Raw genomic sequence first — 55,495 nt, 5'->3', positions numbered from 1 at the left:
GCTCCTGGTCCCCTGGTTCCTGCGCCACGGAGACCAGCGGAACGCCTCCTGGGTGATACAGACCGGCATCGACGCCGCGAACGTCTGGTTCACCTGGCAGATCGCCCGGAACCCGCTGATGACGGCGGCCGGCCGCCGGTTCTGGCAGGCGGCGGTGGTCGGTTGTGCCGCCTGCCTGGTCGGCGACGGGTACCAGACGGCGCTGGTCCTGGCGGACCCCACGACGACCACGATCAGCGGGGTGCAGACGGCGCTGGTCGTCACCGGCATGACCATTGTGGTCGCCGCGATGCTGCGGCATCCGCTCGGCGGCGAGGGCCGGCAGCGGCTGCGGCTCTGGTTCGACGCGGCCACGGTGCTCACCGGCGTCGCCGTCTTCCTCTGGTACTTCGTGCTGGCCGGCGACCTGGGCGGACGCCAGGCGGCCGACCGGTGGGGCGCGGCGGCCACCGCCGTGGTCATGCTGTTGATCACCTTCGGGCTGCTCAAGCTGATCCTGAGCGGAACCGCCCCGTTCACCCGCGCGGCCGGGATCTCGGCGGCCCTGGGCGTCGCCGGGACGGCGTTCGCCGCGCCGATCACCTCCGGGCTGATCGGCGACCCGAGCGACGGCGCCATGATCGTCGTGCAGCTGGTCCCGTGCGTGCTCGCCTCGGCCAGCTTCCGGCTCCAGCAGTTGCAGGTGTGGCGACTGGCCGAGGAGCAGCCGAACATCGGCGGCCGGTCCAGCCGGCTGCCCTACCTGGCCGTGATCACCACCCAGATCCTGCTGGTCGTCTCCCTGCGGGACGGGCGGGTCGATCTGCGGGTGTGGGGTGTCGCGATCGGCGCCGTGGTGATCACCGCGCTGGTGCTGGGCCGGCAGGTCGCGGCGCTGCGCGACAACGAGCGGCTGGTCGTCGAGGCCCGTGCGCTGCACGACGAGCTGAGCCGGCAGGCCACCCACGACGCGCTGACCGGGCTCGCCAACCGGGTGCTGCTGCAGCGGCGGCTGGCAGCCTCGACGGAACCGGTCGGCATGCTGCTGATCGACCTGGACGGCTTCAAGGAGATCAACGACCAGCACGGGCATCACACCGGTGATCTGGTGCTGCAGGAGGTCGCGACCCGGCTGACCGGGCTGCTCGGGGCCGGGGAGCTGGCCGCGCGGCTGGGCGGCGACGAGTTCGCCGTACTGCTGCCGGGCGCCGGCACCGAGTCCGCGGGCCGGCTCGCCGAACAGGTCGCCGCGGTGGTGGCCGAGCCGATGCCGATCGACGGGCGGGTGCTGCGCGTGGGCGCCAGCGTGGGCGTCTCGGCCGGGACGCCAGGCGCCGGCGACACGCTGCTGCGTGCCGCCGACGCCGCGATGTACGAACGCAAGCGCGAACGCCGCGCTCGGCGGAACATCGTCAGTCAGCGGAGCTGACCGCGATCACCAACGGCTGTAGCTGGTCTGGGTCTGCGGGTTGAACTGCCAGGTCCAGTTCTTCTTCGCCCGGTCGATCCGCCGGTCCTTGATCTGAAGGACGTCGAGGCCCTTCTGGATGTCGTTGGAGAAGATGAACCCGTTGTACCAGTAGGCCGACCAGGAACCGGCGGTGACGAGGCGGTCGGCGTTGTAGGGTCCACGCTCCCAGTAGGCGATCTCCACCGGCTTGCGGGAGTTGGTGAAGTCCCAGACCGAGATGCCGCCCTGGTACCACGCCTGGACCATGATGTCGCGGCCGGGAACCGGGATCAGCGAGCCGTTGTGGGCCACGCAGTTCTCGGTGGGCCCGTTCTCCCGCGGGATCTTGAAGTAGCTGCGGAACTCGAGCTTGAGGCTCTTGCCCTTGCGCACGATGTCGTAGATCGCGTCCGCGCCCTTGTTCGGCCCGATCGCCGGGGTGCACTCGGCGCCGCCGCCGCCGCCGAGCTCGTCGGTGAAGACGACCTTGGTGGCGTCGTTGTTGAACGTGGCCGAGTGCCAGAAGGCGAAGTTCTCCACGTCCCGGACCGTGGTCAGCACCTTCGGCGCCGCCGGGTTCGAGATGTCGAAGAGGACGCCGTCGCCCATGCAGGCGCCGGCCGCGAGGTTCTTCTCCGGGTACGCGGTGATGTCGTGGCAGCCGCTGGTCGCGTAGTCACGCGGGTCCTCCGGGTCGCCGGGGAACCCGCCGTCCGGGAAGAGCACCGGCGTGGACACCACGGCGGCGGCGGCCGGGTTCTTCACCGGCACCTTGATGATCGAGATCTTGTCGTGCGGCAGCGGGCAGTTGGGCAGGTTGTTCACCGTCGTGTTGTACGAGGAGACGTACACGTACAGCGAGGACCGGTCCTTGCCCTTGCCGGGAACCGGGGTCAGCGTGTGCGAACCGCAGGTCGTGTGAACGGACTTCACATAGACCGGGTTCTTCGGGTCGCTGATGTCCCAGATCCGGACACCCTCCCAGCGCGGGACCGTCTCCGGCTCGCTGTTGGGCACCCCGACGCTCTTGCAGGAGTCGTCGCTGCGCGGCGAGTCGGTGGCGGTGAAGAGCAGGTTGCCCTGGATCGAAATGTCGTTCTGCGAGCCCGGGCAGACCATCTGGGTGACCTGCTCGGGTTTACGCGGGTTGCTGACGTCGTAGACGGTGAAGCCGTTGTAGTTGCCGGCGTAGGCGTACCTGCCCTGGAAGGCGAGGTCGCTGTTCAGCGCGGTCTCCGGGGCGAACGCCCCTTCCTTCGGCTTGTTGGCGATCAGTTTGATGTTGGGGCTGCTGACGATCTCATCCACGCCCGGGATGACCGCGTCGGCCTGGGCCGGCGCGGCTGCCACGAAACTGAGCAGAACCGCCGCCGCCCCCACACAGGTCAGGCGCTTGAACCGCCCTCGTGGGGCAGAGTGCCTCATGAAGCTCCTTCCGGCTGCGCGCACCGGGAGCACGGCGAGTCGTGTCGCACGCGCACCCGGTGACAGCGATGTCGGTCGTTACGATAACCGTGTTCGACCGTTCGTGGGGCCGCCTGCGGGAAAGGAAATACATGCAACACCGACGCGCATTGGCATTGACCGGCGCAACTCTCGCCCTATCCGGCGCGATCGGTCTGGCCTGGCTCGCCCGCGATTCCGGCGACGACCGGCCGGTGAGCGCGCCGTCCGCCTCCTCCTCACCGTTCCGCGTCATCATCCCCGGCAAACCGGGCGAGTCGGCAGTGGTCACCGACTCCGACAAGGTGACGCCGCCGACGAACCCGCCCTTCAACAAGGCCGACGTGACGTACGCCCAAATGATGATCGCCCACCACGCGCAGGCCATCCAGATGGCCGAACTGGCACCCGATCGGGCCGCCGATCCCGGGGTGAAGAACCTCGCCTCCCGGATCAGCGCCGCTCAGGGTCCGGAGATCGGGGCCCTGCGCGCCTGGCTGGCCGACCGCGGCCAGCCCGAGTCCGATCCGGCCCACGACCACGCGACGATGGCCGGCATGCAGTCCACACAGGCCATGGCGGAGCTGACGGCGGCCCGTGGCGCCGACTTCGACCGCCGGTTCGTCACGATGATGACCGCACATCACAAGGGCGCGCAGACGATGGTCGGCGACCTCCTCCAGCAGGGCTCCGACCTCAAACTGTCCGAAATGGGCAATGAGACCGCCATCGAGCAGGTCAGCGAGATCCGGCGGATGGCGGAGCTGGGCGTGCTCTGACGCTCCGGCCGCACGCTCTTCCGGACCGCGGCCGGAGCCCGCGTCAGCCGGCCGGGAGGGCGTCCTTCACCTTCTTGGCGGCGGCGCGCAGCAGGTCGTACGTCTTCTCGCTGACGTCGTCGTCCTTGCGCAGGCCGGCGAGCTTCTTGCCGAAATCGTCGATCTTGCGGGAGGCGCCCTTCACGTCGCCGCGGTTCAGGCGGTTCGCGGCCTGTTCCAGGCGGCGGTTGAGCGCCTCGGCGTCGTCGTCGTCGAGCTCGTCCTGATCCTCGAGGGTGTTCACCGCGCTGATCAGGCCGGCGATCCACTCGACCGGGGTGCCCTCGCGCACGGTGACCGGGGCGGTGGTGGCCGCCGTGACCGGCGTGGCCGCCGGCGTCGCCGGGGTCGCCGTCGCCTCCTCAGCCGGTCCGGTCGTCGCCTCGGTGACCGGCTCCACCGGCGCGCTCGCCGCGGCGACCGCGGGCGGGGCGGGCTTCTCGTCGTCACCGGAGAACAGCCACACCACCAGCCCCACCAGGACCACCGCGGAACCGGCCGCGGCGATCAGGCCGGTACGGCGCGGGCCGGCCGCCCGGTACACACCGCGCGGCTCCACCACCGGTATCCGCGCGGTGGGCTGGTGAACGTCGTGAGGCTCCGGCACGGCCGACATCATGCCAGCCCGGCGGGGGAATACCGCCCGGAGCACGATCGGGTCATATGACGACTGTCACTCCGCCCGGATCAGAGGAGCATGCGCCGCGGCGAACGGGGCGGGCGGACCGGCAGGCGCGGCCGGCGGGCGGCCGGTTGCCGCAGGCGGCGGGGTCGCGGTTCGGCCGCGGCCACGACGATCACGACGTACGAGCGGGGCGGTTCGGGACTCGGCACAGCTACTGATCACCTCCAGGGAGGTGTCCACTATCCGACGAACCAGCCACGGCCGGGTGGCCGTTCAGGCTTTCTTAAAGATCATCTGAAGGTGCGGTAAGCATCTTCCGAAGCTCGCGGCCGGAGACTCCGACTAACCTTCCGGGAACCCTCTCCCGGGATGGAGTCATCGCGCCGCATGTCGTTCCGCACTCTCCGGCACACCGCCGCCGTCATCGCCTCGCTGCTGGTCGCCGCCGGCTGCAGCACCGGCTCCGGACCGCGTGGCTCGGCCGCCGAAGCGCACCCGGCGCCCGGCACGTCGTCGACGCCGCCGGTCACGGCCTCCGCCTCGGTGCCCACCGAGTCCAGCGTGGTGAAGCCGAACATCGTCTTCGTCCTCACCGACGACTTCTCGATGAACCTCGTGCAGTACATGCCCAACGTCCGGCGGCTCCAGCAGGAGGGCACGACGTTCACCAACTACACGGTGACCGACTCGCTGTGCTGCCCGTCCCGGGCGTCGATCCTGAAGGGCCAGTTCCCGCACAACACCGGGATCATCAAGAACCACGGGTCGGACGGCGGGTTCCTGCTGTTCAACAGCCGGGGCCAGGAGAAGACCACGATCGGCACCGACCTGCAGGCCGCCGGGTACCGCACCGCATTCCTCGGCAAGTACCTCAACGAGTACCAGCCCCGGCTGACCATGGGCACCGGCAAGCCGTACGTGCCGCCGGGCTGGGACCAGTGGTGGGTCAGCGGTGACGCGTACAAGAACTTCGACTACCTGATCAACGACAACGGCCGGGTGGTCAGGTACGGCAAGCAGCCGAAGGACTACCTCACCGACGTGATGACGGCCAAGGCCACCGGCTTCATCAAGGCCGGCGCGGCGAGCGGCAAGCCCTTCATGATCGAGCTGTCGACGTACGCCCCGCACCTCCCGTTCACCCCGGCGCCGCGGGACGCCACCCTGTTCCCCGGGCTCACGGCGCCGCGCACGCCCGCCTGGGACCGGGTTCCGGAGAACTCGGCGTGGCTGGCCGCCAAGCCGAGACTGACCCCGGCGCAGATCGCCGCCATCGACCGTTACCACCGGCTGCGCGCGCAGTCGGTGCAGTCGGTGGACCGGATGGTCGGCACCGTGCGCGACACCCTCGTCAAGGCCGGCATCGCCGACCAGACCATGGTCGTCTTCACCTCCGACAACGGCTACCACATGGGCGAGTACTCGCTGCCCGCCGGCAAGCAGACCGCCTTCGACACCGACGTCAACGTGCCGCTGATCGTGGCCGGTCCTGGCGTCCAGGCCGGGCGCGAGGTGCCGCACATCGTGGAGAACATCGACTTCCGCCCGACGTTTTCCGAGTGGGCCGGCGCGCCCGCCCCGACGGAGTCCGACGGGCGCAGCTTCGTCCCGCTGCTGTCCGGCGCGCTGCCGGCCGACTGGCGGACCGCGGCGCTGGTCGAGCACCACGATCCGGCCTCCGACCCGAAGGACCCCGACTACGAGAAGGACAGCATCAACGTGCCGCCGTCGTACGACGCGCTGCGCAGCGAGACCTTCACCTACATCGAGTACGTCGACGGCAAGGCGGAGTACTTCGACCGGGTGGCCGACCCGTACATGCTGAAGAACGTGGTCGGCACGCTGACCCCGGAGCGCCTCGCCGAACTGCGGGGCGCCCTGCGCGGCCTGGCCACCTGTGTCGGACCGGACGCCTGCTGGACCGCCGGCCGCGCGCTCAGGTGAACGGCCACACCACCGGGGTGCCGCCGGGCGCGTCCTGACGCTGCACCACCGGATAGACGCTGGAGTGGGCCTGCCAGGACGGCTGCGGTTTCGGCCGGGCCTGGGCCAGGACCCCCGCCAGCGCCCGCAGCATGTCCCGCAAGGCCAGGTGCAGGCGGTCGTCGGCGACCAGCCCGGCCTCGTCGATCGCCGCCATCTCCAGCGGCAGCCGGACGCACGCCGGGCCCAGCAGCCGGGCCCCGGCGTGGCCGAGCACCGACTCCAGCGCGGCCCGGGCGCCGTCGTCCAGACCGGGCCGGACCACCGACAGCCAGGCCACCGGTTTGCCACCCAGGTCGCCGCCGTCGACCAGCCAGTCGAGCAGGTTCTTCAGGCTGCCGGGGAGCGTGCCCGCGTACTCCGGGGTGCTGAACAGCACGGCGTCGGCCGCGTCGACCATCGACCGCAGCTCGGCGACCGGGCCGAACGGCACGTCGCCGGGGACGAAGGCGGGCAGCTCCCGAAGATCCTCGTAGAGGGTGGCGGCCACCTCCGGCGGGGCGGTCCGGGCCGCCGTGCGCAGGGCCGCGGTGTGCAGGGAGGTTCCCAGGGTGCTTCCCGAGATCAGCAGGACGCGGGTCATGCCGCGACGATACGACCCCGCGGGGCCCGGCCCGCACGCCCGGACGGGTTACCCGGTGGCGGGTTTCCGACCGAGAGACGGCCGGCACCGGCGGGACCGGTCCCGCGAGGCGGTGACCGACGTCTCCTCCTGGGGGTCGGCGTGCCGTGAGTCGCCGCAAAGCACTGAGGCCCCACCTGGATCAGGTGGGGCCTCAGTCATGCCGTGCGCCGCGTAGGACTCGAACCTACAACCCGCGGATTAAGAGTCCGCTGCTCTGCCAGTTGAGCTAGCAGCGCCTTTCGACGGATAGAACTTTAACACCCGCCGGCGATCCCGGCCAATCGGGGCCCCGGACCCCTGAGATGCGAAAAGGCGGCCACGAAGATCATCGTGACCGCCTCTGCAGCAAAGTGAGTGCGCCGCGTAGGACTCGAACCTACAACCCGCGGATTAAGAGTCCGCTGCTCTGCCAGTTGAGCTAGCAGCGCTCGCCGTGCAACGAGGAAAACGTTAGCACGCACTGTGAAGATCCTTGAAATCGGCCCTTTACCCCCGCAAGGGGGAGCCGTGACTTGCGCGCATACGTCAGTATGTCTGCGCTGAGAACTCCAGAACGGGGCCCGACGATGGTTCACCTCCGCCGCACCCTGGCGGCGATCATGGCGATCGCCTTGACCGCCGGCCTCGCCGCCTGCGGCGACGACGACAAACCCGCCCTCTCCGAGCCCGCCGCGGCCGGGACGCCATCGGCGCCCGCCTCCGCCGGCGCGCCGGTCACCGAGAGCACCACCGCCGCCGGCCCGGTGACGCTGAGCATCACCCCGGCCGCCAACCAGAAGAACGTGCCGGTCAGCGCCGAGATCGGCCTCAAGGTCAGCGGTGGCGAGGTGACCACGGTCACCCTCACCGACGCCAAGGGCAAGCCGGTCGCGGGCTTCCTGCGCGAGGACGGCTCGGCCTGGGTGCCGGCCAAACCCCTGCAGGCCAAGCAGAAGTACGCGGCGAAGGTCGTCGCCACCGGCGCCGGCGGCCAGAGCACGACGGCGAGCACCTCGTTCACCACGATGGGCACGCCCCCGAGGACCACCGGCACCGGCCTCTACCTCTTCGACGGCCGGACCTACGGCGTGGCCATGCCGGTGGTCGTCGAGTTCAACCCCGGCATCAAGAAGGCCGACCGGGCCGCCGTGCAGAAGCGGATGTTCGTCACCACGTCGCCGGCCCAGCCGGGCATCTGGTCGTGGACCCCCAGCGGCACCCAGGCCTATTACCGGGCCCCGGAGTACTGGCAGACCGGCACCGAGCTCACCGTGCGGATCGCGGTCGGCGGCCTGCCGACCGGCGGCGGGCGGTACGGCGACAAGGACCGCTCGGCCAAGGTCAAGATCGGCCGCAAGTTCGAGATGAGCGTCGACAACGCGACCAAGAAGATGACCGTGCTGCAGGAGGGCAAGGTCGTCAAGACGATGCCGGTGAGCCTCGGCAAGAAGAGCACTCCCTCGGTCCACGGCCACATGGTGGTGATGGAGAAGAAGGAGGCGACCGTCTTCGACACCACCGACACCGACGGCGCCTCCGGTTACCGCACCAACATCCAGTACGCGCAGCGACTGACCTGGAGCGGGCAGTACGTCCACTCGGCCCCGTGGTCCACGGGTTCACAGGGACGCACGAATGTGTCACACGGCTGTGTCAACGTCTCCCCGTCGAACGCCGCCTGGCTGTTCCAGAAGACCCTGATCGGCGACCCGGTCGTGGTGAAGGGCACCGAGGACAAGCTGGATTACGGCGACGGCTGGACCCCGTGGGACGTGAGCTGGGAGAAGTTCAAGGCGGGCAGCGCCCTGTAGGGGTCTTCCGCGGTTCCGTCTCCCCAACGGGGTACATCGCTGGCGTCGCACCGGTCACGGCACGAAACCGGGATTGGTGCGACGCTGGTTTTGGAGCACTATTGGGCGCCGGGGAGAACGACGCCGTGAGGGGACCATGGAAATGGATGGAATTCGGTCGGCAGGGCGCATAGCTCCGTCCGCCCGTGGCGGCCGGAGCCGTCTGCGCCTGGCCGTGACGGCGGTCCTGGCGGGCACTCTGCTCCTGACCGCCGCGTGCAGCGGCAGCGACGACAAGCCGTCCTGGCAGGGCGGTGGCGCGGGCGCCGGCGCCAGCACCGGCCCCGAGGAGTCCACCTCGACGGCCCCCGCACCGGCGCTGAGCACCGTCGCGGTGACCTCTCCGGCGGCTGACGCGACGAGTGTCGAGCTCTGGTCCGAGGTGAAGTACAACAGCGAGGACCCGGCGAACACCGAGGTCAAGGTCACCAACGCCAAGGGCAAAGAGGTCAAGGGCACCGTCGACAAGGACGGCAACCTCTGGCGTCCGAGCGAGTCGCTGGCCTGGGGCACGAAATACACCGTGACCGTCAGCACTCCCGCCGCCGACGGCAAGCAGAACTCGGCGACCAGCACGTTCACCACGATGAAGCAGCCGGCCAACCTGGTCCGGGTCAGCAGCTTCCTGGCCGACGGCCAGACCGTCGGCGTGGGCATGCCCCTGATCATGAAGTTCGGCCGGCCCATCCCGGAGAAGTACCGGGCCGAGGTCGAGCGCCGGATGACGGTCACCGCCACGCCCGCGCAGGAGGGCACCTGGCGCTGGATCAGCTCCACCGAGGTGCACTTCCGCCCGCAGACCTACTGGAAGGCCAACTCCAAGGTCTTCTACAAGGTGGCGCTCAAGGGCGTGAAGCTCGGTGACGGGTGGTACGGCCGGTCCGACCTGACCGTCGACCTCAAGATCGGCCGTGAGCTGATCATGACAGTCGACAACAAGACCAAGAAGATGACGGTCAAGGAGAACGGCAAGGTCATCAAGACCATCCCGGTCAGCCTCGGCAAGAAGAGCACCCCGTCGTCCAGCGGCACCATGGTCGTGATGGAGAAGGCGGCGCACACCATCTTCGACACCACCGACGAGGACCCGGTGAACGGGTACAAGACCCCGATCGACTGGGCGCAGCGGATCACGTACAGCGGCCAGTTCATCCACGCCGCGCCGTGGTCGGAGGGCCAGCAGGGGCGCCGCAACGTCTCGCACGGCTGCGTCAACGTCTCCGAGGCGCTCGGCGAGTGGCTGTTCGGCAAGACCCTGATGGGCGACGTGATCACGGTCTCCGGCACCGAGGAGAAGCTGAAGAACGGCAACGGCTGGACCGACTGGAACATGAGCTACGAGGAGTACAAGAAGGGCAGCTACCTGAAGTAAGGTCCGCTTCCCCGAAACGACGAGAGCGGGCCCGGTCGATCACGACCGGGCCCGCTCTCGCATACCGCGGCTGGTTCTCCCTGCTGTCTCCGCCGGCGCGGAGACAGCAGGGACGACCAGCCGGTCACTTGTCCCGGAACGCCCCGGTCACCACGACCTGCTCGCCGTCCGCGGTGGCGACCGCGCCGTAGGTGTCGCCGCTCGGATCCCGGTCGCCGTCGGCGTGCACGTACTGCACGGCGAACACGTAGTCGCCCGGCGCCAGCGTGCCCTGCTTCAGGGTGAAGCGGTAGACCAGCCGGTCCTTCTCCTCGGTCACCACGGTGCCGACCATCTCCGCCGGGATCGTGGTCCACCTGCCGGCGTCCCGGACACCCGGCGTCTTCGCCACGTTGATCACCAGGTCCAGCGCGGTGATCGTCCGGGTGGTGGTCAGTGTGACGTTGCCCTGCGCCCAGGTGCTGACCGAATGCGAGTCGACGACCGCGGCGGAGCTCAGGAAACCGGCGGAGGGTGTCCAGCCCGGGCCGGGCGCGGTGGTCGCCGTGGTGGCGCGGCCGGTCTCCCGCTGGCCGGCCCCGCCTTTCTGCCGGGGCGCGTGGCTGCTCGCCGCGGCGGACGGGGACGGCGGCGGGGTGGCGGAGGCCGCCGGCGAGGGCGAGCCCTCGGTCGCGGCCGGGGTGCGGTCCGGCTCCGGCCGGTCGCCGAGCAGCCGGATCCCGGTGAAGCCGACGACCAGCGTGGCGACCACCGAGGCCGCGGCGGCGACCGGCCGCAGCGAGAGAGCCCACCTGCTGCGGGGCGGCTCGGCACGGCGCTGGGCGATCCGGTTCAGCATCGCGGTACGGTCCGGCACGTGCCGGTCGGCCTCCCGGCGCAGCACCGGGCCCAGATCGGGCCGGGGGCGCTCAGCCATGGTGGCCTCCCATCATCAGCGGCATCCCGCGCAGGTACTCACTCAACTGTGCGGCGCCCCGCGACGTGTGACTCTTGACCGCGCCGACCGAGATGCCGAGGATCGCGGCGACCTCCTTCTCCGGGACGTCGAGGGCGTACCGCAGGACCACGCACTCCCGGCGCCGCTGCGGCAGCCGTTGCAGCGCCGCGCGAACGTCCAGGACCGCGGGGGTGTCGCTCTCGCTCCGGTCACGGCGCAGCAGACCGAGCCGCAGCAGACCGGCCCGCTCCCGGGTCTGTTTCTTGATCCATTGACGGGCCAGGTTGGTCACGATGCCGCGAGCGTACGCGATCGGGCTGTCGGCGGCCTGGACACGCTCCCAATGCCGCCACACCTCCACGAACGCGTCAGCCGCCAGGTCGTCGGCCGCCTGCGAATCACCGGTCACCAGATAGGCGAGCCGGGACAGATCGGTGTGATGGTCATCGAAGAATCGACGGAAGGCGTATTCGGCGCCAAGGTCGGACAACTCACTGTTCCTGACCGTCAGGGGATACGGGGAGTGCCGGCCGCCCCGGGCCGTGGGGTCGGAACCCGGGGCGGCCGAGATCAGCCGATCTTCACGGAGTACGCGGTGGTGTCCAGCTGTCCCGAGCCGGTGAAGATCTCGGTGCCGGCCTGGACGCTGGACAGGTACTTGGACTTGGCGAGCCAGCCGCGTGCCACCAGGTCGTCGGTGAAGTCGGTCAGGTCGAGAGTGGCCGCCGAGGTGTTGGAGGTACGCACGAACGAGTACACCTCCCAGCCGATGTTGCCCTTGTACAGGTCGTAGGTGGCGCCCCCGATCGTCACGGTCGCCTGCTTGGTGCCGACCGGGCCCGCGCCGCCGGACTTGTACAGCCACACCATGACCTCGTCGGTCGGGTTGTTCTGCCAGTCCGGGGCGGCCATGTCGTGCAGCCACAGGTCGTAGGCGACGTTCATCACGTTGCCGGTGGTCTGGGTGACCTTGAAGTTCCAGGTCGTGGTCACGGACTTGCCGGCGCTGAGCTGGACCGGCAGGCCGGTGGTGGCGCTGGGCACCTTCCAGCCCCAGTGCCAACCCAGGACCGAGGAGGCGTACGACTTGACCTTGGTGTTGTCACCGGCCCACGTCCACCGGGTGCCCCAGCTCAGGCTGTCGCCGCTGAGCCCGTTCTCCCAGACGCACTGCGAGCCGGTGCCGTCAGCCTTGCCCCAGACGTTGTTGTTCACCCAGAACCTGCCGCGCACCAGGGCCGCGTAGTCGGTGCAGTTCTCGGCGCCCTTGACGGCTGTCGCGGTCGGCGTGGCCGTGGCGGTCCTGGTCGCCGTAGGGGTGGCCGTGGCCGTCTTCGTCGCCGTGGCCGTCTTCGTCGCCGTGGGGGCGGCCGTCGCCGTCCTCGTCGCCGCCGGGGAAGTCGCGGCCGGAGAAGTGGCGGCCGGAGAAGTGGCGGCCGGCGGGCTGGCAACCCCCGGGCCGCCGCAGGTCACACCGTTGACGGTGAACCCGGTCGGGATCGCGTTGCCGCCACTCCAGGCGCCGTTGAAGCCGACGGCCACCTGACCGCCCGGCGCGATCGTCCTGTTCCATCCCGCGTCGGTCACGGTGACCGCGGCGCCGCTCTGGGCCCAGGTGCCGTTCCAGCCGCCGGCCAGTTTCTGCCCGGACGGGAAGGTGAATCCGAGTCTCCAGCCGTCGAAACTCGTACCACCGGTGTTCTTGATCTTCACGTCGCCGGTGAAGCCGGTGTTCCACTGACTCGGCACGGTATAGGTGACCGAACAGGCGGCGACCGCCGCGGCGTCGGCGTTCAGAACACCGACGACGGCGGCGGCGCTGCCGAGGGTCAGTACCGAGAGCGGTACGACGATGCGCTTGGCGAGCATGAGGCGAGCACTCCTGGGGGGACGGCGGTTGATCCACACCCCAGTGGCACGGGAGACCCGAAAGGTTGCGCGCTCCCACGAGAAATTTTTCGGCCGCTCATCATGTGGGAGCGAGCCCACCGCAAGGACAACGAGAAAAGGCCCCGTCTGACGACGGAGCCTTTCATGGGGTGATCGACGGGACTCGAACCCGCGACCCCCGGGACCACAACCCGGTGCTCTACCAGCTGAGCTACGACCACCATGCCCGGTTAGGGGCGAACCCCTCGGTGCCTGACAATCATAGCCACACGCCCGTGGCGCCCGTCGAGCGGGTTACCTATAGCTCGGCGGCGACGGCCTTGGCGGCGTCGACGTCCGGGCCGGGCTGCGGCACGAAGATGGTGCGACGGTAATACTCCAGCTCACGGATGCTCTCCCGGATGTCGGCGAGAGCCCGGTGCGACAGGCCCTTGGCGGGCTGCCCGAAGTACACCCGCGGGTACCACCGGCGGCACAGCTCCTTGATGGAGGAGACGTCGATCATGCGGTAGTGCAGGTGGGCGTCGAGCGCCGGCATGTCCCGGGCCAGGAAGCCCCGGTCGGTGGCGATCGAGTTGCCGCACAGCGGGGCCGTGCGCGGGTTCGGCACGAACTCCTTGATGTACGCCAGGACCTGCTCCTCGGCCTCGGCCATGGTGATCGCCGACCGGCGGACCTCCTCGGTCAGGCCGGACTTGGCGTGCATGTCGCGCACCACCGGCGGCATGGCGTCCAGCGCCGCGTCATCGGCATGGATGACCAGATCGACGCCCTCACCCAACACGTTCAGCTCCGGATCGGTGACCAGGGCCGCAACCTCGATGAGCTTGTCCTTGCCCAGGTCGAGCCCGGTCATCTCACAGTCGATCCACACCAGAAGATCCGCCACGCCGACAGCCTACGCCGGGCGTCGAGCCGCCGTTCGGGGCCGCTCCTCTTGTACGGGCCGTTTGTCCGGTTTGTAGCCCGGACTTCCCACTTCGCCGGTTGCGGGGTAAAGTGTACTTAACGGACGAAGCCCCCCTTCGGTTACTCCGTTCCCCCCGGTAAAGGGCCCTCCGTGTCGGCAGCACGGAGGGCCCTTTCATTCCCACCGGACCTCATGACGGCCACCCGGGCTCACGAACGCCATCAACCGGGCGCCCTCCTCCTCGATCGCCGCCCGGACCCCCGGCGCCAACGGCCGGAACGCGGTGACACTCAGCGTCTCCCCCGCCCGCGACCACGTCGCCGCCACGAAACCGTCCACCAGCACGGTCGGCCGCACGATCGACCAACCCGGCGTCACCAGCGACCGGTCGCCCGGGTGGATGATCCGATCCCGGTCCGCGTGACCCAGCACCGCGTTGTCGAACTCCGGCAGGAACACGACCGGAGCCGGGGCGTCCGCATCCTCGATCGGGGCGTCCGGAAGGTCGTACAACTCGACGCCCTTCTCGTCCCGGAACACCCGCAACCGGGGGCGAAGATCGGACAGCAGCCCCGCCAGCCGGGTCAGACCCGACCAGGTCTGAACATCCTTCACCGACGCCGGGCCGAACGCCGCCAGATAGCGCAGCACCAGCGCCTCCCGATCGGCGGCGGCCAGCGTCCCACCGAGCCAGTCCTCGGCGAGGACACAGCCGACCCTTCCGCGATGCCCCCACGTTCCGGCGGGCGGCGGGTGCAACAGAGCGAACCTGAGGTGTACGACCAGAGCAAGGTCCCCGAACTCCGCCTCCGGAAACCGTGCCGCCAAGCGCCGCGCGATCTCCGCCCGGGTCAGCACTGCCCGGCTCCCCGCCGCTCCGGCACTTTCCCGGATCGCCGCGTCTCCCGCACTTCCCCGCGTCGCCGCGTCTCCCGCACTTCCCCGCGTCGCCGCGTCTCCCGCACTTCCCCGCGTCGCCGCGCGGATGATCTCGTGGCCGGCCTCGGTGAAAACGACCGGATCGCAGCCGGTCAGTCGGCCGGCCCGGCCTGCCATCTTCTCCAGAGCCGGCTGCAGGGTCGGTCGCAACCAGCGATAGTCCGCGCCGGTGCAGAGATGCTGGGTCCCGCGGAGCAGTCCGCTGCGCACCACGCTCCGGTCGTGCAGCAACGCGGTCAGATCATCCCGGCGGAAGTCGGCGGATCGGGCCCACAACTGCAGGTAGGGCGAGTCGGACTCCTGACCCTGCAACGCCACCAGGTGTTCGACGACGTCCCCGGCCTTGCGGGACGTTCGCCCGGCGAGAAACTGCCGCCGCAGATAGGTCCGGTTCAGCACACGCGTGGAAAGCACCGTCATGCCTCGACGCTATTGCCGATTCCGGTCGCTTTCTGACCGCAAAGCAAAGCGGTCCGCTCCTCCGAGCACTCCGCTTCCCCATGCCACTGGGCGGCAGCTCGCTCCACCCCGACGGCCGCTTCTCCTCTCCGTCCGAACGGCCGCAGCTCACTCCATCCGGACGACCACTCCTCCGCTCGATCCGGACGGCCGCTTCTCCGTTCCGTCCGAGCAGCCGCTTTTGCCTTCCGTCCGGCCGCAGAGCAAAGTGGGCCGCCCCGGTGGGGCGGCCCACTTCTTGGTTCCGTACTCAGTCGGTCTTCGGCTGCTTCCGCGGACCGGCAGTCCTCTGCTCGGCCCCCTTCGGAGCCGGCTCGGGCTTCGGGCCAGGCGCGGTCTTGCCCTTGGCCTGCCCCGCGACGGTCCGCCGACGGCGGGGTCCGCCACCGTTCCTGGCCAGCAGCTCAGCGGCTTCCTCGCGGTAGCTGAGGGTCCGGCTTCCACCGGCCTCCCGCTCCACGCCCGGAGCAGCGTCTACGCCCGGAGCACCCTCCGCAGCAGCAGCGCCGCTCTCGCTCGAAGCCACATCCGCGGAGGAAGCGACCTCCACGCCCGAGGCCACACTCACGGCAGGTGCCGTGGGCCCGGCCGCAGTCGCACTCGCGGCAGGCGCCTCACCCCCAGCGGTGGTCGTGCCTACGGCAGGTGTCGTGTGCCCGGCCGCAGTCGCACTTGCGGCAGGTGCCGGGTCGGTGTCGGCCCGACCCTTGGGGAGTACGGCTTCAGCGCCCGCTCGACCGGCACCGACACGAGCCGCCACGGACTCGGCAGCCTTGATCCAGGCGGCCGGAGCGCGCCGGGCCGCCGGGGCCGGGCGGGCGGGTGCGCCTTTGCCGGTGGTGCGTCCCGCGGCACGGGCCATCAGGCGCTCCTCGCCGTTCTTCGCTGCGGTGCCCTTCTTCACCCGTCCCGAACCACCGTTCTCCTTGGCACGAGCCGCGGTCTGACCCTCGGCAGTGCGAGCCGGTTCGGCGGCGCTCCCTTCGGTTTCTCCGGCGACATGGTTCTCGGAACCGGCTGTGGCCCGTCCCTTGGGCGCGCTTTCCGCGGTCCTACCGGAAACCAGCCCCTGTGTGGGAACCGGAGCCGGCCCCGTTCCGAGAGCCGCCGGACCATCCGTCTCGACGATGTGCACAGACGCGCGAGGCTCCTGGCCAGCACGAACCCGGTCAGGACGGGCTTTCTCTTCTCCCACCACGGCAGCCGCCGATTCGGTCGCGCCGGCGTTCCGGTCGGCCGGGTCTGGGCCAGCCGAGTCGGGGCCAGCCGGAATCTGACTGGATTGATCCCGGATGGACTCGCGCTGTGCGGGCTGATCCGGGGTGGAACGGTTCGGGGTGGGCTGATTCTGGGGGGGCTGATTCTGGGTGGACTCGCCCTTGGCGGACAGGTCCAGCACCGGGATCGCGGCCTCTACGGCGTGGATGGACGAACGGGCTCCATCCGCCTCATCCATGCGGACAACGGCGGTCGACTCAGGGATAGAGGTGGCGACACCGGGCGTGCCGGGGATGGCCGGAACCGGAACGATGGGCCGACGATCGCCCTGCGTCTCCGTCACCTCTGCCGTCCCTGACTCTTCCGCCTCGCCCGACTCCCGCCCCTGGCCTGTCCTGTGAACCTCGCCCGACGTCAGACCCTCGCCCGACTCCCGCGCCTGGCCTGGCCTCTGCACCACACCCGACTCCAGGTCCTCGCCCGGCTCCTGTGCCTCGCCCGGCTTCTCCGCCCGGTCTGACTTCAGCACCTCGCGGTTGGCCAGGCGCTCGGTGACCGGAGCCCGGTGTGCTGCCTTCGGTGCCACGCCCGGCTCCTGCACCCCACCGGACTTCTGAACCTCGCCCGACTTCTGCTGCCCTTCCGACTTCTCCACCGACGAGCGTTCGTCCCGCATCGGGGCGGACTTCTTGGTCGGCTCGCCGACCGGCGGCCACGCCGGCGGGGCGGCCGGAGCTGCTTCGGCGGCCTTCATCGATTCCTGCTCGACAGAGGGGGTCTGCCTTGGCGACGGCCGGGAAGCGGGAGGCGGGCCTAGGCGGGTCGTCGAGGTGGCCATCCAGTCGGTGACGGCTGGACCGGTGTGCAAGGCCACCCGTGCCGTCGGGGCCTTCGATTCAGACGGGGCGTCCGCGCGTACGGCATCGGGAGTATTGGCCGGTTCGAGCCGCTCTCCCGTCCCTTTCGGGGCAGCCGCGACCGACGGGAACTGCTTCTCCGCATCCGGAACGGCCGCGACCGACGCGGTGCCGGCTGCGGCGTCCGGCGCAGCCATGGCGCTATCCGAGGCAGCGATTGCGGCATCCGGCGCGGTGGTCGTGGCGTTCAGCGCGGTAGCTGCGCTGTCCGGCGCGGCCGTGGCGATGTCCGGCCCCACGGCTGCGGCGACGGTTGCGGCATCCGGCGCAGTGTCGGTGGCGGTGTCCGGCGCAGTGTCGGTGGCGGTGTCCGGCTGGAGCGGCTCGGTGGGTGCGAGGTGCGGCGTCTGCTCAGCGGTGATGGCGGACGCGGAAGTCGCGTCTGCGGGGGTGGGGCGGTCGCTGCGGCGCGGGGCCGCGATCGGAATGCCGAGCGGGGGCATGTTGCGGCTGCCGGCCTGGGTGGGGGTGAACTTGCCGGCGTTGCGGCGGGCGGCCTCGGCGAGGCGGGCGGCGGCTCGGGCTTCGGTTTGGCGGGCGCGTTCCGGGGCGGTGGCGGCTACCCAGGCGCCGACCGCGGTGGCGCGGAACTCTCCCAGGTCTCCCGCGGTGGGGCGGCGATGATCACCGCGGCGGGCGGGCACCGGTCCGGGATGGAGGCCGGATGTGGCGGGCATGTCGCCGATCAGGCTCAGCGGCTGGCCCGGGGCCGGGGTCGCGGCTCCGGCGGGCGCGCCGACGGCCGGTACCCCGGCATGGGAAGCGACACCCCCGTCTCCAGCGGCATGGAAAGCGAGACCGGCAGGCGCGCTGTTCTGAGCGGTCATACCCGCGTGCGCGCCGCCCTGAGAAGCGACGGCGACATGCGAACCGGCACCCGCATGCGCGCCAGCGGGAGAAGCAGCGCCAGCGGGAGAAGTAGCGCCCGCGCGCGCGCCGACCGGAGAAGTGACACCCGAGTGCGTGCCGGCGAGAGAAGTCACGCTCGCGTGCGCGCCGACCGAGGTAGTGACACCCGGGTTTGACGCCGCCCCTACAGGGGAGCCGGAGATCAGTGCGGTGGCCGAGCCGGTCCGCGGGGAACCGGTCGCGGCGGCGGGGGCCGAGCCGGCCGAAGGGGCACCGGAGGAGGCGGGGGCCGAGCCGGTCGAAGGGGCACCGGAGGAGGCGGGGGCTGGGCTTGTCGGGATGCCGGTGAGGGTGGCGGCGGCGAGGGATCCGGCGGCGCCGGGGGCCGGTGCGGTGGTGGAGGCGGGCAGCGCGGCCGACGCTTTCGGTGGCCAGGCGAACTGGGGCAGGGCCGGTGGCCGGGTCGGGCGGGAGTCGGCGAGGGTGCGCGGCCGGTGGGCTCCGCCGCGGGGTCCGGCGAAGTAGGCGACGCCGCCCGGCAGGGGCAGTGGGGCGCCGATGGCGCGCATGAGTTCGGGGACCTGGTTGGGTTCGACGACGTATACGACCTCGCGGCGGCGGCCCGGCCAGACCAGGACGATCACGCCGCCCATCACCAGCAGGGTGCCGAGGGTGAGGAAGCCCCAGACGCCGGAGCCGAGCCAGCCGGGCCGGACCTCGGCGATCGCGGCGAGCCGGACCACCGGGCGGGCGGCGGGGTTCATCACGACCAGGCTGTACGGGCGGTCGTCCAGGTCGTCCGGGTTGAAGGCGAGCTGGCCGGTGCCGTCGGCGGTCCAGAAGTTCAGGGTTCCGGGTGGGGCGGCGGGGCCGCGCCGGCCGGGGATCTGCTGCGTGCTCACGGGTAGGGCGCCGGTGCCGATGTCGATGCCGTCGACCTGGCTGTACGGCACTCCGGCCAGGTAGCGGGCGACCTCGTCGGACGGGGCGAGGCCGAGGAACGCCTGGCCGTCGACGGTGACGGCGGACAGCCCGAGTTCGCTCTCGCCGATGCGGGTGAACGGGGCGCGGTCGCGCAGCAGCCGGTCGACGTCGGGGACGACGAGGGCGTACCCGGGGACGGTGAGCCGTTGGAGTTCGGCGCTGTAGGCGCCTCCCGGGTCGCGGTGCTGCATGACTGCCCACAGGCCGCCGCCGGCCAGCAGCGCGGGCAGTCCGGTGGTCAGTGACACCATGCCGAGGATCGTGCGGAACACCCGCATTTGTCTCTCCCCCTTCCCGGGCCGTACTGCGGAGACCATACAGATGCAAATAACCCCAAAGTGGTCAAACCGGCATGCGTATGCCCGATAGATATGAAAGAGGCCCGGCCCCTTGCGGGCCGGGCCTCTTTCCGGGAAAGCGGCGCGTCAGGAGATCTTGGCGGTCATGGTCAGGGTGCTCTGATCGATTTCGCTGGTACGGGCGGTGAACTTGAGCGTCCACTCCCCCGCCATCGGCAACCCGATGTCCCCGATCGCGTGGTAGTCGCTGATCCTCAGCAGCGGGATCTCGATCGGTTCGATGCCCTTGGCCGGCAGCGCCGCGGCGGCCTTCCACTCGACGACCGTCTGGGGTCTGTTGTCCGGCGTGTAGGCGTACAGATGGATCGAATTGTTGCCGACCTTGGCCGGGAAGACGTCCACCTTCAGGGACATCTTGTCCGAGGTCAGGGTCTGGGTCACGTTCGTGCTGACCGGGCCGGTCTCGGCGGCCTGCGCGGTCCGCGGCGGCGGCTCCTGCACCAGGAACGACGTCACCCCGAGCACCACGGCGGTGAGCGCCAGCTCGGCCACCACCACCCGGCGCAGCCGCGACGGGTTCTCCTCGGCGACCCGCGAGGCGACCAGTCGGCGCGACCAGGCGGCGATGCCGATCACCACCGCCGCGATGCCGACCTTGGCCAGGATCATCCGGCCGTAGGTGCTGTTGATCAGGCCGTCCAAGGTAGACACCTCGATCAGCGCCTGCACCACCCCGGCGAAGATCAGCGCGCCGACCGCGGTCATCGCCCAGCGTGACCAGATCGGCAGGATGGCCCCGAGTTCGCGGGCGTTCGCCTGTGGCAGCAGGAACCCGAAGAGCATCACCAGGCCGCCCAGCCAGACCGCCATCGCGGCCAGATGCAGGGCATCGATCACCACCGATACCCCGGCCACCGGCGAGGCGGTCGGGTGCCCGGTCAACGGCCACGTGGCCAGGGCCGCCACGCCGAGCACGCCGAGCAGCGCCAGGTCCAGGCGGGACTCGGCGCCGCCGGTGCCGACGAGCAGCGGGCGCAGCAGGAAGGCGGCGGCCGTGACCACGCCGAGACGGACCAGCATGACCGCGCCGAAGGTGCTGCCTAGCACATCCCGAATGTCACTGACGGTGACGTCGAAAAGGCCGGTGCCGAGGGTGTACGGGGCCTGTAGCCACAGTCCCAGCAGGGTGCTGCCGACCACCAGCCCGATGCCGGTCCAGACCAGTCGGCCGGGTCCGCGGCGCTCCAGCCGGTGCGGCCACAGCAGGGCGAGGACGAGCACCGGGCCGACCAGGAGCACGAGTCCGGCGTACCCCAGGAATTTGCCTGTGGGAATGAGCGCACGGACCACCGGATCCACCGCCACCTCGGCGTCCGAGTCCGCCGAGGGCGGGGTCGACGCGGCGCCCACCGAGTAGGTGAGGGTGCCCGCGACCGGATGGCTGTCGGCCGAGGTGACCCGGTAGGTGACCAGGTACGTTCCCCGGCCGCCGCCGTTGCGCAGCGGGATGGTCACCTGCGAGCCGCTGACCGACGGCTCGCCCTGGTCGGCGCGGGAGCCGTCCGGCGCCAGCACCCGGATCTTGCCCTGGATGAGCTGCACCGACTCACTGAACGTGAGGGTGACCTTGTTCGGCGCGTCCGGAATGGTGGAACCGTTGTTCGGGTCGCTGGCGGTCAGCGCGGCGTGCGCGCTCGCCGGCGCCCCGATCAGCAACGGCCCGAACAATCCGATCAGCAGTCCGGCCAGCACGGCGAGTACCCGGCGACGGTCAACGGTCATGACTGGCATCCCTGCATGGTTCCAGATACCCATCGAGGGTGCCGGAGCGCGTACCATGACGCCTCGTGACGGCTGGTGACGCAGAGACCGACGAGACCACCGCGCTGGCGCTGGCCGCCCGCGACGGCGACCCGGCGGCGCAGGCGGCGTTCGTGCGCGCCACCCAGGCCGAGGTCTGGCGGTTCACGGCGGCGCTCGTCGACGCCGGTGTGGCCGACGACCTGACCCAGGAGACCTACCTGCGGGCGTTCCGTGCCCTGGACACGTTCGCCGGCCGGTCCAGCGTCCGCACCTGGCTGCTCGGCATCGCCCGCCGCACCTGCGCCGACCACCTGCGCACGGTGGTGCGCCGCCGGCGGCTCGACGCCCGGCTCGCCGCACAGGCCGCCACCGAGATGCCCGTCCCCGACCCGGCGCACCGGCTCACCAGCGCCGACCTGCTCAGCCGGCTGAGCGAGGAGCGGCGGACCGCGTTCCTGCTGACCCAGGTGCTCGGGTTGTCGTACGCGGAGGCGGCCGAGGTCGAGTCCGTCCCGGTCGGCACCATCCGCTCCCGGGTCGCGCGGGCCCGCGACGAGCTGATCACCGCGGTGGCACAAGCCCGGGCAAGCTAGGACCAAAGGCCCATCTTTCTCTCAGCTTCTCGGGTCAAGATTGCCGGGAACCGGAACGTCCCGGATTCCGACTACCCGAGGTGACCATGGAAACCGCACGGCAGAGCCGGATGGCCGTGGCCTGGCCGTGGATCGGCACCGCCGCACGGGTCGGCCTCGCCGCCGTCTGGCTGGTCGCGGGCTCGCTCAAGGTCGGCGACCTGGCCGCCTCGGCCCGGGCCGTCCACGCCTACGACCTGATGTCCTACGACACCGCCAAGGTGGTCGGCGCGGTCCAGCCGTTCCTGGAGATCGCGCTCGGGCTCCTACTGCTGATCGGCCTGTCCACCCGGCTGACCGCCGCGATCTCGGCGGTGCTGATGACGGTCTTCATCGCCGGCATCGCCCAGGCGTGGGCGCGCGGGCTGCGGATCGACTGCGGCTGCTTCAGCACCGGCGGCCAACTGGCCGAAGGCGTGGGTACGGCGTACGGCATCGACATCCTGCGTGACCTGGCGTTCCTGGCACTCTCCGGGTTCCTGGTCCGGTGGCCGCGCACCCGGTTCTCCGTCGACGGCGTCCTATTGGGGGATCGATGAGCAAGGGCAGCAAGGATCGGGCCGTCAAGGCGCGCCAGATCGTCGCCGAGCAGAAGGCCCGCGAGCGGCGCCGCACCGTGACGCTGTGGACCTCCGTCGCCGTGGTCCTCGTCCTCTTCGTCGCCGGCCTGATCGGGTACACCAAGCTCAGCGGCCAGGACGACACCACCGCCGCCGCCACCGCTCCCGCCTCGGCCGTCGACGACGGCACCGCCTTCGCCGTCGGCAGCGGCCCGGTCACGGTCGACATCTACGAGGACTTCATGTGCCCGGCCTGCGGCAGCTTCGAGGAGACCACCGGGCCCACGCTGAAGCAGCTGGCCACCGACGGCAAGATCACCCTGCGGTTCCACCCGGTGGCGATCCTGGACCGGTTCTCCAACGGCACCGCGTACTCGACCCGCGCCGCCGCCGCGTCCGCGGCCGCCGCCGAGGCCGGTAAGTTCGTCGAGTTCCACGACGCGCTCTACGCCAACCGGCCGGCGGAGAACACCGACGGCCTCACCGACGCGGCGATGCTCGAGCTGGCCGCCGGCATCGGCCTGACCAGCGAAACTTTCACCGATGCGGTGAACGGGGGAACCTACAAGGCATGGGCAGCGCAGGCGACCGAGAAATTCGCCGCGAAAGGCTACACCGGCACCCCGACCATCGTGGTCGGCGGCGAGAAGCTGACCGGGCCGAACGACACCGTTCCGGACACCGCCCTGGTCACCGAGACCATCGGCAAGGCGGCCGGGTGAGACGGCTCCTCCTCTGGGCCCTCGCGGTGGCCGGCACGGTTCTCGTGCCGGCCACCCCCGCGTCCGCGCACGTCGGCGACACCGCCTCGGTCAGCGACTACCGGATCACCGTCACCGGGCTGAGCAGCCCGATGGACGGCCTCACCGTCCGGGTCGTCGAGGGCGGCGCCCGCCTCGAGCTCAGCAACACCACCGGCCGCACCATCGAGGTCCTCGGCTACTCCGGTGAGCCGTACCTGGAGGTGCGCCCGGACGGCGCCTACGAGAACGTGAACTCGCCGGCCACGTACGTCAACGAGACCCTCGGCGGCGAGACCCCCGTCCCACCCGCCGCGAACCCCACCTCGGCGCCGTCCTGGCGCCGGATCTCCGGCGACACCACCGTCCGCTGGCACGACCAGCGCATCCTGTGGACCGAGGCCGGCCCGCCACCCGTGGCCGCCGCCGCCCCGGACCAGCGGCACCGGCTGCGCGAATGGGCCGTGCCGCTGCGCGACCAGGTGCGGACCTTCGACATCCAGGGCACCCTCGACTACGAGCCACCGCCGCGCGCCTGGGCCTGGTGGACCGGCGCCGCTCTGCTGGGCCTCGCCGTCACCGTCCTGGCCTCGCGGTGGCCACGGTCCGCCGGCCCGCTCGCGGTCGCCGGCGGCCTGACCACCCTGGGGTACGTCGTGACGACCGTCCTGGACGGCGGCGGATGGGCCGGCGTCCCGATCGTCGCGGGCCTGCTCGCCTGCGCGGCCGCGTACCGCCCGCCGCCGTTCTTCCTGACCCTCGCCGGTTTCGTGCTCGCCGCGTTCGCCGGTTTCGGCAGCGCCGACGTCTTCTTCGCCGCGGTCGTCCCGTCGGCCGGCCCGGGATGGTTCCCCCGCGTCGCCGTCGCCGTCGCCATCGGCGCGGGCGCCGGTCTCGCCCTCACCGGCGTGCTCCGGCTCCGCGCCGCCGTCCCCACCCCGGCCCCGGAACCGGCGCCGGCTCAGCCGGTGCCGTGACTTCCGGTCACCCCCGGCTGGTTCTCCGCGCCGTCTCCGCGCGGCCGAGACAGCGCGGAGAACCAGCCGGACCCGGCGTCAGACTCCGGCGATGTCGTCGACGTCGACGTTGACGGCCAGGACGTTCAAGCCGTAACCCTGCAGGGCCTCGATGACCTTCGCCTGGACCGCGGCGGTCACCTCGGCGACGACCCGGCCGGCCTCCAGGACCAGCACCACATTCACCGTGACGTCGGAGCCGGACACCTTCGCCGACACCCCGCGGCTCGCGTCGCCGACGCTGTCCAGGCCGACCCGGTCGAGGACGCTGTTGAAGAAGCGGGCCACGTCGCCGCCGAGCTCCGCGACACCCGGCACGGCCTTCGCCGCGGCGACGGTGATCTTCTCGACCACCTCGCTGGAGACGGTCGTGGTGCCGGCCGGGGTGGTGCCCGCCGGGATGGTGCCGTCCGTAGCCTCGCTCATCGCCCTGATCTCCACTCTCGACGCCGCGTTCCGGCGCGCTTGTCACATCTCGGCTCTCGCCTGTCACCGCTCGCCGGGAGCGTACTCAAGACGGGCGATCCCCGGCTATCCCGAGGCTGGTACTCCGTGCGCAGAACCAGTTGCCAATGCCGTCGTTTCCGTTCCGGAACGGCTTTCCGGGCGCGCGATGACCGCCCACGGAATATCCGCGAAACGGAATCCACAGAAGTCGATAATTGGCACGGCACGCAGTGCGAGGAATTGCTAACGTACGGTCACCGCAATTGCTCGAGGAGGAACGATGCCCTCGCAAGGAAGCGACCATTACGGGGACGAGCTCACGCTCCGGCTCTCACACATCGCCGACACCCGGCTCCTCGACGACGACGCCACCCTCACCCGGTTCATGCGCGACCTGGTCGGCCGGATCGGCATGACCGTCATCGCCGGCCCGCTCATCGCCACCGAGGACGGCCCACCCGAGAAAGCCGGAAAATCAGCCGTCGTCATCCTCGCCGAATCGCACGCCGCCATCCACACCTACCCCCACCTGCGGGAGATCCTCGTCAACGTCTTCTCCTGCAAACCGTTCCGCGAAGCCGACGTGCTCGCCGAATTCCACCGCCTCGTCGGCGACTACGAGATCAGCGAACGCACCCTCACCCGCCGCGGCGAGGAATGGCCCCGCGACCTCACCGCCGCACGAACGCTCTGGAGCGGACAGCGAGCCGCCTGAACAACCGCACCGCACTAACCTCAGTCACATGACAGACAACGTGCGTCTCAGCGCCGGCGACGCCGCGCCCGACTTCACCCTGCCGACCGACACCGGCGACAGCCTCTCCCTCAAGGACCTGCGCGGGCGCAAGGTCGTGCTGTACGCGTACCCGGCCGCCATGACGCCCGGCTGCACCAAACAAGCCTGCGACTTCCGCGACTCGCTCGCCTCCCTCCAGGCCGCCGGTTACGAGGTGGTCGGCATCTCTCCCGACAAACCCGCCAAACTGGCCAAGTTCCGCGAACACGACGCCATCACGTTCCCCCTGGTCAGCGACGAGGACAAGAGCGTCCTGACCGCCTACGGCGCCTTCGGCGAGAAGCAGCTGTACGGAAAGACCGTCACCGGCGTCATCCGCTCCACCTTCGTCATCGACGAGAACGGCGCGATCGAACGCGCCCTCTACAACGTCAAGGCCACCGGCCACGTCGCCAAACTCCGCCGCGACCTCGGCCTGGACTGACCGGCGAATCCCGCTGACTGGAAAGGTCGGCGGAAACCCACAACTCCGGGCCGTCCCGGCCGATGGGGAGAGCAATCGCAGCTCCTTTCCGGCAAGATGCGACCCGGACTCACGGCGGCCGTCATGTGGTAGCCAACCCACAAGGCGGCCGCCGTGCACCTTTCACGCGGCTTCAGAGAGATGACGCAAGACTAGTGACACGAGACTATTGGCTTGTGTAAGCTGTTCGCATGCCAAGGGCGAATTACACAGCCGACGTGCTCGCCGCAGCAGCCACCCACTCCACCAGCATCGCTGGGGTGCTGCGCATGCTGGGTCTGCGTCCAGCCGGCGGTTCACACTCACATATCAGCCGACGATTGAAGCAACTCGGCATCGACACGTCACACTTCACCGGGTCCGCCCACAACCTCGGTGACCACAACCTCCGTAACGTGCCGAGACGCGAGCGCCTGCAGCGACTCCCGGAAGGCTCTCGTCGAGTCCCAGGGAAACGGTTACGGACGGCTCTTACCAACATCGGCGTACCCGAACACTGCGCATGGTGCGGTTGCGGAACCATCTACAACGGCAGGCCGCTGGTCCTGCATGTCGACCACATCAACGGCGACTTCCTCGACAACCGACCTGACAATCTGCGTCTTCTCTGCCCCAACTGTCACAGCCAGACAGCGAACTTCGCTGGCCGCAGTCGAGCAGAACAGCACGACCCGCTCACCCGAGCCAATGGACAGGGCGATCCGCCGAATGAGCTCGAAGCGCTCACCGAGGAGGCGAGGATCGAGATCGTTCGCCAGGTGCAGCAAAGCCGGTTGAGCGTCACCGATGCCGCCCGCGCACTCGGCTGCAATCACAGCTACGTGAACACACTGACGCATCGCTTGGCGGCATGGGGCACCCTCACGCCTGCACCCCGGCAGGGCCGGATCTCCGCCCCCGACCGCGCCGAGGTCATAGCTTTCGCGCAAGCGCATCCGACGTGGGGCACACGGAGATTGGCGGCATCCCTCCGCGTCAGGCCGTCACGGCCCATCACCATCTCGGCGACCACGGTCGCGGTTATTCTTCGGAAGAGCCAGTCGGCCACCCTGGAGGCCTAGTCGACGGACAGCGGCACTCCACAAGGACACATCACTGATTCCGGCGACTCCACGCGTCCTGCAATCGGTTACCGGTACTTCGCCTGCCGGGCCGACGGCGGAGCAAACGACGAAGGTGTCACCCGACCGGGAATCTGCCAGGAAGACGGCTCCCGCCTCGACAGGAACCTCGACAGGATGTGTACATTTATGCCTCTGAGGGGCCGTAGCCCAATTGGCAGCAGGCACACGGTTTAGGTCCGTGACAGTGCGGGTTCGAGTCCCGCCGGCCCTACAGACGAACGGGTCGCCTCGTCGGTCATCGACCGATGAGGCGACCCGTTGCTGCTTCAGCAGGAGGCGTTGGCCGGCTGGTCGGCGGCGGCGAGATTGACCAGGGGCTGGTCGGCGGGGGTTTCGGTCGGAACGGCCCCGACGGCGCTAGGGGCAGTGGAGGCGGATTCCAGGAGCGGAGCGGCCTTGGCGCCGGCAGCTGCCGCCGACGGGGAGGCCGGGGCCGAGGTCTTGGCCTTGGTCGCGGCGGAGGTGGTGGCCTTGGTCGGGGGGCTCGTCTTCTCGGTGGTGGTGGCGGTGGTGGAGCCGCCGGTGATGCGGGTGCCGGTCTTCTGGACGGTTCCGGGGGACATCGTGATGCCGGAGACGGTGGTGGTGTTGCCGTACACGTCGGTGATCTTGATTTTGAAGGGGCCGGAACCGGCGCCGGCGTCGATCAGCCAGTAGTTGAAGTCGGTGCGGTGGGCGGTCTTGAAGCTGCCGCCGCCGCTGGCGACCTTCACTGAGCTGAGCAGGTTGGCGTGGTTGTCGATGCGGGCGGCGAACCAGTACCGGGACGCGCCCTCCTTGATCCGCACGCTGATGCCGGCGGGGGTGGCCGGGTTGGTGACCAGCTTGTATTTGATCGGGATGATGCCGTCGATCTCGGCGCCGATCTTCTTGAAGGCGGTGCGGCTCAGGTCGATGTGGCCGGCGGGGCATTCGGGGCAGGAGTCGAAGACCTTGACGCGGACCTTGCCTTTGGGGCCGGTGACGTCGAGGTAGGCCCCGCAGGAGGCGCCCGCGGAGTATTCGGTGGGGCCGAGGGCCACGTACAGGTCGTCGGCGGGCACCTCGAAGGAGCAGTTGCCGGAGGTGCCGGCCAGGTCGTAGAAGGTGGCCTTGCCGGATTTGGCGGTGGTGCTCGGCGGCGCGGCGCACGCGGATCCACTGTTCTGCAGGAGCATGGCGACGCCGAGGATGCCGGCCAGGACGGCGGCGCCGCCGGCAGCGAGCCAGCGGGCGGGGAACTTCGGTCGATGAGCACTCACGACCTGGCATCCTGGTCGCCGTGGCGGGCCGGGGGCAACTCTCCTAAGACTCTCCTAAGGCAGGGTCATCAGCTCGAGTGATCGCGCTCCCATGATCAGTCGTGGTGACCGTGATCAACCGGGGGGTGACCGTGATCGACCGGGGTGACCGCGATCAGCCGGAGCGGCCGTGGCTAGTCGGGTGACCGTGATCAGTCGGGGGTGACCGGGTCGCCGACGCGGATCGTGGTGGTGTGGCCGGCGGGCAGGTCGGGGATGAGGTTGACGGCGAACAGCAGTCCTTGGCCGACGCGGCGGTGCCGGCCGAGGACGTGCAGCGGCTGCCGGCCGGTTTCGCCGGTCTCCTGGTCGATGGTGGTGACCCGGCAGCGTGCGCAGGCTTTGGCGACACGGAAGGTGGTCTCGCCGATGTGCAGGGTGCGGCCGATCCAGTGGTCCTCGGCCCAGGCGGGTGCGCCGTCGACGACGAGGTTGGGCCGGAAGCGGTGCATGGGGACGGGTTGGTCACCGGCCTCGGCGAGCCAGTCGTTGACGGCGTCGAGGGAGGCGGTGTTGGCGAGGAGGACGGGGTAGCCGTCGGCGAGGCTGACCCGGTCGCCGGGTTGGGCGTGGTCGTGGACGGTGCGGGCGGTGGGGTCGGCCTGCCAGACGAGGCGGGCTTCGTGGCCGAGGAAGGCGGAGATCCACTCGGTGTCGGCGAGGCGGGCGGGGACGGGTTCCTTGTTGCGGAACACCCGCACCTGGATCTTGGCGCCGTCGGTGGGTTCGGCGATGTCCAGGTCGGCGAGGCCGCCGGCGCCGAGGGTGAGGCCGCCGGGGCGTGGGCGGGCGGCGAGCTGGGTGAGGCGGGGCGTGTCGCGCTGGGTGATGCCGACGCCGTCGGGGTCGACGATCATCCAGCGGCGGTCGCCGGCGAGGCCCCACGGCTCGACCCGGGCTTCGTGGTGATCGAGGCGGTGGCATCCCTTGACGGGGTACGTGTGGAGCGCCGAGATCCGCATGTCCTCAGACTGCCATAACGGCTATCCCGATTTGGCCGTCCGTTCAGTGATCATGACTACCCCTCCCGTTCTTGATCAACTACGCTCACGCCCTTCAGCTTTGTCGATCTCGGCCCGGCAGGGCCGTCGGTACCTTTTTACGGGAGTTTCTTCGATGACTCAGCAGGTCGTTGGCGCACCGGTCAAGCAGGTCGGTCTCGCGTACGTGCTCTGGTTCTTCTTCGGCGGGATCGGTGTGCACAAGTTCTACCTGGGCAAGACCGGCCTCGGTATCGCGTACATCTTCACCCTGGGCTTCCTGGGTATCGGTCTGCTGATCGACCTCTTCACGCTGCCGAAGCAGGTCGCTGAGGCGAACGCGCGCCTGGCGGGTGCCGCGGTCTGACACGATCAGCCCGGAACGGGCCGGATCCCCTGGACAGGGGGTCCGGCCCGTTTCGTTGGCGCCCGGCACGGCGTTGTCGTACATGACTTCTGGCTTTCTGAAAGATTTTATGCATAAGCTGCCCGCGTGAATGACGATGCGGTCAGGACGGCCGGGCGGGTGCTGGATCTGTTCCAGGGCGCGCGCCTCACCCCCACCCAGCGGCGGATCGCGCACAGCCTGGTGGAGCACGCGGCGAAGGCGGCCTATCTGTCCGCCGCCGAGGTGGCCGAGCTGGCCGGGGTCAGCCAGCCGTCGGTGACCCGGTTCGCGATGGCGCTGGGCCATTCCGGATATCCGGCGCTGCGGCGGGAGCTGCGGGCGCTCACCACCGGCGAGCCGGCCGAGCCGGCCGAGCAGAACGCGATGCAGAGCGCGGTGCACGGTGAGACGGAGCACCTGCGGCGGGTCGCGGAGCAACTTCACGATCTCGATGACGTACGCCGTGCGGCCGCCCTGCTGATCGACAGCCGCCCCCTGCCCGTCCTGGGCCTGCGCGCCGCCGCACCGCTCGCGGCGTACTTCGGCTATTTCGCCGCGAAGGTGTTCCCGGGTGTGCGGGTGCTCGACGGCGGTGGCACGAGCCTGCTGGACCGGCTCGATCAGGCCCATGCGGACGGCGCCGGTGCGATGCTGGCCATCGTGCTCCCCCGTTACCCGCGTGAGTCGGTGGAGGCCGTCCGCGAGGCGAAGGCGGCCGGGCTCTCGGTGGTCGCGATCACCGACTCGGCGGTCAGCCCGGTGGCCGAGCACGCCGACGTGGTGCTGCCCGCCGCGGTCGGCACGCAACTCGTCTTCGACCTGCACACCGGCCCGATGGCGATGGCCATGGTGCTGCTGCAGGCGATGTGTGACGCGGCCCCGGAGCCGGTGCAGCGCCGTCTCGAGGAGTTCGAGGCGACCGCCGCCCGCCGGCACGTTTTCATGGCCTGAGGGAGGAACGAGATGTCGGAGATCAGGGCGCCGCGCGGTACGGCGTACACCGCGAAGGGTTGGCCGCAGGAGGCCGCCAAGCGCATGCTGATGAACAACCTGGACCCGGAGGTGGCCGAGAGGCCGCAGGATCTGGTGGTGTACGGCGGGACCGGTCGCGCCGCCCGTGACTGGCCGTCGTTCCACGCGATCGTCCGGGAACTGGACGGGTTGCGAGGTGACGAGACGCTTCTGGTGCAGTCCGGCAAGCCGGTCGGTGTGTTGCGCACCCACGAGTGGGCGCCGCGGGTGCTGATCGCGAACTCGAACCTGGTCGGCGATTGGGCGACCTGGCCGGAGTTCCGCCGCCTGGAGCAGCTGGGCCTGACCATGTACGGGCAGATGACCGCCGGTTCGTGGATCTACATCGGAACGCAGGGGATCCTTCAGGGCACCTACGAGACGTTCGCGGCGGTGGCCGCCAAGAGGTTCGGTGGCGATCTGGCGGGGACGCTGACGCTGACCGGCGGGTGCGGCGGGATGGGTGGCGCGCAGCCGCTGGCGGTGACCATGAACGGTGGCGTATGCCTGGTCGTGGACGTGGACCGGACCCGTCTGCAGCGCCGCGTCGACACCCGGTATCTCGATGTCATCGCGGACAGTCTGGACGAGTCCGTGAACATCGCGATGACGGCGAAGCAGGAGCGTCGAGCGCTGAGCATCGGCGTCGTCGGCAACGCCGCGGAGGTCTTCCCGGCGCTGCTGAGGGCCGGCGTAGCGATCGACATCGTCACCGATCAGACCAGCGCCCACGACCCGCTGAGCTATCTGCCGCTCGGCGTCGCACTGGACGAAGCCGCCGACTTCGCCCGGAAGAATCCGGACGAGTTCACCGAGCGGTCCCGGGACAGCATGGCGCAGCAGGTCGAGGCCATGGTCGGGTTCCAGGACGCCGGAGCCGAGGTGTTCGACTACGGCAACTCGATCCGGGGCGAGGCGAAACTCGCCGGCTACCAGCGGGCCTTCGACTTCCCCGGGTTCGTTCCCGCGTACATCCGGCCGCTCTTCGCCGAAGGCAAGGGCCCGTTCCGGTGGGCGGCGCTCTCCGGCGACCCGGCCGACATCGCCGCCACCGACCGCGCGGTCCTCGACCTGTTCCCGGAGAACGAGCCGCTCGCCCGGTGGATCCGGTTGGCCGGCGAGCGGGTCGCCTTCCAGGGGCTGCCGGCCCGGATCTGCTGGCTGGGATACGGCGAACGCGACGTCGCCGGGGTCCGCTTCAACGACATGGTCGCCCGCGGTGAGCTGAGCGCGCCGATCGTGATCGGCCGGGACCACCTGGACTCCGGGTCGGTGGCGTCGCCGTACCGGGAGACCGAGGCGATGCTCGACGGCTCCGACGCGATCGCCGACTGGCCGCTGCTGAACGCGCTCGTCAACACCGCGTCCGGGGCGAGCTGGGTGTCGATCCACCACGGTGGCGGGGTCGGCATCGGCCGCAGCATCCATGCCGGTCAGGTCTGTGTGGCCGACGGCACCGCGCTGGCGGGGCAGAAGATCGAGCGGGTGCTGACCAACGACCCGGCGATGGGCGTGCTGCGCCATGTCGACGCGGGGTACGAGTCGCAGTCGGCCGGTGGCGTGCAGATTCCGATGAAGCCATGAGCGAGCTTGCGAGCGAATCGGTCGGCTCAGTCATGAACTCAGGGCGACGCCGGAGCGCAGCGGAGGTGGCGCCATGAGCGAGTTCGCGAAGCTGTGGGCGGAGATTGCGCCGGTCGGGCGGGCGGACAGCGGCGGCTATCTGCGGTTCGCGCTGACCGAGCCGGAGCTGACGTTGCGGGACTGGTTCCGGGCGCAGGCCTCGTTCCGGGACATGACGGTGACCGAGGACGGGAACGGGAATCTGTTCGCGTGGCGGGGTGAGCCGTGGGCGCCGGGGACCGTGCTGACCGGGTCGCATTTCGACTCGGTGCCGCACGGGGGCGGTTATGACGGGCCGTTGGGGATCGTGAGCGCATTCCTGGCCGTCGACCGTCTTCCAAGTGACCGAAAAGTCGGGATTGCGGCTTTTGTCGAGGAGGAGGGTGGGCGATTCGGCGTACCGTGCCTAGGATCCAGGCTTTTGACCGGCGCGATCGCACCCGAGAAGGCCGCGACGCTGAAGGACCGTGACGGCGTCACCTTCAGCGCCGCCCTGAACTCCGTTCCGTCCGGATTTATCGGACAAATCGCCAACGTAGCAGCTTACGTCGAACTGCACATCGAGCAGGGACGCGCCCTCACGACTCCGGTCGGAGTGGGCAGCGCGATCTGGCCGCACGGCCGCTGGCGGATGGATTTCACCGGCGTCGGCGACCACGCCGGGACGACCCGGATGACCGACCGGCACGACCCGATGCTGACGTTCGCGCACACCGTGCTCGCCGCCAACCGGGCGGCGATCGAGGCCGGCGCGCACGCCACCATGGGCCGCGTCCAGGTCGAACCGAACGCCACCAATGCCATCCCGTCGCTGGTCCGCGGCTGGCTGGACGCCCGGGCCGTGGACACCGCCACCCTCGGCCGGCTGGTCGACGCGGTGGTGCGCGAGGCGACCGAACGGGCCGGCCGGGACGGAACCGCGCTGGCGGTGACCGCCGAGTCGGTGACCGGCGAGGTCGCCTTCGACACCGCGCTGGCCGGGCGGCTGTCCGCGCTGCTGGGCGACGCGCCGATCCTGCCGACCCAGGCCGGGCACGACGCCGGGGTGCTGTCGGCGCACGTGCCGACCGCGATGCTGTTCGTCCGCAACCCGACCGGGGTGTCGCACGCTCCCGCCGAGCACGCCACCGAAGCCGACTGCGAGGCCGGCGTGGAGGCTCTGGCCACGGTCCTGGAGGAGCTGGGATGAGGTTCTTCGCGAGGCACGCGTGGGTCGGTGGCCGGGTCGAGGACGACGTGCTGATCGAGATCGGGGACGGCCGGTTCACCACCGTGACGCCGGGTGCGCGGACCGACGGCGAGATCCTGCCCGGCCTGGTGCTGCCCGGCCTGGCGAACGCGCACTCGCACGCCTTCCACCGGGTGCTGCGCGGCCGCACGCACAGCGGCCGGGGCAGTTTCTGGACCTGGCGGGAGCAGATGTACGCGGCCGCCGCGACCCTGGACCCGGACTCCTACCTGACGCTCGCGCGGGCCGTCTACGCCGAGATGGCGCTGGCCGGGATCACCTGCGTGGGCGAGTTCCACTACCTGCACCACGGGCCGGGCGGCGCCCGTTACGACGACCCGAACGCGATGGGCGCGGCCCTGATCCAGGCCGCCGACGAAGCCGGTATCAGGATCACCCTGCTCGACACGCTCTACCTGACCGCGGGCGTGGACGGGACGCCGTTGCGGGGTGTTCAGGAACGGTTCGGCGACGGCGACGCGGCGGCCTGGGCGGAACGGGCCGACCGGCTCACGGCGGCCCCGCACGCCCTGATCGGCGCGGCGATCCATTCGGTACGGGCGGTGCCCGCCGACCAACTGCGCCTGCTGGCCGGCCGTGCCCCGCTGCACGTGCACCTCTCCGAACAGCGCGCCGAGAACGAGCAGTGCCGGGCCGTGCACGGTTGCACCCCCACCGAACTGCTGGACCGGCACGGCGTCCTCGGGCCGGGAACCACCGCCGTGCACGCCACCCACCTCACCGACGGTGACGTGAAACTGCTCGGCGACAGTGGCGCGGGCGTCTGCCTCTGCCCCACCACCGAACGGGATCTGGCCGACGGCATCGGCCCGGCGGGGCGGCTCGCCGGCGCAAACGTGCCGCTCAGCCTGGGCAGCGACAGCCATGCGGTGATCGATCCGTTCGAGGAGATCCGCGGCCTGGAGATGCACGAGCGGCTGGCCACCGAGAGCCGCGGCCACTTCCCGGCGGCGGCGCTCATCGCGGCGGCGGCCCATCATGCCGCGCTGGGCTGGGACGATGCGGGCGGTATCGCGCCCGGCTTGCGAGCCGATCTGGTCGCGGTCTCCCTGGACGGCGTACGGACCGCCGGCGCCCGTCCGGACCAGGCGATCTTCGCGGCCACCGGGGCGGACGTCACGCACGTGATCTCCGGTGGCCGGCGGATCGTCGCCGACGGGCGGCACACGCTCGTGGACGTACCCCGCGAACTGGCGAAGGCGCTGTCATGAGCGTTCTGATCACCGACATCGGTGAGCTGTTCACCAACGACCACAGCCTCGGGATCCGGCACGACATGGCGGTCGTGGCGGAGGACGGCCTGATCGCCTGGATCGGCCCGGCGTCCTCGGCTCCGGCGGCCGACACGGTGCTGAACGCGGACGGGGCCGCGGTGCTGCCCGGCTTCGTGGACAGCCACGCGCATCTGATCTTCGCCGGGGACCGGGCGCCCGAGTTCGCGGCCCGGATGGCCGGGGAGTCCTACACCGGCGGCGGGATCCGGACCACGGTCGGCGCGACCCGGGCGGCGTCCGACGACGAGCTGCGCCGCAATGCGCGGCGACTGGTGGGCGAGGCGCTGCGGCAGGGCACCACCACGATCGAGATCAAGTCGGGGTACGGGCTGAACGTGGCCGACGAGGCGCGGTCCCTGCGGATCGCGGCCGAGTTCACCAGCGAGACGACGTTCCTCGGGGCGCACGTGGTGCCGGCCGAGTACCGGGACGATCCGTGGGCGTACGTCGCCCTGGTCACCGGCCCGATGCTCAACGCCGCCAGGCCGTACGCCCGCTGGATCGACGTGTTCTGCGAACGCGGGGCCTTCGACGCCGACCAGGCCCGCACCGTCCTGGCCGCCGGGCAGGCCGCCGGGCTCGGCCTGCGGGTGCACGGCAACCAGCTCGGGCCCGGCCCGGGCGTTGCGCTGGCCGTCGAGATGGGCGCGGCGAGCGTCGACCACTGCACCCACCTCACCGGCGACGACGTGGACGCGCTCGCCTCGACGGTGATCGACTGCATGTGTCACTGCGACGGCGCCTCCGGTACGGTCGCCACCCTGCTGCCGGGCGCGGAGTTCTCCACCCGGTCGCCCTATCCGGACGCCCGGCGGCTGCTCGGCGCCGGCGTCACCGTCGCCCTCGCCACCGACTGCAACCCGGGGTCGTCGTACACGTCCTCGATGCCGTTCTGCATCGCGCTGGCCGTACGCGACATGGGCCTGACCCCGAGCGAAGCGGTCACGGCAGCCACCGCGGGTGGCGCGCACGCCCTGCGCCGCACCGACATCGGCCGGATCTCGGTCGGCGCCCGCGCCGATCTGATCGTCCTGGACGCACCCTCCCACCTGCATCTGGCCTACCGGCCCGGTGTGCCACTGATCCGAACCGTTCTGCACGACGGAGTGCCGCAATGATCGTCACCGTTCAGCCCACCGGGGTCTCCCCCGCCGACGTCCTCGCCGTCGCCCGATCCCCCTTCCCTGCCGGAGCCTCCACGGCCGGTGGCGACGTCCGCGTCGAGATCTCGCCCGCCGCCGTCGACGCGATGGCCGCCAGCCGGGCCATCGTCGACAACATCGAGGCGTCCGGGCGGCCCGTCTACGGCGTCTCCACCGGCTTCGGCGCGCTCGCCGGCACGTCGATCGAACCGTCCCGCCGGGCCGAACTGCAACACGCGCTGATCCGCTCGCATGCCGCCGGCATCGGCGCGCCGATGCCGCGCGAGGTGGTCCGGGCGATGATCCTGCTGCGGGTGCGGTCGCTGGCGCTGGGCCGCTCCGGGGTCCGGCCGGAACTCGCCCAGGGCCTCGTCGACCTGCTCAACCACGACATCACGCCGTGGGTGCCGGAACACGGCTCGCTGGGCGCCTCCGGCGACCTGGCGCCGCTCGCGCACTGCGCGCTGGTGCTGCTCGGCGAAGGGTGGGTGCTCGGCAAGGACGGCTCCCGGATCACCGGGGCGGAGGCGCTGCGCGGCGCCGGGCTGCGGCCGCTGGACCTGGCCGCCAAGGAGGGCCTGGCGCTGATCAACGGCACCGACGGCATGCTCGGCATGCTGCTGCTGGCGATCGCCGACGCCCGGCACCTGTTCGCGATGGCCGACGTGACCGCGGCGCTGGCCATCGAGGCGATGCTCGGCTCGGACCGGCCGTTCCTGCCCGAACTGCACGACATCCGCCCGCACCCCGGCCAGGCCGCGTCGGCGGCGAACATCCACCGGCTGCTGCAGGGCTCGGCGATCATGGACTCGCACCGGGACGACCTGGCGCACGCGGTGCAGGACGCGTACTCGATGCGCTGCGCCCCGCAGGTCGCCGGCGCGGCCCGGGACACCCTCGACTTCGTCGCCGTCACCTGCGGCCGGGAACTGGTGTCGGTGGTGGACAACCCGGTGGTGCTGACGGACGGGCGGGTCGAGTCGACCGGGAACTTCCACGGCGCCCCGCTCGGTTTCGCCGCCGACTTCCTGGCCATCGCCGCCGCCGAGGTCGGCGCGATCGCCGAACGCCGGGTCGACCGGCTGCTCGACGTCACCCGCTCCCGCGACCTGCCGCCGTTCCTGTCCCCCGACGCCGGGGTCAACTCCGGCCTGATGATCGCCCAGTACACGGCGGCCGGGATCGTCGCGGAGAACCGGCGGCTCGCCTCCCCGGCCTCGGTGGACTCGCTGCCGACCAGCGGCATGCAGGAGGACCACGTGTCGATGGGCTGGGCGGCCGCCAAGAAGCTGCGCACCGTCCTGGACAACCTGACCAGCCTGCTCGCCGTGGAACTGCTCGCCGCGGTCCGCGGTCTGCAGCTGCGCGCCCCACTCGTCCCCTCCCCGGCCGGGCGGGCGGCGGTGGCGGCGGTCGCACCGTTCGCCGGCAGCCCCGGCCCCGACCTGTTCCTCGCCCCCATCCTGGAACAGGCTCGCGCCGTGGTCGCCGGCCCGGCCCTGCGCGCCGCCGTCGAGGCCACCACCGGCCCACTGCGCTGAAGCCTTTCGGTGTGCGGAGCCCGGCCGCTGTGCGCGCCCGGACTCCACACACCGAAGTCGATGCGGGAGGCTCGGGGGATGATGCACCGTCACTCCGGGCTGATCTTCACCGGGCACACCCTTTCCGTACCTCTGGAACATCGGAGGCCGACGGGCCCGCGGATCGAGATCTTCGCGCGTGAGGTGCGGGAGAACGATCCGGCGGCCGAAAGCCGGCCGTTCCTGCTCTACCTCCAGGGCGGGCCGGGACACCGGGCGCCGCGGGAGCTGCCGGTGTGGCTGCGCCGGGCGGTCCGCGACTACCGGGTGGTGCTGCTCGACCAGCGCGGCACCGGGCGCAGCACCCCGCTCACCCGGCAGACGCTGGCCCGCGTCGACGATCCGGCCGGGCATCTGGCGCACTTCCGGGCGGACAGCATCGTGGCCGACGCCGAACTGCTACGGGCCCACCTGGCCGGGGACCGGCCGTGGAGCGTGCTGGGGCAGAGCTTCGGCGGGTTCTGCGCGGTCACCTACCTGAGTTTCGCCCCGCAAGGGCTCCGCGAAGTGATCATCACCGGTGGGCTGCCGGGGCTGACCGCGACCGCGGAGGACGTCTACCGGGCCGCCTATCCGCGGGTGCTGGCCCACAACGAGCGGTACTACGCGCGGTACCCGGAGGACGAGGCACTGGCCCGGCGGGTCGTCGACGCGCTGCGCGACCAGGACGCCCGGCTGCCCGGCGGGGACCGGCTCACCCCGCGCCGGTTCCAGACGCTCGGCATCCACCTCGGCTCCCAGGCCCGCTTCGACCTGCTGCACCACCTCCTCGAGGAGGCGTTCGCCGGGCCCGAGCTGTCCGAGGTGTTCCTGCGCCGGGTGGACGCGGCGATCTCGTTCGCCGAGTTCCCGCTGTTCGCGACCGCGCACGAGGCGATCTACGGCCAGGGTGCGGCGACCGGGTGGGCGGCGCACCGGGTCCGCGACGAGTTCCCGGCGTTCGACCTGGACGCGGGCGGACCGGTCCGGTTCACCGGGGAGATGATCTATCCCTGGCTGTTCGAGGAGGACCCGGCGCTGATCCCGCTCGCCGGCGCGGCCGGCCGGCTGGCCGCCAAGGACGACTGGCCGGCGCTGTACGACCCGGCGCGGCTGGCCGCCAACGAGGTGCCGGTGGTGGCCGCCGTCTACCACGACGACATGTACGTGGACCGGGACATGTCGCTGGCCACCGCCGCCACCGTCAAGGGCCTGCGGCCGTGGGTGACCAACGAGTACGCCCACGACGGTCTCGGGCGCTCCGAACGCGTCCTCGACCGTCTGCTGGAGCTGTTGAAGGACTGAAGACCCGGTGTGGTTCGGGCGCGCAGGGCGGCCGGACCACACCCACGTCAGCGGGGCAGTTCCTTGGCGATGACCTTCGCCAGTTCGCGGAGGGCCTTGCCACGGTGGCTGATGGCGTCCTTCTCGGCGGGGGCGAGCTCGGCGTTCGTCCGGTCCTGGCCGTCCCCGAGGAAGATCGGGTCGTAACCGAAACCGCCCTCGCCGCGGCGGCTGCGCATCAGGCGCCCGGTCTGGCGGCCCTCCACCAGGTGCTCGCGCCCGTTCGGCAGCACCAGCGCGGCCGCGCACACGAACGCCCCGCCCCGCTGCTCGTCGGCGACATCGCTGATCTGGGCCAGGACCAGGTCCAGGTTGGCCGCGTCGTCGCCGTGCCGGCCGGACCAGCGGGCGCTGAAGACGCCGGGCATGCCGTTGAGCGCGTCGACCGCGATGCCGGAGTCGTCGGCCACCGTCGGCAGGCCGGTCCGCTTGGCGCCCTCCCGGGCCTTGATCAGCGCGTTCTCGCCGAAGGTCAGGCCGGTCTCGGGCACGTCCGGATAATCCGGGAAGTCACCGAGGCCGACCAGCTCGATCTGGCTGCGGCCGAGCGCCGCGTCCAGGATCCGCTGCAGCTCGACGAGCTTCTTCATGTTCCCTGTGGCCAGCAGCAGCCGCGCGCCGCTCATGAGGAGAGGGCCTTCTGCTGCGCGGCGGCCAGCTCGGCGCAGCCGAGCACACCGAGATCGAGCATGGCGTCCAACTGAGCCCTGCGGAACACGCCGTTCTCCCCCGTCCCCTGCACTTCGACGAAGTCGCCCTCGCCGGTGCACACCACGTTCATGTCGACGCCGGCGGCGACGTCCTCCTCGTAGTTCAGGTCGAGGCGGGCCTCACCGTCGAAGATGCCCACACTGACCGCCTGGATCGAGGTGTGCAGCACCTTCTCCACCTTGCCCGCGAGCGCCTTGCGCGAAGCCAGCCAGGTGACCGCGTCGTGCAGGGCCACATAGGCGCCGGTGATCGCGGCGGTCCGGGTGCCTCCGTCGGCCTGGAGCACGTCACAGTCGAGAACGATCGAATTCTCGCCGAGCGCCTTCAGGTCGATGCAGGCCCGCAGGCTGCGACCGATCAGGCGGGAGATCTCCTGGGTGCGGCCGCCGACCTTGCCCTTGACGCTCTCCCGGTCGCCGCGGGTGTTGGTGGCGCGGGGCAGCATCGCGTACTCCGCGGTGACCCAGCCGAGGCCGGAGCCCTTGCGCCAGCGGGGAACCCCCTCGGTGACGCTCGCGGTGCACAGCACCCGGGTGTTGCCGAACTCCACCAGCACCGAGCCTTCGGGGTGGATGCTCCAGTGCCGGGTCAGGGTCACCGGTCGCAGCTGGTCGGCCGTTCGGCCGTCGGGACGTGCCATACCCCCAACCCTATGCGTAACGGGCGGCGCCGGCTTCGTCCGCCCCGGCCTCACGCGGTTTTTCCTCGGTGGCGGCGATCCGGCGAGGGCAGGGAACACCGTCGACGTACGACGTGGACGGCACCGCCGGCCGGATCAGACCCGCCAGCGGGCCCGTCGCGGGCTCCGGGATCGCCTCGTGCGCCCGCAGGAAACCCTCGACCGATTCGGGCCAGCCGTACCGCTCCGCCTGCGCGCGGGCCGCCGCCCGGCGCTCCAGCCGGGGCCGCTCCATCAGCCGGCTGACCGCGTCGGCGAACGCCTCGGCCGTGCCGGGCACCGACACGCCGCCGTCACCGACCACCTCGGGCAGGGCACTCTGCTCGTTCACCACCACGGGCGTGCCGCAGGCCATCGCCTCCAGAGTGGCCAGCCCGAACGTCTCCACCGGACCGGGCGACAACACCACGTCGGCGCTGGCCAGCAGCGCGGCGACGGCCGGGCGCTCGGAGATGTGACCGGCGAAGCGGACCGGCAGACGTGCCCCCCGGTACGCCAGGGCGGTGCGCCGGGTGCCGTCACCGGCCATCACCAGCACCGCCGGGACCTTGCCGTTGCGCAGCGCGGCGACCGTGTCGACGGCCAGCTCCGGCCGTTTCGCCGCGGAGAGCCGGCTGCAGTAGACCAGCAGCAGCTCGTCGGGCCGCGCGTACCGCGAGCGGACGGCGGCGTCCATCGCGCCCGGGTTGAACAGGTCGAGGTCGACGCCGAGCGGCACCTCCACCAGGTTCGGCACACCGATGCGGCGGAACTCCTCGGCGGCGAACGCGGTGGTGCAGACGATCGTGTCGAACGCCTCGGCGGTGCGCCGGTTGAACCGGTCGGCGAGAGCGTCGCGTTTCGGCATGCCCCAGACGCCGAGCAGACCGGCCAGGCTCTCGTGGGACACCATCATCGAGCGGACCCCGCGACGGCGCGCCCAGTCGCCGGTCCAGCGCAGCGTGGTGCGGTCGGAGACCTCGATCCGGTCCGGCTCCAGACCGTCCAGCAGCTTGATCAGCTCACGCCGGCCGGCGAGCACACGGTAACCACCGGTGCGCGGCAACGGTGCGCTGGGCAACGTGATGACCCGGCCCTGGGTGGTGACCTTGTCGGAATAACGACGGCCGGGGACGACCAGCACCGCCTCGTGCCCGGCCGCCTGGTAGCCCCGACCCAGCTCGCGCAGCGCGGTCCGCAGGCCGCCGGTGTGAACCGTGACGAAGTTGGCCAGGCGAACGATGCGCATGCAACAACTCCAAGTCACGACACGTGATGCGGTCGGTGCTGAGCCGATCTCGCCCCCGTAACCGGCTCAGAGATCGTATCTGGCACCGGGGCGGACGACTTCGACCGGTCCCGCATAGGCGGCGGTGGCGGCTTCCACAATAGATGCCTCACTGGCCCAGGCCGGCACGAGATGGGTCAGCAGCAGCCTGCCCACATCGGCCTTCGTCGCCGCCTCGCCGGCTTCTCCGCCGGTCAGATGCAGGTCAGGCGGATTGACCACACCGTCCTGGTAACTCGCCTCACAGAGGAACAGATCGGCGTGGGCGGCCAGCCGCAGCAGCGCCTCGCAGGGCGCCGTGTCCGACGAGTAGGCCAGCACCCGGCCGTTGTGCTCGACGCGGACCCCGTACGTCTCCACGGGATGGTTGACCCGGTCCACGGTGACCGTCAGCGGCCCGATGGGGAACGTGCCGGGCTGGAGCCCGTAGAAGGTGTAGACGTCGTCGACCGGCTCGCCCTCGGTGCTGTAGGCGGCGGCGATCCGCTCGGCCGCGCCCAGCGGGGCGTAGACCGGCAGCGGGGGCAGCGCGCCGGCCGGGTCGTAACGGCGGACCACGACGTAGGTGCAGGCGTCCAGCATGTGGTCGCAGTGCAGGTGAGTGAGGAGGATGGCGTCGACGCGCCGCATGTCCGAGTAACGCTGCAGGGCCGAGAGCGACCCGGAACCGAAGTCGATCAGGAGCCGGAATCCCTCGGCCTCCACCAGGTACGCCGAACATGCCGACTCGGGGCCGGGGAAACTGCCGGCACAACCGAGAACGGTTAGTCGCATCCGGATCCCTCTGGCTCACGCTGTGTTGGCCCGACCCGAGTCGCCGGCCACGCCTCACCCGACCGGTCCGCGCCGGACTTGTCAGACCAGTCAATCACGGTGCGAAGCGTACGCCGCGACAACTGCCCGGCGTTAACAACTGATCGATTTGTCGCTAAATCGACAACACACATCACAGCCCTCGTGACCTCGTCCATCACCTTTGCGCCGTCACGTCCGGTGATCCACCCGCGTTGCTCAGGGTGAGTGCTTTGAAGATCATCGGCTGGAGGCGACATGACCGCGATCGAGCAGGCGCGGACGACCCGGATCGTGACTCAGGCGAACCTTCCGCAGGCGAGCCCGCCGCCCCCGGATCCCGAGCTCTCCTTCCGCTTCCCGGCGCCGGACGACCCGGCGCCGGGAGCCGCGCGGATGCTCGCGATCGCCCTCTACAGCGCTGCGCTCGGACTGTGCGGGGTCGCCGTCGGCCTGTGGGCGGTGATGGCCGTGTTCAGCGGGGCGCCCGGCTGGTATCTGCCGGTGCTGGCCCTGCTGACCATGCTGAGCGTGGCGCCCGTGGTGGCCGCGTACCTCGCCATCCACCAGCGCACCCTGCCCTGGTTCCTGCTGCTGGCCGCGGCCCCGCCGATGGCCGTGAACGTGTGGGTGGCCCTGTCCTACTGATCCGGCGTGCCGCGGTCGGCCGTCATACCCGGAGCGTGTGGAGTCCGGCCGCTGTCCGCGCCGCGACTCCACACGCCGGAACTCAAGCCCAGAGCTGGCCCTCGAGGGCCTCTTCCGCCTCGTTGAGCGTGCCGCCGTAAGCGCCGGTCGACAGGTATTTCCAGCCCGCGTCCGGGACCACGAAGGCCACGTCGGCACGGTTGCCGGCCCGGACCGCCTCGTGCGCCACCGCGAGGGCCGCGTGCAGCACCGCCCCGGTGGAGAACCCGGCGAAGATGCCCTCGACCTCGATCAGCTGCCGGGTCCGCAGCACTGCGTCCCGGGTCCCGACCGAGAACCGCCGGGTCAGCACCGAGGCGTCGTACAACTCGGGGACGTAACCCTCGTCGATGTTGCGCAGGCCGTAGACCAGCTCGCCGTACCGCGGCTCGGCGGCGATGATCTGGATGCCGTCGACCTTCTCCCGCAGGAAGCGGCCGGTGCCCATCAGGGTGCCGGTGGTGCCCAGACCGGCCACGAAGTGCGTGATCGTGGGCAGGTCGTGCAGCAGCTCCGGGCCGGTCGTCTCGTAATGCGCGCGGGCGTTCGCCGGATTGCCGTACTGGAACAGCATCTTCCAGTCGGGATGCTCGGCGGCGATCTGCTTCGCGGTCGCGACGGCCTGGTTGGAACCACCCGCGGCCGGCGAGAAGATGATCTCCGCGCCGTACATCCGGAGGAGCTGGGTCCGCTCGGCCGAGACGTTCTCCGGCATCACGCAGACCAGCCGGTAACCCCGGAGCTTGGCGACCATGGCCAGGGCGATACCGGTGTTGCCGCTGGTCGGCTCGAGGATCGTGTCACCGGGCCGCAGGTGCCCGGACTCCTCGGCCTCGCGCACCATGAACAGCGCGGCACGGTCCTTGATGCTGCCGGTCGGGTTGCGGTCCTCCAACTTGGCCCAGAGCCGCACCGGCGGCGCCCCCTCGGGCACCGCCGGGGAGAGGCGGGGCAGGCCGACCAGCGGCGTGCCCCCGCACGCGTCCAGCAGGCTCTCGTAACGAGCCATCGGTCTTAGAGACCGCCGAGCAACGCCGCCGCGGCGGCGAAGCCGAGGGCGCCACCGGCGACGGCCGGGAGGATGGTGACCGAGTCGCCGTCCTTGACCTTGGCGTCGAGCGCGCCGAGGAAGCGGACGTCCTCGTCGTTGACGTAGATGTTCACGAACCGGTGCAGGCCGCCCTCGGGCGTGATCAGCCGGCCCTTGAGGCCGCTGTGCTTGGCGTCCAGGTCGTCGATCAGCTCGGTGAGGGTGTCACCGGAGCCCTCCACGATCTTCGCGCCGCCGGTGTAGGTGCGCAGGATGGTGGGAACGCGGACTTCGATAGCCATGGCTGCATTTCTCCTAGAGGAGTCGAACGAAAACGGGCAGGGGTCGGTCGGGTCGGATCGCTGTTAACGGCAGCGACACTCGTAGAAGACCGACGCCGGGCTCTGCCCGAACATGAACGACTGCACAGCTGTGGAAATCACGCCTTCACCGTCGCATCCACGATGTTGACCTCTTCTTCGGTCACCACACCGTCCACGATACGGAACGAGCGGATCTCCTCCGTATCGGGCTCGCGGGTCGACACCAGGAGATAGTGCGCGTTCGGCTCACCGGCGAAGGAGATGTCGGTGCGGGACGGGAACGCCTCCGTCGCGGTGTGCGAGTGGTAGATCACCACCGGCTCCTCGTCGAGGTCGTCCATCTCGCGCCAGACCCGCAGGTGCTCCATCGAGTCGAACTCGTAGAACGTCATCGAGCGCGCCGCGTTGTCCATCGGGATGTGCCGGGTGGGCACGTCCTCGCCGATCGGCCCGGCGACGACGCCACAGGCCTCGTCGGGGTGGTCCCGGCGGGCGTGGGCGACGATCGCGTCGATGATCGCTCGGTCGATGGTCAGCACGTCGTTCACATTACCGTGAGATTTCGCCGAGCCCAGCGTGGCAGTTGCCACACTCAACGGATCTCAGGGAGCGCGTTGAGCAGCGATTCCTGGAGGTAGCCGAGGTAGGCGTACACCGAGAGCTGGAAGACCCGGCTGGAACCCGGGTCCTCGAGCACCGCGTCGTCCAGCTCCTCGCCCAGATCGGTGTCGGCCTTGATCTCCAGGCGGGTGCCCATGGCCAGCCGGGCGTCGTTGATCGCCCGCAGCCAGGCCTCGGCGGCCTCGCCGTCCAGGCGCACCTCCCCCTCCCCCTCGTCGGGAAGGGCGGCGAGGATCGCCCCCGCCTGGTCGATCTTGCTGGTCTTGAGATCGCCCTCGGTGTAGAGCCGGAACTCCTGCGAATCCTCCGGCAGGTCGGGATAGATGTCCGGGAAGAGCCGGCTCACCACGGGATCGGTGTGATCCATGCCGTCGGTCAGCAGACCGACCACCTCGGCCGCCACTTTCCGCAGGACTCGCACCTCGTCGTGCGCGAACGTGGCGACACACTGGCCACCGCTGCGTCGGAACATCTTCTTCCCCACCCGCTCGTCAGGCCGTCAACCGCGGTCGACAGTCGCCCAGAGACCGTATCCGTGCAGCTGGTTGGCGTCCATCTCCATGCGCTCGCGCGCACCCGTGGAAACCACCGCCTTGCCTTTCGTGTGCACGTCCATCATCAGCTTCTCGGCCTTTTCCTTGTTGTAGCCGAAGAGTTTCTGGAAGACCCACGTCACGTACGACATGAGATTGACCGGGTCGTCCCAGACGATGGTCACCCATGGCCGATCCTCGGCCGGTACTTCCTCTATCTCCGGCGTCTCGACGGGAGCAACCTGAGGCAACGCCATGCCCCCATGTTGCCACCGGATTCGGCGAACCGGTGAACCGGAGCATCGAACCGCTGGTCAACGGCCGCGTCGAGCCCCATGGTCGGCATCGCGGCCCGCGGCGCAATAGGGTGTGAGGCGTGGAGACCATCGCGCCGGCCCTGATGACGGACCAGTACGAGCTGACCATGGTCAGCGCCGCGCTCCGGGACGGCACCGCCGACCGGAACTGCGTCTTCGAGGTGTTCGCCCGAAGGCTGCCGACCGGCCGGCGGTACGGCGTGGTCGCCGGCACCGGCCGGCTGATCGAGCTGATCCGCGACTTCCGGTTCGAGCCGGGCGAGATCGAGTTCCTGCGCTCGGCCGGGATCGTCGACGAGGCCTGCGCCGATTGGCTCGCGGAGTACCGGTTCACCGGCGACATCGAGGGTTACTCCGAGGGCGAGCTGTTCTTCCCCGGATCACCGATCCTGACCGTGTCCGGCAAGTTCGCCGAGTGCGTGGTGCTGGAGACGCTGATCCTGTCGGTGCTCAACCACGACTGCGCCATCGCCGCCGCGGCCGCCCGGATGGTCACCGCGGCCCGCGGGCGCCCGATCATCGAGATGGGCTCCCGGCGCACCCACGAGCACGCCGCGGTGGCCGCCGCCCGGGCCGCCTACCTGGCCGGTTTCGCCTCCACGTCCAACCTGGCGGCCGGCCGCGCCTACGGCATCCCGACCACCGGCACGTCGGCGCACGCGTTCACGCTGCTGCACGACGACGAGCCGGCCGCGTTCGGGTCACAGGTCGCGGCGCTCGGCAAGAACACCACGCTGCTGGTCGACACGTACGACATCAGTCAGGGCATCCGCAACGCGATCGCGGTCGCCGGGCCCGATCTGCGGGCCGTCCGGATCGACTCGGGCGACCTGTCGGTGCTGGCCCAGCAGTCCCGTGAGCTGCTGGACTCGCTGGGCGCCACCGAGACCAAGATCATCGTCTCCGGCGACATGGACGAGTACTCGATCGCCACCCTCGCCGCCGAGCCGGTCGACATCTACGGCGCCGGCACCGCGGTGGTCACCGGCTCCGGCGCGCCCACCGCCAGCCTGGTCTACAAACTGGTCGAGGTCGACGGGCGCCCGGTCGTGAAACGCTCGGAGAACAAGGCGACCGTCGGCGGCCGCAAGGTCGCGATCCGCCGGCACAAGCCCACCGGCACCGCCACCGAGGAGATCATCTTCTCCCAGGGGGTGCCCGACCACCAGGCCAACGACCGGCTGCTGCAGCGCTCCTACATCGCCGCCGGCACGGTGCAGGACTCGCCGAGTCTCACCGAGTCCCGCGACCACCTCCGGCAGAATCTGATCTCCATCCCGTGGGAGGGCCTCAAGCTCTCCGCGGGCGACCCGGCCATCCCGGTCGTGATCGTTCCCACCGCCTAGCCTCGTTTCCACCGCATGGGGGCACACATGTCACGCGCATTGATCATCGTGGACGTTCAGAACGACTTCTGCGAGGGCGGCTCACTCGCGGTCGCCGGTGGCGCGGCAGTCGCCAAGGGCATCTCGCTGGTGCTCGACAAGGCCGGTGACCGCTGGGACCACGTGGTCGCCACCAAGGACTGGCACATCGACCCGGGGACGCATTTCAGCGACACCCCGGACTTCGTCGACTCCTGGCCGGTGCACTGCGTCGCCGGTTCGGCCGGCTCCGACTTCCACCCCGAGCTCGTCACCGACCGCATCGAGGCGGTCTTCCACAAGGGCGAGTACCAGGCGGCCTACTCCGGGTTCGAGGGTCACGGCGAAGACGGCGAAACCCTCGCCGGGTGGCTGCGGGCCAAGGGGGTCACCGACGTCGAGGTGGTCGGCATCGCCACCGACCATTGCGTACGGGCCACCGCGCTCGACGCCGCGCGAGAGGGCTTCAACACCACCGTCGTCCTCGAACTCACCGCCGGCGTGGCCCGGGCGACCACCGAGGCCGCCCTGGAGCAACTGCGCGCCGCCTCGGTCGGCACCACCGGCACGCCCGTCGTGGACGCCTGACGGAGCCCCTCCACATCGGCGTGACTTCACATCTTCACAATGTTCGATCCGGACTTCTGCGGCACCCACATCACCACCAGCAACGAGATCGCCGCGAACGGCAAGGCCACAACGTGAACCAGCTCGACTACAGGCCGGCCCGCATGGAGGCCTACAACACCGCCGTCATCGCCGGAGACTTCAACGGCCAGCCCGCTACGGCCGGCTCGACAACTGATACTCGCCGACGCTGAACGTCGCCAACAACAACGGCAACACCGGCGCCTACCGCGAGCTGGACGACAACGACTCGGGCAACTGCCTCGGGTACGGCGAGTGGACCGCCCCCGGCACCCCCGGCGCCACCCCGCCGTGCGGCGCCACCCCGCCGTGCGGCGCCACCCCGCCGTGCGGCGGCAGCGCCAAGATTGATCTGATCTTCGCCCGTCGGCACCGTCTCGTCGGCAGCTACAGCGGCGACTCTCTGAGCATCTCCACCGCCTGCTCCGCTTCCGGTCTGCGGCTCTCCCTCTTTCAACCTTTCCCCGGTACGGGCCACGCACGTTCCGTGGCTCCCCGCGGCTGCGGTAGGCGCTCCCTCACGATCGTCCCCCGGCGCCTCCCGTGCAGGCCCGGCACGGTCTCACCCACGATTGGCCGTCCCGGTGGACCGTGCCGGCAGATCGATCCCGCAGAACACCGGGCCGATAACGCCGGCGCGGGAATCGCGCGAACCACGCAGCTCCCGGCAAGAGTGAGTGGCCACCAACGGCCCGAATCGAACCGCAACTGCCCACACCACCACTCCCGCGACAGGCGTAGACAGCTACGGGCCAAATCGCGCCACAACCACCCACACCACCACTCCCGCGACATGCGTGGACAGCTACGGCCCGTAGCGGACCGCAGCAACCACCCACACCACCACTCCCGCGACATGCGTAGACAGCTACGGGCCAAATCGCGCCACAACCACCCACACCACGGCTCCCGCGACATGCGTAGACAGCTACGGGCCAAATCGCGCCACAACCACCCACACCACCACTCTCGCGACATGCGTGGACAGCTACGGCCCCGCCTTCGCTGATCCGCTGATCCGCTGATCCGCTGATCCGTGGCATTCTGGCCGTCGTCGGGGGCCCGTAGCGGACCACAGCGGCTGTGGCGGTAGCACGTCCGGAATGGCGGAGCGGCCGACGATGAGCGCACGCGCCGCCGACCCGAAACCGCTCGACGGCGAGATCCGCCGCAGCAGTGCTAAGCGGACGAACCCGACTCGCCGCGAACGGACCGGGCACGGTCGCCGTGCGCAGACACGGCAGGCTCGCCGTCGACAGACAAGCCAGGCTCGCCGGCACGGTCGCCGTGCGCAGACACGGCAGGCTCGCCGTCGACAGACGAGTCAGGCTCGAGGTGGGCAGGGGTGTCGCGGCGGCGGCGCAGCTCGGCGGGGAGGACCAGCAGGGCCACCAGGACGCCGACCGTGCCGACGGCGGCGAATCCCCACGCCGGGCCCCAGTGGTCGATGGCCAGGCCGGCCAGTGGGGCGCCGCAGGCCACGCCGACGGTCAGGGCCGAGTTGTGCATGCCCATCGCCTCGCCGCGGGCGGTGGCCGGGATCATCCGGCTGATCGCGTCGGAGCTGGCGGTGATCGTCGGGGCGCAGAGGGCGCCGGCCGGGATCAGCAGCAGCGCCAGGAGCCACCAGTGGTCGCCGCCCAGGCCGACCGGGATGGTCAGCAGGGCCATCGGTGTGAAGATCACCAGGATGGGCAGGCCGCGGCGGACGGTGCCGTAAAGGAAACCGCCGATCAGCGAGAACAGCGCCCAGAGCGCCAGCACCAGACCGGCCCACTCCAGGTCGCCGGAGGCCCGCAGGGTGGCCACCACTGCCACGTCGGTGCCGGAGAGGACCAGGGTGGCCGCCATGGTGACGGCGAGGACGGCGAAGAACCGGGGCTTGAGCCAGGTGCTGCGGGGCACCCGCTCGCCGCTGGACACGGGGGCCTCGTGGGCGGCCCGGACCGGCGGGTCGAGCAGCCACAGGCCGATGCCGGCGAGCAGGATGCCGGCGGCCAGGGCGAACATCGCGCCTCGGGAGCTGCCGGTGGTGACGATCAGCACGCCGAGCGCGGGCCCGGCCATGAATGACAGCTCGGTGGTCATCGAGTCGAGCGCGAACGCGGGCAGCCGGTGCGATTCGGGGGTGAGCGCGGCGATCGCCTGCCGAGCCACCGAGAAGGCCGGCAGCGCCAGGAATCCGCCGACTGCGGCGACCGGGAGCAGCGCCCCATAGGGCAGCGCCTGCGCGACGAGCCAATAGATCACCTCGGCGACCGTGGTGAGGACCAGGACCGGCCGCAGCCCCCAGCGGTCGATGAGACGGCCCATCACCGGCGCGCCGATCGAACCGCCGATCGTCGACGCCGCGCCGACCAGGCCGGCCGCGCCGTAACTCATGCCGAGACCCTCGACGACGTGCAGGGTGAGCACCACCGTCGCCGCCGCGATGGGCACGCGGGCGAGGGTCGCGACCACCAGCACGGACGTGATCTTCGGCAGCGCGAGTGTTTCGCGGTAAGGCGTGAGCAGCATGTTGGATCCTGACCTCCGCCGCCCATCCTGCCGTGGGGGTACGACGAAAAGCCAATGGTTAAGACTGCTCACCGGCGCGATGTGACGAAACACAAACGGCCCGCGCCCACCGAGGGGCGAGCCTCTCACCACGGGACAGGAACCGCCCGGTCACGAGACGCGAACGGCCCGCGCTCGGTGAGCACGGGCCGTTCGGGGTGGATCGGGTCAGCGGTCGCGATCGGTGCTGACGTCTTCGGCGTACGTGGCGCCGCCGTCGGACTCGGCGCTGAGCGGCCTGGCGCCACCCTCCGGCGGGCCGGCGATGGTCTGGCCGGCGGCCAGCTCCGGGAACTTCAGGTCGAAGGCGGGCCGCTCGGAGCGGATCCGCGGCATCCGGTCGAAGTTACGCAGCGGGGGCGGGCTGGTGGTGGCCCACTCCAGCGAGTTGCCGTGGCCCCAGGGGTCGTCGGCGGTGACCAGCTTGCCGACCTTGTACGACTTCCACACGTTGTAGATGAACGGCAGGGTCGACAGGCCGAGAACGAACGAGCCGATCGTGGAGAACGTGTTCAGGAAGGTGAACCCGTCGGCCGGCAGGTAGTCGGCGTACCGCCGCGGCATGCCCTTCGTGCCCAGCCAGTGCTGCACCAGGAAGGTGCCGTGGAAGCCGATCATCGTGAGCCAGAAGTGGATCTTCGCGAGCTTCTCGTCGAGCATCCGGCCGAACATCTTCGGGAACCAGAAGTAGATGCCGGAGAACACCGCGAACACGATCGTGCCGAAGAGCACGTAGTGGAAGTGCGCGATCACGAAGTACGAGTCGGAGACGTGGAAGTCGATCGGCGGCGAGGCGAGCAGGACGCCGGACAGACCACCGAAGAGGAACGTCACCATGAAGCCGACCGCGAAGAGCATCGGCGCCTCGAAGCTGATCTGGCCCCGCCACATGGTGCCGATCCAGACGAAGAACTTCATGCCGGTCGGGACCGCGATCAGGAAGCTCAGGAAGCTGAAGAACGGCAGCAGCACCTGACCGGTGGCGAACATGTGGTGCGCCCACACCGACATCGACAGCGCGCCGATCAGCAGGGTCGCGGCGACCAGGCCCTTGTAGCCGAAGACGGGCTTGCGGCTGAAGACCGGGATGACTTCGGTGATGATGCCGAAGAACGGCAGGGCGATGATGTACACCTCGGGGTGGCCGAAGAACCAGAAGAGGTGCTGCCAGAGCATCGGGCCGCCGGTCTCCACGTCGAAGACGTGCGCGCCGAGGACGCGGTCCGCGGCGAGGGCGAACAGCGCGGCCGCCAGGAACGGGAAGACCATCACCGCGAGCAGCGCGGTGACCAGCATGTTCCACGTCATGATCGGCATCCGGAACATGGTCATGCCCGGGGCCCGCAGGGTCAGGATCGTGGTGATCAGGTTGACCGAGCCGAGGATCGTGCCCAGACCGGAGAGGGCCAGGCCGACGACCCACATGTTCCCGCCGACACCCGGCGAGTGCAGGCTGTTGCTCAGCGGCGTGTAGGCGAACCAGCCGAAGTCGGCGGCGCCACCCGGCGTGAAGAACCCGCCGATGGTGATGAGGCCACCGAACAGGTAGAGCCAGTAAGCGAAGGAGTTGAGCCGCGGGAACGCCACGTCCGGGGCGCCGATCTGGATCGGCACCACGTAGTTGCCGAACGCGAACACGATCGGCGTGGCGAAGAACAGCAGCATGATGGTGCCGTGCATGGTGAACAGCTGGTTGAACTGCTCAGGCGACAGCAGCTGCATGCCCGGGCGGGCCAGCTCCGCGCGCATCAGCAGCGCCATCAGGCCACCGAGCAGGAAGAACACGAAGGCCGTGATCATGTACATGATCCCGATCTGCTTCGCGTCCGTCGTCCGCAGGATCCGGGCAAACGCCGAGCCCTTGACCTGCCGCCGGACCGGGTATGGTCGGGTCGCGATCGGCGACGGCGCAACGGTCGTCACGAATTGCCTCCGTTGTCTCGTTCGTCCCTCTCGGGATATCCCGAAGATCGGGCGTACCTGGGTGGCAGAATAGTCCCCCGCGTACTTTCAGCCGTCGCGGGGTGACCAAAGAGCACACCAGATCACCCGTCGGGTCAGGACGAGTCAGACCGGGGACACCAGCGCCCGATAGTGATCGGTGAAGATGCTGACCCCACGGCGCCGCAGCATCGGGTCACGCAGAGCCGGTGGCACGTCGCGGGTGCGGTCCCGCTCCCGGGTCCGCTCGCGCACCTCGGCGCAGCGCGGCCGGCGCCGCTCCTCCCACGCCCGCAGCGCGCCCGGGATGTCCCCGGCGGCGTCCCGCAGCTCCTGCCCGAGGACCCAGCCGTCCTCGAAGGACATCGCGGCGCCCTGGGCCAGGGTCGGTGCGGTGGCGTGCGCGGCGTCGCCGACCAGCACGACCGGCCCGGTGGACCAGGACGGCAGCACGACCTCGTCGGTGCGGGCCACCTGAACCTTCTCGATCTTGTCGAGGATCGCCGGGACCGGGCCGCCGAACGATCCGAACAACTCGCGCAGACGCTCGACCGGATCCGCCGGGTTCGGGGCGTCGGGCGCGGTCTCGTCGGCATGGCAATACAGCCGGCGTCCGCCCATCGGCATCGCCACGAACTGCGAGCGGCGGCCGAGCACCGCCGTCCAGTCGGTGACCGGCGGACCGCCGCTGACCACCGCGCGGTAGACGATCTGCCCGGTCGGCACGGCCGGTCCGCCGAGCCCGACCTTGTCGCGGATCGTGGAGCGCCGGCCGTCGGCGGCGACGACCAGGTCGAACTCAGCGATGCCGCCGGTGGAGAACTCGACCTTGGCGGCGCCGTCGACGATCTGGACGTCACGCACCTCGGTGTCGAAGCGCACCCCGCCGCCGACACCGGTGAGCAGCACCTGCTGCAGATCGGCCCGGGACAGCACCCGGGACTCGCCGACACCGGACCACAGGCCCGCGACGTCCATCTCGAACAGCTTGCCGCCGCGGGTGTCGAGGAACACCTGCCGGAAGATCAGGTCGCCCAGCGGGCGCAGCGGGACGTCGAGGCCGAGCTGCCGCAGCGCCCGGGTGGCGTTGCCGGGGAGATAGATGCCCGCGCTGGGCAGCATGGTGGCGGGCAGAGCCTCCACCACCTCGGGCCGGAAACCGGCGACTCGCAGCCCCCGGGCCGCGGCCAAGCCGGCGATGCCGGCGCCCACCACGAGGATGCGCAAGCTCATGACACCAACGCTTTCTTGTCGATTGATACGCGTCGGAGTGACGACATTACCCCCAGCAACCAATGTGGGGGAACACCCGCGATCATCCGTTAGCGGGAACCGGGGCGTCGTGCTCCGGCGGCGGGATCGCCATCGCCGCCGCGAACGCACGGCCGGCGCGGGCCAGGGCGACGGCACGCCGGCGCCGGTAGAAGCGGTGCCGGGTGCGGGGCGACAAGGTTTCCATGTGGACACTCAACCACCGGGGTATGACACTTTCCGGCGCCGAGTTACACGCCGGTAGTTCGCGGGCAGACAATCGCGTCATGAGCGACCGTCTCGACGAGTACCGGAGAAGGCGGGACGCCCGGCGCACCCCCGAGCCGATCCCCGCGCCCCGCCGATCACCGGAGCGGCGAAGTGAGGCGGAGCGGCGAAGTGAGGCGGAGCGGCAGAGCGAGCCGGGGCGGCAGAGTACGAAGGATCCGCGCTTCGTCGTCCAGCAGCACCACGCACGCAGCCTGCACTGGGACGTCCGCCTGGAACGCGACGGCGTGCTGGTCTCCTTCGCCGTACCGCGCGGGCTGCCCCGGGAGCCGGCCCGCAACGCCCTGGCCCGGCCCACCGAGGACCATCCGCTGGAGTACCTGGACTTCGCCGGGGAGATCCCGGCCGGCGAGTACGGCGGCGGCCTGATGACGATCTTCGACCGGGGCACGTACGAGGCCGACAAGTGGCGCGACGACGAGATCGGTGTCACCTTCCACGGTGAGCGCACCAAGGGGCGTTACGTCTTCTTCCGGATCGACGACCGGGAGTGGCGGGTCCGGCGGATGGATCCGGCCGAGCCGGGCTGGGAGCCGATGCCCGAGGCGGTACGGCCGATGCTGGCGACCCGGGCCGCCGGGCTGCCGCTGGACGACCGGGACTGGGGTTACGAGATGGACTGGGGCGGCCGCCGCGTCCTCGCGTACATCTCGGGGGGAAGAGTGCGTCTCACCGACGGTGCCGGCGCCGATGTGACCTCGTGGTACCCGGAGATCCGCGCGTTGGGCGCGGCGCTGGCGCCGGCCGAGGCCGTGCTGGACGGTGAGATCGTCACTTTCGATGGGCCCCGCCCGGATCCGGGCCTGCTGGCCCGGCGCACCGCGCCGAAGGACCCCGCGGCGGCCCGGCGGGCGGCGGACCGCACCCCGGCTCATCTGATGCTGTACGACCTGCTGTGGCTGGAGGGCCACAGCACGGTCGAACTGGTTCGTTACGCCGAGCGCCGGGAGCTGCTGGAGAGCCTGTCGCTGGCCGGCCCGAACTGGCAGACCCCGCCGTTCTTCTCCGGCGGCGGCGAGTTCGCCCGGGAGACCGCCCGCGCGCAGGGCCTGCCGGGCATCGTCGCCAAGCGCCTGGACTCCCCGTACCTGCCGGGCCGCGCGAGCCGGCTGTGGATGCGGATCCCACCGCCCTGAGATCCCGCGCCGCGGCGGGAGCAGCTAGAAGATCACCACCGAGCGCAGCACGTCGCCGGTGTGCATCTTGGCGAACGCGTTCTCCACCTGGTCGAGCGCGATCTCCTCGGTGACGAACGCGTCCAGGTCGAGCCGGCCCTGCCGGTACAACTCGGTGAGCATCGGAAAGTCCCGGGTCGGCAGGCAGTCGCCGTACCAGCTGGATTTCAGCGCCCCGCCCCGGCCGAACACGTCGAGCAGCGGCAGCTCGACGGTCGTCTCCGGCGTGGGCACACCGACCAGCACCACGGTCCCCGCCAGGTCACGGGCGTAGAAGGCCTGTTTGTACGTCTCCGGGCGACCGACCGCCTCGACCACCACGTCGGCCCCGTGCCCGCCGGTCAGCTCACGCACC

General features: G+C 70.6%; 50 protein-coding genes, 4 tRNA genes and 2 pseudogenes (2 of these 56 running past the window's edge). 26 read left to right on the top strand and 30 right to left on the bottom strand.

Annotated features, from left to right (window positions below):
• Window positions 1-1,408, top strand: partial view of a GGDEF domain-containing protein gene (locus Aut01nite_RS06120; RefSeq protein ID WP_043521892.1) — the 3' portion only. It extends 59 nt beyond the left edge of the window; 1,408 of the gene's 1,467 nt are visible here — the last part of the coding sequence; the start codon falls outside the window, past its left edge; it ends in the stop codon at window positions 1,406-1,408.
• 6 nt (window positions 1,409-1,414) lie between these two features.
• On the opposite strand, the gene Aut01nite_RS06115 is transcribed toward Aut01nite_RS06120, so the two are convergent.
• Window positions 1,415-2,854 (bottom strand): LVIVD repeat-containing protein, encoded by a 1,440-nt coding sequence (locus Aut01nite_RS06115; RefSeq protein ID WP_043521893.1) that lies wholly within the window; start codon window positions 2,852-2,854, stop codon window positions 1,415-1,417.
• 131 nt (window positions 2,855-2,985) lie between these two features.
• On the opposite strand from Aut01nite_RS06115, the gene Aut01nite_RS06110 reads away from it, so the two are divergent.
• On the top strand, window positions 2,986-3,651 hold the full coding sequence (locus Aut01nite_RS06110; RefSeq protein ID WP_043521895.1) for a DUF305 domain-containing protein: 666 nt from the start codon (window positions 2,986-2,988) through the stop codon (window positions 3,649-3,651).
• 43 nt (window positions 3,652-3,694) lie between these two features.
• Here the strand turns inward: Aut01nite_RS06110 and Aut01nite_RS06105 are convergent, their stop codons facing one another.
• Window positions 3,695-4,297 (bottom strand): FIMAH domain-containing protein, encoded by a 603-nt coding sequence (locus Aut01nite_RS06105; RefSeq protein ID WP_161790571.1) that lies wholly within the window; start codon window positions 4,295-4,297, stop codon window positions 3,695-3,697.
• 405 nt (window positions 4,298-4,702) lie between these two features.
• Here Aut01nite_RS06105 and Aut01nite_RS06100 point away from each other — a divergent pair, with 405 nt between their 5' ends.
• Window positions 4,703-6,259 carry a sulfatase family protein gene (locus Aut01nite_RS06100; RefSeq protein ID WP_052163123.1) on the top strand — a complete coding sequence of 519 codons (1,557 nt, stop codon included), beginning with the start codon at window positions 4,703-4,705 and terminating at the stop codon, window positions 6,257-6,259.
• Here Aut01nite_RS06100 and Aut01nite_RS06095 read toward each other — a convergent pair.
• The 3 genes from Aut01nite_RS06095 to Aut01nite_RS06085 all read right to left on the bottom strand — a co-directional run bounded on the left by Aut01nite_RS06095 (window position 6,252) and on the right by Aut01nite_RS06085 (window position 7,351).
• Window positions 6,252-6,881, bottom strand: coding sequence for an NADPH-dependent FMN reductase (locus tag Aut01nite_RS06095; RefSeq protein ID WP_043521899.1), 630 nt, complete (start codon window positions 6,879-6,881; stop codon window positions 6,252-6,254). The genes Aut01nite_RS06100 and Aut01nite_RS06095 overlap by 8 nt on opposite strands.
• Window positions 6,882-7,086: 205 nt before the next feature.
• A tRNA-Lys gene (locus Aut01nite_RS06090) sits at window positions 7,087-7,159 on the bottom strand.
• 119 nt (window positions 7,160-7,278) lie between these two features.
• Window positions 7,279-7,351, bottom strand: a tRNA-Lys gene (locus tag Aut01nite_RS06085).
• A 138-nt stretch (window positions 7,352-7,489) separates the two neighbouring features.
• On the opposite strand from Aut01nite_RS06085, the gene Aut01nite_RS06080 reads away from it, so the two are divergent.
• Window positions 7,490-8,713, top strand: coding sequence for an Ig-like domain-containing protein (locus Aut01nite_RS06080; RefSeq protein ID WP_043521901.1), 1,224 nt, complete (start codon window positions 7,490-7,492; stop codon window positions 8,711-8,713).
• Window positions 8,714-8,855: 142 nt separating this feature from the next.
• Window positions 8,856-10,124, top strand: coding sequence for a L,D-transpeptidase (locus Aut01nite_RS06075; protein ID WP_052163124.1), 1,269 nt, complete (start codon window positions 8,856-8,858; stop codon window positions 10,122-10,124).
• A gap of 124 nt (window positions 10,125-10,248) precedes the next feature.
• Here Aut01nite_RS06075 and Aut01nite_RS06070 read toward each other — a convergent pair whose 3' ends face one another.
• The 8 genes from Aut01nite_RS06070 to Aut01nite_RS06035 all read right to left on the bottom strand — a co-directional run bounded on the left by Aut01nite_RS06070 (window position 10,249) and on the right by Aut01nite_RS06035 (window position 21,317).
• The gene (locus Aut01nite_RS06070; RefSeq protein WP_052163125.1) at window positions 10,249-11,040 is read right to left on the bottom strand and encodes a hypothetical protein; all 792 of its coding nucleotides are present in this window, start codon (window positions 11,038-11,040) and stop codon (window positions 10,249-10,251) included.
• Window positions 11,033-11,551: a SigE family RNA polymerase sigma factor gene (locus Aut01nite_RS06065; RefSeq protein ID WP_043521903.1), complete on the bottom strand. Its 519-nt coding sequence runs from the start codon at window positions 11,549-11,551 to the stop codon at window positions 11,033-11,035. The genes Aut01nite_RS06070 and Aut01nite_RS06065 overlap by 8 nt, the downstream gene beginning before the upstream one ends.
• A gap of 80 nt (window positions 11,552-11,631) precedes the next feature.
• Entirely contained in the window at window positions 11,632-12,930 is a 1,299-nt protein-coding gene (locus Aut01nite_RS06060) for a glycoside hydrolase family 12 protein (RefSeq protein ID WP_043521904.1), read from the bottom strand.
• A gap of 166 nt (window positions 12,931-13,096) precedes the next feature.
• Window positions 13,097-13,172, bottom strand: a tRNA-His gene (locus Aut01nite_RS06055).
• A gap of 77 nt (window positions 13,173-13,249) precedes the next feature.
• Window positions 13,250-13,840 carry an oligoribonuclease gene (gene orn, locus Aut01nite_RS06050; RefSeq protein ID WP_083998457.1) on the bottom strand — a complete coding sequence of 197 codons (591 nt, stop codon included), beginning with the start codon at window positions 13,838-13,840 and terminating at the stop codon, window positions 13,250-13,252.
• 195 nt (window positions 13,841-14,035) lie between these two features.
• On the bottom strand, window positions 14,036-15,220 hold the full coding sequence (locus Aut01nite_RS06045; RefSeq protein ID WP_043521905.1) for a winged helix DNA-binding domain-containing protein: 1,185 nt from the start codon (window positions 15,218-15,220) through the stop codon (window positions 14,036-14,038).
• Window positions 15,221-15,509: 289 nt separating this feature from the next.
• On the bottom strand, window positions 15,510-19,196 hold the full coding sequence (locus tag Aut01nite_RS44220) for a hypothetical protein (RefSeq protein ID WP_152628456.1): 3,687 nt from the start codon (window positions 19,194-19,196) through the stop codon (window positions 15,510-15,512).
• 456 nt (window positions 19,197-19,652) lie between these two features.
• A complete protein-coding gene (locus Aut01nite_RS06035; protein WP_043521907.1) occupies window positions 19,653-21,317 on the bottom strand; it encodes a copper resistance CopC/CopD family protein in 1,665 nt (554 codons plus the stop codon).
• Between the two features lie 56 nt (window positions 21,318-21,373).
• Here Aut01nite_RS06035 and Aut01nite_RS06030 point away from each other — a divergent pair, with 56 nt between their 5' ends.
• The 4 genes from Aut01nite_RS06030 (at window position 21,374) to Aut01nite_RS06015 (ending at window position 24,238) form a co-directional block, all read left to right on the top strand.
• On the top strand, window positions 21,374-21,922 hold the full coding sequence (locus tag Aut01nite_RS06030) for a sigma-70 family RNA polymerase sigma factor (protein WP_043521909.1): 549 nt from the start codon (window positions 21,374-21,376) through the stop codon (window positions 21,920-21,922).
• Window positions 21,923-22,008: 86 nt separating this feature from the next.
• The gene (locus Aut01nite_RS06025; RefSeq protein WP_043522194.1) at window positions 22,009-22,500 is read left to right on the top strand and encodes a MauE/DoxX family redox-associated membrane protein; all 492 of its coding nucleotides are present in this window, start codon (window positions 22,009-22,011) and stop codon (window positions 22,498-22,500) included.
• Complete coding sequence (locus Aut01nite_RS06020) at window positions 22,497-23,243, top strand: DsbA family protein (RefSeq protein WP_043521910.1); 747 nt, start codon at window positions 22,497-22,499, stop codon at window positions 23,241-23,243. Before Aut01nite_RS06025 ends, Aut01nite_RS06020 begins: the two co-directional genes overlap by 4 nt.
• Window positions 23,240-24,238 (top strand): hypothetical protein, encoded by a 999-nt coding sequence (locus Aut01nite_RS06015; RefSeq protein WP_043521911.1) that lies wholly within the window; start codon window positions 23,240-23,242, stop codon window positions 24,236-24,238. The genes Aut01nite_RS06020 and Aut01nite_RS06015 overlap by 4 nt, the downstream gene beginning before the upstream one ends.
• Before the next feature lie 78 nt (window positions 24,239-24,316).
• On the opposite strand, the gene Aut01nite_RS06010 is transcribed toward Aut01nite_RS06015, so the two are convergent.
• Entirely contained in the window at window positions 24,317-24,703 is a 387-nt protein-coding gene (locus Aut01nite_RS06010; protein ID WP_043522195.1) for an Asp23/Gls24 family envelope stress response protein, read from the bottom strand.
• 301 nt (window positions 24,704-25,004) lie between these two features.
• On the opposite strand from Aut01nite_RS06010, the gene Aut01nite_RS06005 reads away from it, so the two are divergent.
• The 4 genes from Aut01nite_RS06005 to Aut01nite_RS05990 all read left to right on the top strand — a co-directional run bounded on the left by Aut01nite_RS06005 (window position 25,005) and on the right by Aut01nite_RS05990 (window position 27,318).
• Window positions 25,005-25,439: an S-adenosylmethionine decarboxylase family protein gene (locus tag Aut01nite_RS06005; protein WP_043521912.1), complete on the top strand. Its 435-nt coding sequence runs from the start codon at window positions 25,005-25,007 to the stop codon at window positions 25,437-25,439.
• Between the two features lie 28 nt (window positions 25,440-25,467).
• Window positions 25,468-25,944 carry a thioredoxin-dependent thiol peroxidase gene (bcp, locus tag Aut01nite_RS06000; RefSeq protein WP_043521914.1) on the top strand — a complete coding sequence of 159 codons (477 nt, stop codon included), beginning with the start codon at window positions 25,468-25,470 and terminating at the stop codon, window positions 25,942-25,944.
• A gap of 230 nt (window positions 25,945-26,174) precedes the next feature.
• Window positions 26,175-27,044, top strand: coding sequence for an HNH endonuclease (locus Aut01nite_RS05995; protein ID WP_083998458.1), 870 nt, complete (start codon window positions 26,175-26,177; stop codon window positions 27,042-27,044).
• 199 nt (window positions 27,045-27,243) lie between these two features.
• A tRNA-Leu gene (locus Aut01nite_RS05990) sits at window positions 27,244-27,318 on the top strand.
• 55 nt (window positions 27,319-27,373) lie between these two features.
• On the opposite strand, the gene Aut01nite_RS05985 is transcribed toward Aut01nite_RS05990, so the two are convergent.
• Together Aut01nite_RS05985 and Aut01nite_RS05980 are read right to left on the bottom strand one after the other, a co-directional pair.
• The gene (locus Aut01nite_RS05985; protein WP_043521916.1) at window positions 27,374-28,348 is read right to left on the bottom strand and encodes an expansin EXLX1 family cellulose-binding protein; all 975 of its coding nucleotides are present in this window, start codon (window positions 28,346-28,348) and stop codon (window positions 27,374-27,376) included.
• Window positions 28,349-28,539: 191 nt separating this feature from the next.
• Complete coding sequence (locus Aut01nite_RS05980; protein ID WP_043521918.1) at window positions 28,540-29,349, bottom strand: MOSC domain-containing protein; 810 nt, start codon at window positions 29,347-29,349, stop codon at window positions 28,540-28,542.
• A 154-nt stretch (window positions 29,350-29,503) separates the two neighbouring features.
• Here Aut01nite_RS05980 and Aut01nite_RS05975 point away from each other — a divergent pair, with 154 nt between their 5' ends.
• The 8 genes from Aut01nite_RS05975 (at window position 29,504) to Aut01nite_RS05940 (ending at window position 38,918) form a co-directional block, all read left to right on the top strand.
• Window positions 29,504-29,734 carry a TM2 domain-containing protein gene (locus Aut01nite_RS05975; protein ID WP_043521920.1) on the top strand — a complete coding sequence of 77 codons (231 nt, stop codon included), beginning with the start codon at window positions 29,504-29,506 and terminating at the stop codon, window positions 29,732-29,734.
• Window positions 29,735-29,860: 126 nt separating this feature from the next.
• Window positions 29,861-30,706: a MurR/RpiR family transcriptional regulator gene (locus tag Aut01nite_RS05970; RefSeq protein WP_043521921.1), complete on the top strand. Its 846-nt coding sequence runs from the start codon at window positions 29,861-29,863 to the stop codon at window positions 30,704-30,706.
• A gap of 12 nt (window positions 30,707-30,718) precedes the next feature.
• Window positions 30,719-32,350, top strand: coding sequence for a urocanate hydratase (hutU, locus tag Aut01nite_RS05965; RefSeq protein ID WP_043521923.1), 1,632 nt, complete (start codon window positions 30,719-30,721; stop codon window positions 32,348-32,350).
• Between the two features lie 73 nt (window positions 32,351-32,423).
• Window positions 32,424-33,578: an allantoate amidohydrolase gene (locus tag Aut01nite_RS05960; protein WP_043521925.1), complete on the top strand. Its 1,155-nt coding sequence runs from the start codon at window positions 32,424-32,426 to the stop codon at window positions 33,576-33,578.
• Window positions 33,575-34,849, top strand: coding sequence for a formimidoylglutamate deiminase (locus tag Aut01nite_RS05955; protein WP_043521926.1), 1,275 nt, complete (start codon window positions 33,575-33,577; stop codon window positions 34,847-34,849). The genes Aut01nite_RS05960 and Aut01nite_RS05955 overlap by 4 nt, the downstream gene beginning before the upstream one ends.
• Window positions 34,846-36,030 carry an imidazolonepropionase gene (hutI, locus tag Aut01nite_RS05950; RefSeq protein WP_043521927.1) on the top strand — a complete coding sequence of 395 codons (1,185 nt, stop codon included), beginning with the start codon at window positions 34,846-34,848 and terminating at the stop codon, window positions 36,028-36,030. Before Aut01nite_RS05955 ends, hutI begins: the two co-directional genes overlap by 4 nt.
• On the top strand, window positions 36,027-37,595 hold the full coding sequence (gene hutH / locus Aut01nite_RS05945; protein WP_043521928.1) for a histidine ammonia-lyase: 1,569 nt from the start codon (window positions 36,027-36,029) through the stop codon (window positions 37,593-37,595). Before hutI ends, hutH begins: the two co-directional genes overlap by 4 nt.
• Before the next feature lie 78 nt (window positions 37,596-37,673).
• A complete protein-coding gene (locus Aut01nite_RS05940) occupies window positions 37,674-38,918 on the top strand; it encodes an alpha/beta fold hydrolase (protein ID WP_236642482.1) in 1,245 nt (414 codons plus the stop codon).
• A gap of 47 nt (window positions 38,919-38,965) precedes the next feature.
• On the opposite strand, the gene rdgB is transcribed toward Aut01nite_RS05940, so the two are convergent.
• The 4 genes from rdgB to Aut01nite_RS05920 all read right to left on the bottom strand — a co-directional run bounded on the left by rdgB (window position 38,966) and on the right by Aut01nite_RS05920 (window position 42,388).
• Window positions 38,966-39,583, bottom strand: a complete 618-nt coding sequence (rdgB, locus tag Aut01nite_RS05935) for an RdgB/HAM1 family non-canonical purine NTP pyrophosphatase (RefSeq protein ID WP_043521930.1) — start codon at window positions 39,581-39,583, stop codon at window positions 38,966-38,968.
• The gene (gene rph, locus Aut01nite_RS05930; protein ID WP_043521931.1) at window positions 39,580-40,308 is read right to left on the bottom strand and encodes a ribonuclease PH; all 729 of its coding nucleotides are present in this window, start codon (window positions 40,306-40,308) and stop codon (window positions 39,580-39,582) included. The genes rdgB and rph overlap by 4 nt, the downstream gene beginning before the upstream one ends.
• A 10-nt stretch (window positions 40,309-40,318) precedes the next feature.
• Window positions 40,319-41,575: a glycosyltransferase gene (locus Aut01nite_RS05925; RefSeq protein WP_043521932.1), complete on the bottom strand. Its 1,257-nt coding sequence runs from the start codon at window positions 41,573-41,575 to the stop codon at window positions 40,319-40,321.
• 66 nt (window positions 41,576-41,641) lie between these two features.
• Entirely contained in the window at window positions 41,642-42,388 is a 747-nt protein-coding gene (locus Aut01nite_RS05920; RefSeq protein ID WP_043521933.1) for an MBL fold metallo-hydrolase, read from the bottom strand.
• Window positions 42,389-42,664: 276 nt separating this feature from the next.
• On the opposite strand from Aut01nite_RS05920, the gene Aut01nite_RS05915 reads away from it, so the two are divergent.
• Complete coding sequence (locus Aut01nite_RS05915) at window positions 42,665-43,054, top strand: hypothetical protein (RefSeq protein WP_043521934.1); 390 nt, start codon at window positions 42,665-42,667, stop codon at window positions 43,052-43,054.
• Window positions 43,055-43,136: 82 nt separating this feature from the next.
• On the opposite strand, the gene Aut01nite_RS05910 is transcribed toward Aut01nite_RS05915, so the two are convergent.
• The 5 genes and pseudogenes from Aut01nite_RS05910 to clpS all read right to left on the bottom strand — a co-directional run bounded on the left by Aut01nite_RS05910 (window position 43,137) and on the right by clpS (window position 45,857).
• A complete protein-coding gene (locus Aut01nite_RS05910; protein ID WP_043521935.1) occupies window positions 43,137-44,102 on the bottom strand; it encodes a PLP-dependent cysteine synthase family protein in 966 nt (321 codons plus the stop codon).
• Between the two features lie 5 nt (window positions 44,103-44,107).
• Window positions 44,108-44,425, bottom strand: a complete 318-nt coding sequence (locus Aut01nite_RS05905; RefSeq protein WP_043521936.1) for a MoaD/ThiS family protein — start codon at window positions 44,423-44,425, stop codon at window positions 44,108-44,110.
• A 63-nt stretch (window positions 44,426-44,488) separates the two neighbouring features.
• Window positions 44,489-44,985 (bottom strand): annotated as a pseudogene (locus tag Aut01nite_RS05900) (M67 family metallopeptidase).
• A 53-nt stretch (window positions 44,986-45,038) separates the two neighbouring features.
• A complete protein-coding gene (locus tag Aut01nite_RS05895) occupies window positions 45,039-45,539 on the bottom strand; it encodes a DUF2017 domain-containing protein (RefSeq protein ID WP_043522197.1) in 501 nt (166 codons plus the stop codon).
• Between the two features lie 27 nt (window positions 45,540-45,566).
• A complete protein-coding gene (gene clpS / locus Aut01nite_RS05890; RefSeq protein ID WP_043521937.1) occupies window positions 45,567-45,857 on the bottom strand; it encodes an ATP-dependent Clp protease adapter ClpS in 291 nt (96 codons plus the stop codon).
• 119 nt (window positions 45,858-45,976) lie between these two features.
• On the opposite strand from clpS, the gene Aut01nite_RS05885 reads away from it, so the two are divergent.
• The 3 genes and pseudogenes from Aut01nite_RS05885 to Aut01nite_RS45055 all read left to right on the top strand — a co-directional run.
• Window positions 45,977-47,263, top strand: a complete 1,287-nt coding sequence (locus Aut01nite_RS05885) for a nicotinate phosphoribosyltransferase (protein ID WP_043521938.1) — start codon at window positions 45,977-45,979, stop codon at window positions 47,261-47,263.
• A gap of 27 nt (window positions 47,264-47,290) precedes the next feature.
• Entirely contained in the window at window positions 47,291-47,869 is a 579-nt protein-coding gene (locus Aut01nite_RS05880; protein ID WP_043521939.1) for an isochorismatase family protein, read from the top strand.
• 54 nt (window positions 47,870-47,923) lie between these two features.
• Window positions 47,924-48,356, top strand: a pseudogene (locus tag Aut01nite_RS45055) (endonuclease/exonuclease/phosphatase family protein); the annotation flags it as partial.
• 752 nt (window positions 48,357-49,108) lie between these two features.
• Here the strand turns inward: Aut01nite_RS45055 and Aut01nite_RS05875 are convergent.
• From Aut01nite_RS05875 to Aut01nite_RS05860, 4 genes are all read right to left on the bottom strand, one after another.
• The gene (locus tag Aut01nite_RS05875) at window positions 49,109-50,446 is read right to left on the bottom strand and encodes an MFS transporter (RefSeq protein ID WP_204037454.1); all 1,338 of its coding nucleotides are present in this window, start codon (window positions 50,444-50,446) and stop codon (window positions 49,109-49,111) included.
• Window positions 50,447-50,653: 207 nt separating this feature from the next.
• Window positions 50,654-52,408 carry an aa3-type cytochrome oxidase subunit I gene (gene ctaD / locus Aut01nite_RS05870; protein WP_043521940.1) on the bottom strand — a complete coding sequence of 585 codons (1,755 nt, stop codon included), beginning with the start codon at window positions 52,406-52,408 and terminating at the stop codon, window positions 50,654-50,656.
• A 144-nt stretch (window positions 52,409-52,552) separates the two neighbouring features.
• Window positions 52,553-53,659 (bottom strand): FAD-dependent monooxygenase, encoded by a 1,107-nt coding sequence (locus Aut01nite_RS05865; protein WP_043521941.1) that lies wholly within the window; start codon window positions 53,657-53,659, stop codon window positions 52,553-52,555.
• An 82-nt stretch (window positions 53,660-53,741) separates the two neighbouring features.
• The gene (locus tag Aut01nite_RS05860) at window positions 53,742-53,885 is read right to left on the bottom strand and encodes a hypothetical protein (protein WP_161790572.1); all 144 of its coding nucleotides are present in this window, start codon (window positions 53,883-53,885) and stop codon (window positions 53,742-53,744) included.
• Window positions 53,886-53,964: 79 nt separating this feature from the next.
• Between Aut01nite_RS05860 and Aut01nite_RS05855 the strand changes: the two genes are divergently transcribed.
• Window positions 53,965-55,101 (top strand): DNA polymerase ligase N-terminal domain-containing protein, encoded by a 1,137-nt coding sequence (locus tag Aut01nite_RS05855; RefSeq protein WP_043521942.1) that lies wholly within the window; start codon window positions 53,965-53,967, stop codon window positions 55,099-55,101.
• A gap of 24 nt (window positions 55,102-55,125) precedes the next feature.
• Here the strand turns inward: Aut01nite_RS05855 and Aut01nite_RS05850 are convergent, their stop codons facing one another.
• Window positions 55,126-55,495, bottom strand: partial view of an S-(hydroxymethyl)mycothiol dehydrogenase gene (locus Aut01nite_RS05850; protein WP_043521943.1) — the end only. Its footprint extends 716 nt past the window's final position; the window shows 370 of its 1,086 coding nt (coding positions 717-1,086); its start codon lies beyond the right edge, outside the window; the stop codon is at window positions 55,126-55,128.

Source organism: Actinoplanes utahensis (genome assembly GCF_016862455.1).
In the GTDB taxonomy this organism is placed as follows: domain Bacteria; phylum Actinomycetota; class Actinomycetes; order Mycobacteriales; family Micromonosporaceae; genus Actinoplanes; species Actinoplanes utahensis.
This window is presented reverse-complemented; position numbering and strand designations above follow the sequence as displayed.

Bases quoted from the DNA above. Each gene is read 5' to 3' on its own strand.
- Aut01nite_RS06115 (WP_043521893.1), bottom strand. From the start codon at position 2,854: ATGAGGCACTCTGCCCCACGAGGGCGGTTCAAGCGCCTGACCTGTGTG.
- Aut01nite_RS06110 (WP_043521895.1), top strand. From the start codon at position 2,986: ATGCAACACCGACGCGCATTGGCATTGACCGGCGCAACTCTCGCCCTA.
- Aut01nite_RS06100 (WP_052163123.1), top strand. From the start codon at position 4,703: ATGTCGTTCCGCACTCTCCGGCACACCGCCGCCGTCATCGCCTCGCTG.
- Aut01nite_RS06095 (WP_043521899.1), bottom strand. From the start codon at position 6,881: ATGACCCGCGTCCTGCTGATCTCGGGAAGCACCCTGGGAACCTCCCTG.
- Aut01nite_RS06080 (WP_043521901.1), top strand. From the start codon at position 7,490: ATGGTTCACCTCCGCCGCACCCTGGCGGCGATCATGGCGATCGCCTTG.
- Aut01nite_RS06075 (WP_052163124.1), top strand. From the start codon at position 8,856: ATGGATGGAATTCGGTCGGCAGGGCGCATAGCTCCGTCCGCCCGTGGC.
- Aut01nite_RS06070 (WP_052163125.1), bottom strand. From the start codon at position 11,040: ATGGCTGAGCGCCCCCGGCCCGATCTGGGCCCGGTGCTGCGCCGGGAG.
- Aut01nite_RS06060 (WP_043521904.1), bottom strand. From the start codon at position 12,930: ATGCTCGCCAAGCGCATCGTCGTACCGCTCTCGGTACTGACCCTCGGC.
- Aut01nite_RS06045 (WP_043521905.1), bottom strand. From the start codon at position 15,220: ATGACGGTGCTTTCCACGCGTGTGCTGAACCGGACCTATCTGCGGCGG.
- Aut01nite_RS06035 (WP_043521907.1), bottom strand. From the start codon at position 21,317: ATGCCAGTCATGACCGTTGACCGTCGCCGGGTACTCGCCGTGCTGGCC.
- Aut01nite_RS06025 (WP_043522194.1), top strand. From the start codon at position 22,009: ATGGAAACCGCACGGCAGAGCCGGATGGCCGTGGCCTGGCCGTGGATC.
- Aut01nite_RS06020 (WP_043521910.1), top strand. From the start codon at position 22,497: ATGAGCAAGGGCAGCAAGGATCGGGCCGTCAAGGCGCGCCAGATCGTC.
- Aut01nite_RS06010 (WP_043522195.1), bottom strand. From the start codon at position 24,703: ATGAGCGAGGCTACGGACGGCACCATCCCGGCGGGCACCACCCCGGCC.
- Aut01nite_RS06005 (WP_043521912.1), top strand. From the start codon at position 25,005: ATGCCCTCGCAAGGAAGCGACCATTACGGGGACGAGCTCACGCTCCGG.
- bcp (WP_043521914.1), top strand. From the start codon at position 25,468: ATGACAGACAACGTGCGTCTCAGCGCCGGCGACGCCGCGCCCGACTTC.
- Aut01nite_RS05995 (WP_083998458.1), top strand. From the start codon at position 26,175: ATGCCAAGGGCGAATTACACAGCCGACGTGCTCGCCGCAGCAGCCACC.
- Aut01nite_RS05980 (WP_043521918.1), bottom strand. From the start codon at position 29,349: ATGCGGATCTCGGCGCTCCACACGTACCCCGTCAAGGGATGCCACCGC.
- Aut01nite_RS05975 (WP_043521920.1), top strand. From the start codon at position 29,504: ATGACTCAGCAGGTCGTTGGCGCACCGGTCAAGCAGGTCGGTCTCGCG.
- hutU (WP_043521923.1), top strand. From the start codon at position 30,719: ATGTCGGAGATCAGGGCGCCGCGCGGTACGGCGTACACCGCGAAGGGT.
- Aut01nite_RS05960 (WP_043521925.1), top strand. From the start codon at position 32,424: ATGAGCGAGTTCGCGAAGCTGTGGGCGGAGATTGCGCCGGTCGGGCGG.
- Aut01nite_RS05955 (WP_043521926.1), top strand. From the start codon at position 33,575: ATGAGGTTCTTCGCGAGGCACGCGTGGGTCGGTGGCCGGGTCGAGGAC.
- hutI (WP_043521927.1), top strand. From the start codon at position 34,846: ATGAGCGTTCTGATCACCGACATCGGTGAGCTGTTCACCAACGACCAC.
- hutH (WP_043521928.1), top strand. From the start codon at position 36,027: ATGATCGTCACCGTTCAGCCCACCGGGGTCTCCCCCGCCGACGTCCTC.
- Aut01nite_RS05940 (WP_236642482.1), top strand. From the start codon at position 37,674: ATGATGCACCGTCACTCCGGGCTGATCTTCACCGGGCACACCCTTTCC.
- rdgB (WP_043521930.1), bottom strand. From the start codon at position 39,583: ATGAGCGGCGCGCGGCTGCTGCTGGCCACAGGGAACATGAAGAAGCTC.
- rph (WP_043521931.1), bottom strand. From the start codon at position 40,308: ATGGCACGTCCCGACGGCCGAACGGCCGACCAGCTGCGACCGGTGACC.
- Aut01nite_RS05925 (WP_043521932.1), bottom strand. From the start codon at position 41,575: ATGCGCATCGTTCGCCTGGCCAACTTCGTCACGGTTCACACCGGCGGC.
- Aut01nite_RS05920 (WP_043521933.1), bottom strand. From the start codon at position 42,388: ATGCGACTAACCGTTCTCGGTTGTGCCGGCAGTTTCCCCGGCCCCGAG.
- Aut01nite_RS05915 (WP_043521934.1), top strand. From the start codon at position 42,665: ATGACCGCGATCGAGCAGGCGCGGACGACCCGGATCGTGACTCAGGCG.
- Aut01nite_RS05910 (WP_043521935.1), bottom strand. From the start codon at position 44,102: ATGGCTCGTTACGAGAGCCTGCTGGACGCGTGCGGGGGCACGCCGCTG.
- Aut01nite_RS05905 (WP_043521936.1), bottom strand. From the start codon at position 44,425: ATGGCTATCGAAGTCCGCGTTCCCACCATCCTGCGCACCTACACCGGC.
- Aut01nite_RS05895 (WP_043522197.1), bottom strand. From the start codon at position 45,539: ATGTTCCGACGCAGCGGTGGCCAGTGTGTCGCCACGTTCGCGCACGAC.
- clpS (WP_043521937.1), bottom strand. From the start codon at position 45,857: ATGGCGTTGCCTCAGGTTGCTCCCGTCGAGACGCCGGAGATAGAGGAA.
- Aut01nite_RS05880 (WP_043521939.1), top strand. From the start codon at position 47,291: ATGTCACGCGCATTGATCATCGTGGACGTTCAGAACGACTTCTGCGAG.
- Aut01nite_RS05875 (WP_204037454.1), bottom strand. From the start codon at position 50,446: ATGCTGCTCACGCCTTACCGCGAAACACTCGCGCTGCCGAAGATCACG.
- Aut01nite_RS05865 (WP_043521941.1), bottom strand. From the start codon at position 53,659: ATGAGCTTGCGCATCCTCGTGGTGGGCGCCGGCATCGCCGGCTTGGCC.
- Aut01nite_RS05860 (WP_161790572.1), bottom strand. From the start codon at position 53,885: ATGGAAACCTTGTCGCCCCGCACCCGGCACCGCTTCTACCGGCGCCGG.
- Aut01nite_RS05855 (WP_043521942.1), top strand. From the start codon at position 53,965: ATGAGCGACCGTCTCGACGAGTACCGGAGAAGGCGGGACGCCCGGCGC.